This window comes from Micromonospora globosa (assembly GCF_000717585.1).
Taxonomy (GTDB): domain Bacteria; phylum Actinomycetota; class Actinomycetes; order Mycobacteriales; family Micromonosporaceae; genus Micromonospora; species Micromonospora aurantiaca.
This window is the reverse complement of record NZ_JNZR01000029.1, coordinates 56,996-113,589: the sequence shown is the minus strand read 5'-3', so window position 1 is coordinate 113,589 and position 56,594 is coordinate 56,996. Positions and strand designations below refer to the sequence as shown.

Annotated in this window: 50 protein-coding genes, 1 tRNA gene and 1 pseudogene (2 of these 52 running past the window's edge); 28 read left to right on the top strand and 24 right to left on the bottom strand. The window is 72.8% G+C overall.

The annotated features are described in order from the left end of the window. The 5 genes from IF06_RS0124535 to IF06_RS0124515 form a co-directional block, all read left to right on the top strand. Positions 1–392 carry the 3' portion of an ABC transporter substrate-binding protein gene (locus tag IF06_RS0124535; protein WP_013289049.1) on the top strand. Its footprint begins 1,270 nt before the window's first position, so the window shows 392 of its 1,662 coding nt (coding positions 1,271–1,662); the start codon falls outside the window, past its left edge; its stop codon occupies positions 390–392. Positions 393–470: 78 nt separating this feature from the next. Next, complete coding sequence (locus IF06_RS0124530; protein WP_013289048.1) at positions 471–1,475, top strand: ABC transporter permease; 1,005 nt, start codon at positions 471–473, stop codon at positions 1,473–1,475. Beyond that, a complete protein-coding gene (locus IF06_RS0124525) occupies positions 1,472–2,440 on the top strand; it encodes an ABC transporter permease (RefSeq protein WP_013289047.1) in 969 nt (322 codons plus the stop codon). Before IF06_RS0124530 ends, IF06_RS0124525 begins: the two co-directional genes overlap by 4 nt. Before the next feature lie 11 nt (positions 2,441–2,451). Next, on the top strand, positions 2,452–3,567 hold the full coding sequence (locus IF06_RS0124520) for an ABC transporter ATP-binding protein (RefSeq protein ID WP_030273817.1): 1,116 nt from the start codon (positions 2,452–2,454) through the stop codon (positions 3,565–3,567). Beyond that, positions 3,564–4,667: an ABC transporter ATP-binding protein gene (locus IF06_RS0124515; protein ID WP_030273815.1), complete on the top strand. Its 1,104-nt coding sequence runs from the start codon at positions 3,564–3,566 to the stop codon at positions 4,665–4,667. Before IF06_RS0124520 ends, IF06_RS0124515 begins: the two co-directional genes overlap by 4 nt. Before the next feature lie 53 nt (positions 4,668–4,720). On the opposite strand, the gene IF06_RS0124510 is transcribed toward IF06_RS0124515, so the two are convergent. Both IF06_RS0124510 and IF06_RS0124505 read right to left on the bottom strand, forming a co-directional pair. Beyond that, entirely contained in the window at positions 4,721–5,173 is a 453-nt protein-coding gene (locus tag IF06_RS0124510; protein ID WP_030273813.1) for a hypothetical protein, read from the bottom strand. Then, positions 5,155–5,814, bottom strand: a complete 660-nt coding sequence (locus IF06_RS0124505; protein ID WP_013289043.1) for an HNH endonuclease family protein — start codon at positions 5,812–5,814, stop codon at positions 5,155–5,157. Before IF06_RS0124505 ends, IF06_RS0124510 begins: the two co-directional genes overlap by 19 nt. A gap of 108 nt (positions 5,815–5,922) precedes the next feature. Here IF06_RS0124505 and IF06_RS0124500 point away from each other — a divergent pair, with 108 nt between their 5' ends. After that, a complete protein-coding gene (locus IF06_RS0124500; protein WP_030273809.1) occupies positions 5,923–7,368 on the top strand; it encodes an MFS transporter in 1,446 nt (481 codons plus the stop codon). A 121-nt stretch (positions 7,369–7,489) separates the two neighbouring features. Here IF06_RS0124500 and leuA read toward each other — a convergent pair whose 3' ends face one another. Together leuA and IF06_RS0124490 are read right to left on the bottom strand one after the other, a co-directional pair. Beyond that, a complete protein-coding gene (gene leuA / locus IF06_RS0124495; protein WP_013289041.1) occupies positions 7,490–9,235 on the bottom strand; it encodes a 2-isopropylmalate synthase in 1,746 nt (581 codons plus the stop codon). A 270-nt stretch (positions 9,236–9,505) separates the two neighbouring features. Next, positions 9,506–10,270, bottom strand: coding sequence for a hypothetical protein (locus tag IF06_RS0124490; protein ID WP_225319527.1), 765 nt, complete (start codon positions 10,268–10,270; stop codon positions 9,506–9,508). Positions 10,271–10,508: 238 nt separating this feature from the next. On the opposite strand from IF06_RS0124490, the gene IF06_RS0124485 reads away from it, so the two are divergent. Both IF06_RS0124485 and IF06_RS0124480 read left to right on the top strand, forming a co-directional pair. Continuing rightward, on the top strand, positions 10,509–11,774 hold the full coding sequence (locus IF06_RS0124485; RefSeq protein WP_013289039.1) for an aspartate kinase: 1,266 nt from the start codon (positions 10,509–10,511) through the stop codon (positions 11,772–11,774). 6 nt (positions 11,775–11,780) lie between these two features. Continuing rightward, on the top strand, positions 11,781–12,842 hold the full coding sequence (locus IF06_RS0124480; RefSeq protein ID WP_013289038.1) for an aspartate-semialdehyde dehydrogenase: 1,062 nt from the start codon (positions 11,781–11,783) through the stop codon (positions 12,840–12,842). A 168-nt stretch (positions 12,843–13,010) separates the two neighbouring features. Here IF06_RS0124480 and IF06_RS0124475 read toward each other — a convergent pair whose 3' ends face one another. Next, on the bottom strand, positions 13,011–14,468 hold the full coding sequence (locus IF06_RS0124475; RefSeq protein WP_013289037.1) for a diguanylate cyclase domain-containing protein: 1,458 nt from the start codon (positions 14,466–14,468) through the stop codon (positions 13,011–13,013). A 178-nt stretch (positions 14,469–14,646) separates the two neighbouring features. Between IF06_RS0124475 and IF06_RS0124470 the strand changes: the two genes are divergently transcribed. The 3 genes from IF06_RS0124470 to IF06_RS0124460 all read left to right on the top strand — a co-directional run bounded on the left by IF06_RS0124470 (position 14,647) and on the right by IF06_RS0124460 (position 18,275). Continuing rightward, entirely contained in the window at positions 14,647–15,426 is a 780-nt protein-coding gene (locus IF06_RS0124470; RefSeq protein WP_030273807.1) for a phosphodiesterase, read from the top strand. A 12-nt stretch (positions 15,427–15,438) separates the two neighbouring features. Continuing rightward, positions 15,439–16,131, top strand: coding sequence for a hypothetical protein (locus tag IF06_RS0124465; protein WP_030273805.1), 693 nt, complete (start codon positions 15,439–15,441; stop codon positions 16,129–16,131). A 401-nt stretch (positions 16,132–16,532) separates the two neighbouring features. Then, positions 16,533–18,275: a bifunctional metallophosphatase/5'-nucleotidase gene (locus IF06_RS0124460; RefSeq protein WP_013289034.1), complete on the top strand. Its 1,743-nt coding sequence runs from the start codon at positions 16,533–16,535 to the stop codon at positions 18,273–18,275. A 57-nt stretch (positions 18,276–18,332) separates the two neighbouring features. Here IF06_RS0124460 and IF06_RS0124455 read toward each other — a convergent pair whose 3' ends face one another. Beyond that, on the bottom strand, positions 18,333–19,616 hold the full coding sequence (locus IF06_RS0124455) for an MFS transporter (protein WP_013289033.1): 1,284 nt from the start codon (positions 19,614–19,616) through the stop codon (positions 18,333–18,335). Between the two features lie 110 nt (positions 19,617–19,726). On the opposite strand from IF06_RS0124455, the gene IF06_RS0124450 reads away from it, so the two are divergent. Beyond that, complete coding sequence (locus IF06_RS0124450; RefSeq protein ID WP_030273803.1) at positions 19,727–20,200, top strand: hypothetical protein; 474 nt, start codon at positions 19,727–19,729, stop codon at positions 20,198–20,200. 51 nt (positions 20,201–20,251) lie between these two features. On the opposite strand, the gene IF06_RS0124445 is transcribed toward IF06_RS0124450, so the two are convergent. The 4 genes from IF06_RS0124445 to IF06_RS0124430 form a co-directional block, all read right to left on the bottom strand. After that, the gene (locus tag IF06_RS0124445; RefSeq protein WP_013289031.1) at positions 20,252–21,355 is read right to left on the bottom strand and encodes a calcium:proton antiporter; all 1,104 of its coding nucleotides are present in this window, start codon (positions 21,353–21,355) and stop codon (positions 20,252–20,254) included. Between the two features lie 76 nt (positions 21,356–21,431). Next, positions 21,432–22,106, bottom strand: a complete 675-nt coding sequence (locus IF06_RS0124440; protein ID WP_030273799.1) for an HAD family hydrolase — start codon at positions 22,104–22,106, stop codon at positions 21,432–21,434. 82 nt (positions 22,107–22,188) lie between these two features. Further along, a tRNA-Pro gene (locus IF06_RS0124435) sits at positions 22,189–22,265 on the bottom strand. A 133-nt stretch (positions 22,266–22,398) separates the two neighbouring features. Further along, positions 22,399–23,292: a metallophosphoesterase gene (locus tag IF06_RS0124430; protein WP_013289029.1), complete on the bottom strand. Its 894-nt coding sequence runs from the start codon at positions 23,290–23,292 to the stop codon at positions 22,399–22,401. A 25-nt stretch (positions 23,293–23,317) separates the two neighbouring features. On the opposite strand from IF06_RS0124430, the gene IF06_RS0124425 reads away from it, so the two are divergent. Then, complete coding sequence (locus IF06_RS0124425) at positions 23,318–23,773, top strand: GatB/YqeY domain-containing protein (protein WP_030273797.1); 456 nt, start codon at positions 23,318–23,320, stop codon at positions 23,771–23,773. A gap of 73 nt (positions 23,774–23,846) precedes the next feature. Here IF06_RS0124425 and IF06_RS0124420 read toward each other — a convergent pair whose 3' ends face one another. Continuing rightward, positions 23,847–26,291 (bottom strand): transglycosylase domain-containing protein, encoded by a 2,445-nt coding sequence (locus IF06_RS0124420; protein ID WP_036311464.1) that lies wholly within the window; start codon positions 26,289–26,291, stop codon positions 23,847–23,849. A gap of 403 nt (positions 26,292–26,694) precedes the next feature. On the opposite strand from IF06_RS0124420, the gene IF06_RS0124415 reads away from it, so the two are divergent. Then, entirely contained in the window at positions 26,695–27,015 is a 321-nt protein-coding gene (locus IF06_RS0124415) for a WhiB family transcriptional regulator (RefSeq protein ID WP_030273793.1), read from the top strand. Positions 27,016–27,024: 9 nt separating this feature from the next. Here IF06_RS0124415 and IF06_RS0124410 read toward each other — a convergent pair whose 3' ends face one another. Genes IF06_RS0124410 through IF06_RS0124400 form a run of 3 tightly spaced genes read right to left on the bottom strand, consistent with a single transcriptional unit; the run spans position 27,025 to position 29,830 of the window. Further along, on the bottom strand, positions 27,025–28,173 hold the full coding sequence (locus IF06_RS0124410; RefSeq protein ID WP_030273791.1) for an ArsA family ATPase: 1,149 nt from the start codon (positions 28,171–28,173) through the stop codon (positions 27,025–27,027). Positions 28,174–28,227: 54 nt separating this feature from the next. Beyond that, positions 28,228–29,202 carry an ArsA-related P-loop ATPase gene (locus tag IF06_RS0124405; RefSeq protein ID WP_030273789.1) on the bottom strand — a complete coding sequence of 325 codons (975 nt, stop codon included), beginning with the start codon at positions 29,200–29,202 and terminating at the stop codon, positions 28,228–28,230. A 49-nt stretch (positions 29,203–29,251) separates the two neighbouring features. Next, the gene (locus IF06_RS0124400) at positions 29,252–29,830 is read right to left on the bottom strand and encodes a hypothetical protein (RefSeq protein WP_030273787.1); all 579 of its coding nucleotides are present in this window, start codon (positions 29,828–29,830) and stop codon (positions 29,252–29,254) included. A 335-nt stretch (positions 29,831–30,165) separates the two neighbouring features. Between IF06_RS0124400 and IF06_RS0124395 the strand changes: the two genes are divergently transcribed. From IF06_RS0124395 to IF06_RS0124365, 7 genes are all read left to right on the top strand, one after another. Beyond that, a complete protein-coding gene (locus IF06_RS0124395; RefSeq protein WP_030273785.1) occupies positions 30,166–30,606 on the top strand; it encodes a hypothetical protein in 441 nt (146 codons plus the stop codon). Between the two features lie 62 nt (positions 30,607–30,668). Beyond that, positions 30,669–30,824 (top strand): DUF4177 domain-containing protein, encoded by a 156-nt coding sequence (locus tag IF06_RS33680; protein WP_013289021.1) that lies wholly within the window; start codon positions 30,669–30,671, stop codon positions 30,822–30,824. 5 nt (positions 30,825–30,829) lie between these two features. After that, entirely contained in the window at positions 30,830–31,291 is a 462-nt protein-coding gene (locus tag IF06_RS0124385) for a RidA family protein (protein ID WP_013289020.1), read from the top strand. A 135-nt stretch (positions 31,292–31,426) separates the two neighbouring features. Then, entirely contained in the window at positions 31,427–32,221 is a 795-nt protein-coding gene (locus IF06_RS0124380) for an MBL fold metallo-hydrolase (RefSeq protein ID WP_030273782.1), read from the top strand. After that, positions 32,218–35,799: an adenylate/guanylate cyclase domain-containing protein gene (locus tag IF06_RS0124375; RefSeq protein WP_030273781.1), complete on the top strand. Its 3,582-nt coding sequence runs from the start codon at positions 32,218–32,220 to the stop codon at positions 35,797–35,799. Before IF06_RS0124380 ends, IF06_RS0124375 begins: the two co-directional genes overlap by 4 nt. A 135-nt stretch (positions 35,800–35,934) precedes the next feature. Then, a complete protein-coding gene (locus tag IF06_RS0124370) occupies positions 35,935–36,393 on the top strand; it encodes a hypothetical protein (protein WP_030273779.1) in 459 nt (152 codons plus the stop codon). A 30-nt stretch (positions 36,394–36,423) separates the two neighbouring features. After that, complete coding sequence (locus IF06_RS0124365; RefSeq protein WP_013289016.1) at positions 36,424–37,899, top strand: serine/threonine-protein kinase; 1,476 nt, start codon at positions 36,424–36,426, stop codon at positions 37,897–37,899. Here the strand turns inward: IF06_RS0124365 and IF06_RS0124360 are convergent. After that, entirely contained in the window at positions 37,886–38,350 is a 465-nt protein-coding gene (locus IF06_RS0124360; protein WP_013289015.1) for a hypothetical protein, read from the bottom strand. The genes IF06_RS0124365 and IF06_RS0124360 overlap by 14 nt on opposite strands. 235 nt (positions 38,351–38,585) lie before the next feature. Here IF06_RS0124360 and IF06_RS33210 point away from each other — a divergent pair. Next, positions 38,586–40,259 (top strand): annotated as a pseudogene (locus IF06_RS33210) (alpha/beta hydrolase); the annotation flags it as partial. Between the two features lie 18 nt (positions 40,260–40,277). Here the strand turns inward: IF06_RS33210 and IF06_RS0124335 are convergent. The 9 genes from IF06_RS0124335 to IF06_RS0124295 all read right to left on the bottom strand — a co-directional run bounded on the left by IF06_RS0124335 (position 40,278) and on the right by IF06_RS0124295 (position 51,130). Further along, on the bottom strand, positions 40,278–41,441 hold the full coding sequence (locus IF06_RS0124335) for an acyl-CoA dehydrogenase family protein (protein WP_013289013.1): 1,164 nt from the start codon (positions 41,439–41,441) through the stop codon (positions 40,278–40,280). After that, entirely contained in the window at positions 41,438–43,453 is a 2,016-nt protein-coding gene (locus tag IF06_RS0124330) for a biotin carboxylase N-terminal domain-containing protein (RefSeq protein ID WP_030273771.1), read from the bottom strand. The genes IF06_RS0124335 and IF06_RS0124330 overlap by 4 nt, the downstream gene beginning before the upstream one ends. A gap of 68 nt (positions 43,454–43,521) precedes the next feature. Next, positions 43,522–45,129: an acyl-CoA carboxylase subunit beta gene (locus tag IF06_RS0124325; RefSeq protein ID WP_013474977.1), complete on the bottom strand. Its 1,608-nt coding sequence runs from the start codon at positions 45,127–45,129 to the stop codon at positions 43,522–43,524. Beyond that, on the bottom strand, positions 45,126–46,265 hold the full coding sequence (locus tag IF06_RS0124320) for an acyl-CoA dehydrogenase family protein (RefSeq protein WP_013289010.1): 1,140 nt from the start codon (positions 46,263–46,265) through the stop codon (positions 45,126–45,128). The genes IF06_RS0124325 and IF06_RS0124320 overlap by 4 nt, the downstream gene beginning before the upstream one ends. Further along, positions 46,262–47,938: an acyclic terpene utilization AtuA family protein gene (locus tag IF06_RS0124315; RefSeq protein WP_030273769.1), complete on the bottom strand. Its 1,677-nt coding sequence runs from the start codon at positions 47,936–47,938 to the stop codon at positions 46,262–46,264. Before IF06_RS0124315 ends, IF06_RS0124320 begins: the two co-directional genes overlap by 4 nt. Beyond that, positions 47,935–48,729, bottom strand: coding sequence for a TIGR03084 family metal-binding protein (locus IF06_RS0124310; RefSeq protein WP_030273767.1), 795 nt, complete (start codon positions 48,727–48,729; stop codon positions 47,935–47,937). The genes IF06_RS0124315 and IF06_RS0124310 overlap by 4 nt, the downstream gene beginning before the upstream one ends. 33 nt (positions 48,730–48,762) lie before the next feature. Then, positions 48,763–49,374, bottom strand: a complete 612-nt coding sequence (locus IF06_RS0124305; RefSeq protein ID WP_013289007.1) for a TetR/AcrR family transcriptional regulator — start codon at positions 49,372–49,374, stop codon at positions 48,763–48,765. Positions 49,375–49,480: 106 nt separating this feature from the next. Beyond that, complete coding sequence (locus tag IF06_RS0124300; protein ID WP_030273766.1) at positions 49,481–50,224, bottom strand: metallophosphoesterase family protein; 744 nt, start codon at positions 50,222–50,224, stop codon at positions 49,481–49,483. A 228-nt stretch (positions 50,225–50,452) separates the two neighbouring features. Next, positions 50,453–51,130 carry a Crp/Fnr family transcriptional regulator gene (locus IF06_RS0124295; protein WP_007466162.1) on the bottom strand — a complete coding sequence of 226 codons (678 nt, stop codon included), beginning with the start codon at positions 51,128–51,130 and terminating at the stop codon, positions 50,453–50,455. A gap of 219 nt (positions 51,131–51,349) precedes the next feature. Between IF06_RS0124295 and IF06_RS0124290 the strand changes: the two genes are divergently transcribed. From IF06_RS0124290 to IF06_RS0124265, 6 genes are all read left to right on the top strand, one after another. Then, complete coding sequence (locus IF06_RS0124290; RefSeq protein ID WP_030273763.1) at positions 51,350–52,075, top strand: adenosylcobinamide amidohydrolase; 726 nt, start codon at positions 51,350–51,352, stop codon at positions 52,073–52,075. Positions 52,076–52,181: 106 nt separating this feature from the next. Next, positions 52,182–53,402, top strand: a complete 1,221-nt coding sequence (locus IF06_RS0124285) for a CapA family protein (RefSeq protein ID WP_256092900.1) — start codon at positions 52,182–52,184, stop codon at positions 53,400–53,402. Positions 53,403–53,461: 59 nt separating this feature from the next. Beyond that, complete coding sequence (nth, locus tag IF06_RS0124280) at positions 53,462–54,241, top strand: endonuclease III (protein ID WP_030273759.1); 780 nt, start codon at positions 53,462–53,464, stop codon at positions 54,239–54,241. After that, positions 54,241–54,870: a TlpA family protein disulfide reductase gene (locus IF06_RS0124275; protein ID WP_036311452.1), complete on the top strand. Its 630-nt coding sequence runs from the start codon at positions 54,241–54,243 to the stop codon at positions 54,868–54,870. The genes nth and IF06_RS0124275 overlap by 1 nt, the downstream gene beginning before the upstream one ends. Continuing rightward, the gene (locus tag IF06_RS0124270) at positions 54,867–55,559 is read left to right on the top strand and encodes an NUDIX hydrolase (RefSeq protein WP_013474985.1); all 693 of its coding nucleotides are present in this window, start codon (positions 54,867–54,869) and stop codon (positions 55,557–55,559) included. The genes IF06_RS0124275 and IF06_RS0124270 overlap by 4 nt, the downstream gene beginning before the upstream one ends. 76 nt (positions 55,560–55,635) lie before the next feature. Beyond that, positions 55,636–56,594: the 5' portion of a MarP family serine protease gene (locus tag IF06_RS0124265; RefSeq protein ID WP_013289000.1), read on the top strand. It continues 220 nt past the right edge of the window; only the first 959 of its 1,179 coding nucleotides appear in the window; the start codon lies at positions 55,636–55,638; the stop codon falls past the right edge of the window.

The following is a 56,594-nucleotide window of genomic DNA, read 5'->3' as shown; positions in this document are numbered from 1 at the left end:
TCGGCATCAACGTCCAGGCCATCCCGCTGAAGTGGAGCCCGGACTACCTCAACGCCACCACCTCCGGCAACAAGCACGACCTGCACTTCCTCGGCTGGACCGGTGACTACGGCGACGCGTACAACTTCATCGGCACCTTCTTCGACCGCCCGAAGGACGAGTGGGGCTTCAACAACCCCCAGCTCTTCGCGCAGTTCAAGGACGCCGACACCACCGCCGACGCGGCGGCCCGTACGGAGAAGTACAAGGCACTGAACAAGACGATCATGGACTTCCTGCCGGGCGTGCCGATCTCGCACTCCCCGCCGGCGATCGTGTTCGGCAAGGACGTGACCGGGATCAAGGCGAGCCCGCTCACCGACGAGCGGTACGCGACCGCAGAGTTCAAGTGATCTGAAGGCACCGTACGCGGGCGGGCGCTGTGACCACAGCGCCCGCCCGCACCCCTCCGCACACCCTCCGAGGCGCCCGTGTTCCGGTTCATCATCAGACGCCTGCTACAGCTGATACCCACGCTGTTCGGGCTCTCCGTCCTGCTGTTCATCTGGCTCCACCGACTTCCCGGCGGGCCCGAGACCGCGATCCTCGGAGAACGGGGCACGCCCGAGACGCGCGCCGCCATCCGGCGCAACCTCGGCCTCGACGAGCCGATCCTGGTCCAGTACGCCCGCTTCCTGCGGCGGATGATCCGGCTCGACCTGGGCACCTCGACCGGTACGAAGCGGGCCGTCACCACGGAGTTCGTGGAGCGGTTCCCCGGCACCGTCGAGCTGACCGTGATGGCCATGATCCTCGCGGTCGGCATCGGCATTCCGCTCGGCTACCTGGCCGCCCGCCGCCGGGGCCGGTTCCTCGACCACGCCTCGGTCGGCGGATCGCTCATCGGCATCTGCATCCCGGTCTTCTTCCTGGCGTACGTGCTCAAGGCGATCTTCGCGGAGAACCTGGGCTGGTTCCCCTCCAGCGGCCGGCAGGACCCGACCATCGGGGCGACCCGGGTCACCAACTTCTTCGTCCTCGACGGGCTCATGACCCGCGAGTGGGACGCCGCCGCCGACGCGCTCTGGCACCTCGTGCTGCCGGGCATCGCGCTCGCCAGCATCCCGCTCGCGATCATCGTCCGGATCACCCGGGCCAGCGTGCTGGAGGTGCTCAACGAGGACTTCGTCCGGACCGCCGAGGCCAAGGGCCTGACCGAGCGGACCGTACGCCGCCGGCACGTGCTGCGTAACGCCATGCTGCCGGTGGCCACCTCGATCGGCCTGCAGACCGGTCTCCTGCTCTCCGGCGCGGTGCTCACCGAGACCGTGTTCGCGTTCAGCGGCATCGGCGCGTTCGTCGCCGAGTCGATCAGCCAACGCGACTACCCGGTGCTGATGGGCTTCATCATGATCATTGCGGTGGTGTACGTGCTGGTGAATCTCCTGGTCGACCTCTCCTACAGCGTGATCGACCCGAGGGTGAGGGTGCGATGACCATCACCACTGGCAAGAAGCGCGAGAAGATCGACCGGCTCGCCGAGCTGGCCGCCCGCGACGACGAGCAGGGGGTGAGCCTCTGGAAGGAGGCGTTCCGCCGGCTGCGGCGCAACCCGGCGGCCGTCATCGGCGTCATCATCCTGGCGGTCTTCGTCCTGGTCGCCGTCATCGGGCCGTTCCTCGTCCCGTACAGCCCGACGGACTCCATCGGCATCCGCGAAGGACTGGTCAAGTCCGGCCAGGGCATCATCCCGGGCGTCTCCGCCGACCACTGGCTCGGCTTCGACCACCAGGGCCGGGACGAGTTCAGCCGACTCATCGTCGGCGCCCGGCAGACGCTGCTCGTCGGCGTGGTCTCCACCCTGATCGGCCTCGCGGTCGGCGCGCTGATCGGCGGCGTCGCCGGTGCCGCGGCCGGGCTCGGCGGGCGCTGGGGCCGCTGGATCGACACCACCCTGATGCGCTTCATCGACATGCTGCTGGCCATGCCGAGCCTGCTGCTCGCGGTGAGCATCGCGGCGCTGCTCGGCGCCAGCCTCACCACCGTGATGATCGCCGTCGGTGTGGTGTCCGTGCCGATCTTCGCCCGGCTGCTGCGCGGCTCGATGATCGCGCAGGCCAACAGCGACTACGTGCTGGCCGCGACGTCGCTCGGCGTGAAGCGCTCCAGGATCGCCCTCACCCACGTGGTGCCGAACTCGATCGCCCCGGTCATCGTGCAGGCCACGCTGACGCTGGCCACCGCGATCATCGAGGCGGCCGCGCTGTCCTTCCTCGGTCTCGGCAACCCCGACTCGGCCATCCCGGAGTGGGGCGTCATGCTCGCCGACGCGCAGCCGTACCTGGGCATCCGGCCCGGCCTGGCGATCTATCCGGCGCTCGGCATCATCATCACCGCGCTCGGGTTCACCCTGCTCGGTGAGGCGATGCGCGAGGCCCTCGATCCAAAGCTGCGGAAGTAGGTCAGTCAGTCATGGCACTGCTCGAAGTGGACGACCTCTCCGTCACGTTCGCCCGTCGTGGGCAGCGCACCGTGCACGCGGTGGACGGGGTGTCCTTCTCGGTCGACGCCGGCGAGGTGGTCGGCCTGGTCGGCGAGTCCGGCTGCGGCAAGAGCGTCACGTCGCTGGCCATCATGGGCCTGCTGCCCAAGCAGCCGGGCCTGCGCGTGGGCGGCAAGGCGGTCTTCGACGGCACCGACCTGCTCCAGCTCGACGACCGGTCCCGCCGCGACATCCGTGGCCGGGACGTGGCGATGATCTTCCAGGACCCGCTGTCCTCGCTGAACCCGGTCATCCCGATCGGGCTCCAGGTGACCGAGGTGCTGGCCCGGCACCGGGGCATGAAGGGCGAGGCGGCCACCAAGGAGGCGGCCGCCCTGCTCGACCGGGTGGGCATCCCGGACCCGCGGCGGCGGCTCAAGGAGTACCCGCACCAGCTCTCCGGCGGCATGCGGCAGCGGGCGCTGATCGCCATGGCTGTCGCCTGCCAGCCCCGGCTGCTGATCGCCGACGAGCCGACCACCGCGCTCGACGTCACCATCCAGGCGCAGATCCTGGAGCTGCTCAAGGACCTGGTCCGGGACTCCGGCACCGCACTGGTGATGATCACTCACGACCTCGGCGTGGTGGCCGGCATGTGCGACACCATCAACGTGCTCTACGCCGGCCGGGTGGTGGAGACGGCCACCCGTCGTCCGCTGTTCCGCCAGCCCCGGCACCCGTACACCGAGGGGTTGCTCGGTTCGGTGCCGCGCCTGGACGCCGGCCGCGGCGAACGGCTGAACCCCATCCCCGGCTCGGTGCGTGACGTGCTGCCCTGGCCGGACGGCTGCGCGTTCGCCCCGCGCTGCGCCCGCCGCGTCGACGCGTGTGTGGGCGAGCCGCCGGAGCTGGTGCTGACCCACGACGCGCGCAGCTACCGCTGCGTCAACCCAGTGCCGGTCCCCGGCCTGACCCCGGAGGCGGACGCCCGCGCGACCGCGCCGACGACCGCCGAACCGGGTGCGGTGCCGGCCCAGGCCGAGCCGGCCGACCCGCCCGCCGTGCCCGGCTTCGGACCGGCTCCGCGCGAGGAGGAGACCCCATGAGCGACAACGACATCCTCGTCGAGGTCCGCGATCTGAAGGTGCACTTCCCGATCCGCCGGGGCGTGATCTTCGACCGCACGGTCGGGCACGTCAAGGCGGTCGACGGGGTCGACCTGAGCATCCCGCGCGGCAAGACGTACGGGCTGGTGGGCGAGTCGGGCTGCGGCAAGTCCACGCTCGGCCGGGCGCTGCTCCAGCTCAACCCGCCGACCAGCGGCGAGGTGAAGTTCGACGGCGTCGAGCTGACCACGCTCCCCGCCGGCAAACTGCGCGCGATGCGCCGCCGGATGCAGATGATCTTCCAGGACCCGATGTCCAGCCTGGACCCCCGGCAGAACGTCGAGTCGATCCTGACCGAGGGCCTCCAGACCCACGGCATCGGCGCGAACCGGGACGACCGGCGGCGGATCATCGGCGAGACGCTCGACGCGGTCGGCCTGCCGAAGTGGGCGCTGTCCCGCTACCCGCACGAGTTCTCCGGCGGCCAGCGCCAGCGCATCGGCATCGCCCGCGCGCTGGTCCTCGGCCCGGAGCTGATCGTCGCCGACGAGCCGGTCTCCGCGCTGGACGTCTCGATCCAGGCGCAGGTGGTGAACCTGCTCGACGAACTCCAGGACAGCCTCGGCCTGACCTACCTGGTCATCGCGCACGACCTGGCCGTGGTGCGGCACATCTCCGACATCGTCGGCGTGATGTACCTGGGCGCGCTGGTGGAGGAGGCGCCGAGCGACCGGCTCTACACCGAGCCGCTGCACCCGTACACCCGGGCGCTGATGTCGGCGGTGCCGGTGCCGGACCCGGACGTGGAGGACCGGCGCGAGCGCATCCTCCTCGCCGGCGACCTGCCGTCGCCCGCGAACCCGCCGTCGGGCTGCCGGTTCCACACCCGCTGCCCGTGGGCGCAGCCGACCCGCTGCGCCGACGAGCGGCCGGAGCTGCGCCAGATCGGCGCCAGCCGGGTGGCCTGCCACTGGGCCGAGCAGATCGCCGCCGGTGAGCTGCGCCCGCACGAGGTGACCGCGAAGATCACCCGGCCGGAGGGGGAGGGCGAGGAGCCGGGCGTGGTCTCCGCGCCCAGCGAGCCCGGATCGTACGTCTGACACGACGAAGCGCGCCCCCACCCGGGCCGGGTGGGGGCGCGCCTTGTCGTCGGTCAGCCCTCGGGGCGGTTGAGCAGGCCCACCGCGATCGTGTGCACGGCGTCGAGCGCGGCCGGGTCGGCCAGCGGCGCGGAACCGCCGGTGACCGCGTACCACTCGTCGGCGTCCTTGTACTGCACCCGCAGCGTCACCCGGCCGTCGGCGTGCTCGGTGCGCAGCGTCAACTCGCCGGTCACCACGCCCACCTCGTCGGTCATGACCCCGCCCGGACCTGCGGTGATGTCCGAGGTGCGGTCCGCCGGTCCGCCCGGTGCGCCCCCGGCCGGTGCGCCCGGCACCGCGTCGGCGGTCATGCCCGCCCCGGCGACGTCCGCGGACGCCGGCTGCCGGCCATCCGCCGTCATCCCGGCCGAGGCCGGACCCGTCGGTGCGGACTCCGGGGCCGGTGCGGCGTCTGCCTCCGGCGCCGGTGTGGCGTCCGGCCCGGTCACGGTTTGCTCGCCCATGTGCAGCCCTCCAGCATGTCGGTGAGAGCGGCCTTCTCGGCACTTGTCACAGTCAGCCGCCAGTAGTGCTTGACCGTCACCCAGTCCGCCGCGTACTGACACCAGGACGACCGGTTCGGCGGCTTCCACTGGGACGGATCCTGGTCACCCTTTGCCCGGTTGGACCGCGCCGAAACCGCGATGAGCTGCGGCCGCGTCAGGTCGTTGGCGAAGTCGCCGCGCTTCGAGTCGTCCCACTCGTCCGCGCCCGAACGCCACGCGGCGGCCAGCGGCACGGTGTGGTCGATGTCCACGTCCGACGGATCGTTGAGCACCACCCCGTCGTAGACGCTCTCCCACCGCCCGCCCACCACGTTGCAGCCGGACAGCTTGATGCCCTCGCCGTCGCGTTGCAGCACGCTGTCGCGGACGTCGCAGTTCTTGCCGGTATCCCGCCAGTGCGGGAAGCGGGAGCGGCTGTAGCCCTTCATCGACCCGGCGGTGGCCACTGTCAGCTCACCGAGCTGCTTGTTGACGTTCCCGGTGGCACTGGGCGGCGCCTCCGGCTCGGTGACCGACACGTCGCAGCCGGCCACGCCGAGGGCGAGCACCGCGCTCAGCGCGGCCGCCAGCCCGGCTCGGGCTCCTGATCTCGTACGCACAGACGACACCTCTCCAGCTTGCGTGCTCCGGGCGAGTCCGCACAGTACCCGGCGGCGGTTTCCGCGATTCGTGGCGTCGACGGTGGGCGGCGGGCAGAGTGGTGAGACGTGACCGCACCCGCTCCCGCGCTGCGTACCGGCTCCGCCGCCGGACGCGGCACGCTGCTCGCCGCGATCCTCGCCTCCGGCATGGTGTTCCTGGACAGCACTGTCGTCAACGTCGCGCTGCCGCGGCTCGGCGCCGAACTGGACGCCACAGTCGCCGGTCTTCAGTGGACCGTGAACGGCTACCTGCTCATGCTCGCCGCGTTCGTGCTGCTCGGCGGCGCGCTCGGGGACCGGTTCGGCAGGCGGCGCGTCTTCCTGCTCGGCGTGGTCTGGTTCGCTGTGGCGTCGGTGCTCTGCGGGCTGGCCCAGGACACCGAATGGCTCGTCGCCGCCCGGTTCCTCCAGGGCGCGGGCGGGGCGCTGCTCACCCCCGGGTCGCTGTCCGTGCTCCAGGCCAGCTTCCACCCGGACGACCGGGGCCGGGCCATCGGCACCTGGTCCGGGCTGTCCGGTGTGTCCACCGCGCTCGGTCCGCTGCTCGGCGGCTGGCTGATCGACACGCTCTCCTGGCGGTGGATCTTCTTCGTCAACCTGCCGCTGGCCGTCGGCGTGGTGCTCGCCGCGCTGCGCTGGGTGCCGGAGAGTCGGGACGAGGAGGTCTCGCGTACCGGAGGCGGGCGGCGGCGGTTCGACGTGGCGGGCGCGCTGCTCGGCGCGCTCGCGCTCGGCGGTGTCACGTACGCGCTCATCGACGCCCCGGCGCGCGGCCTGGACTCCCCGGCGGTGCTGGTCGCGGCGGTGCTCGGGGTGGTCGCCGTGGTGGTCTTCGTGCTGGTCGAGCGGCGGCGCGGCGACACCGCGATGCTGCCCACCGGGCTGTTCTCCAGCCGGCTGTTCTCCGTGCTGAACGTCTTCACAGTCGTCGTGTACGCGGCGCTCGGCGGGTTCACCTTCTTCCTCGCCGTCTACCTGCAGAACGTGGTCGGCTGGTCGGCGCTGCTCACCGGCCTGGCCACAGTGCCGATGACTGTGCTGCTGCTGGTCGGCTCGCCGCGCGCGGGCGCGCTGTCGGCGCGCATCGGCCCCCGGCTGCCGCTCACCGTCGGGCCGGTGATCGCCGCCGTGGGTCTGCTGCTGTTGCGCCGGGTCGGGCCTGGTGCGTCGTACTGGGTGGACGTGCTGCCGGGCGTGGCGCTGTTCGGCGCCGGGCTCACTCTCGTGGTGGCGCCGCTGACCACGTCGGTGCTCGGTGCCGTCTCGGACCGGTTCGCCGGGGTGGCGAGCGGCTTCAACAACGCCGCGTCCCGGGCCGGTGGTCTGCTCGCGGTGGCCGCGTTGCCGCTGCTGGTGGGGCTGTCGGGCACCGGGTACGAGCAGAAGGGTGCGCTGGCCGACGCGTACCGGGGGGCGCTGGCGTGGTGCGCGGGGCTGCTGCTGGCCGGCGCGGTGCTCGCCGCCGTGCTGATCCACCGCCCCCGGCGGGGGGAAGGAAGGGCCCCTTCTTAACGCCTCCGGTAGAGGAAGGGCCCCTTGTTAACACTCGGGCCATTCGGGCGCGGGCGTTAAGAAGGGCCCCCTCCTATGCAGAATGCGTTAAGAAGGGGCCCTTCCTTACACCTCAAGCACCTCAGGCGCGGGTGCGGTTCACCGCGCTCGTGACCGCCTTGATCGAGGCGGTGACGATGTTCGCGTCCACCCCGACGCCCCAGACGGTGCGGCCGTCCACCTCGCACTCCACGTACGCGGCGGCCTGCGCGTCCCCACCGGAGGACAGCGCGTGCTCGTGGTAGTCGAGCACGCGTACCGCCACGCCCAGGGACTGCAACGCGTTGACGTACGCGTCGATCGGGCCGTTGCCGACAGCGGTGAGCTGGCGGGTCTCGCCGCCGAAGCCGACGCGGGCGTCGATCTCGACCTTGCCGTCGACGGTGCCGATCGTGTACTCGGCCAGCTTCACGGCCGGGTCGACCTGGTGGTCGACCAGGTAGTTGCGGGCGAAGATCTCCCACATCGCGCCCGGCTCGACCTCGCCGCCGTCGTGGTCGGTGACCTGCTGCACCACACCGGAGAACTCGATCTGGAGGCGGCGCGGCAGGTCGAGCTGGTGCTCGGTCTTCATGATGTACGCGACGCCGCCCTTGCCGGACTGCGAGTTGACCCGGATGACCGCCTCGTAGGTGCGGCCCAGGTCCTTCGGGTCGATCGGCAGGTAGGGCACCGCCCAGGTGAAGTCGTCCACGGGCACCCCGGCCGCCGCCGCGTCGGCGTTCAGCGCGGCGAAGCCCTTGTTGATCGCGTCCTGGTGCGAGCCGGAGAACGCGGTGTAGACCAGGTCGCCCGCGTACGGGTGGCGCTCGTGCACCGGCAGCTGGTTGCAGTACTCGACCGCGCGCTTGACCTCGTCGATGTTCGAGAAGTCGATCATCGGGTCGATGCCCTGGGAGAACATGTTCAGGCCCAGCGTCACCAGGTCGACGTTGCCGGTGCGCTCGCCGTTGCCGAACAGGCAGCCCTCGATCCGGTCGGCGCCGGCCAGCAGGCCCAGCTCGGCGGCGGCCACGCCGGTGCCCCGGTCGTTGTGCGGGTGCAGGCTCAGCACCAGGCTGTCCCGCCGGGGCAGGCGCCGGTGCATCCACTCGATCGAGTCGGCGTAGACGTTCGGCATCGCCATCTCGACGGTGGCCGGCAGGTTGATGATCAGCTTGCGGTCCGGCGTCGGGTCGATCACGTCGATCACCGCCGAGCAGACCTCCAGCGCGTACTCCAGCTCGGTGCCCGTGTACGACTCCGGCGAGTACTCGTAGTGGATCTCGGTGTCCGGGGTGTGGATCTCCGCGTACTTCTGGCACAGCCGCGCGCCCTGGGTGGCGATGTCGGTGATGCCGTCGCGGTCCAGGCCGAAGACCACCCGGCGCTGCAGCGTCGAGGTGGAGTTGTAGAAGTGCACGATGGCCCGGTGCGCGCCGCGCAGCGACTCGAAGGTCCGCTCGATCAGGTGCTCCCGGCACTGGGTCAGCACCTGGATGGTGACGTCCTCGGGGATCAGGTCCTGCTCGATCAGCTGCCGTACGAAGTCGTAGTCGGTCTGGCTCGCCGACGGGAAGCCGACCTCGATCTCCTTGTAGCCCATCTGCACCAGGAGCTGGAACATCCGCCGCTTGCGCTCGGGCGACATCGGGTCGATCAGGGCCTGGTTGCCGTCGCGGAGGTCGACTGCGCACCAGCGGGGCGCGGCCTCGACGCGGCGGGTGGGCCAGGCGCGGTCCGGCAGGTCGACGCCGAACTCGCTGTCGTACGGAACGTAGCGGTGGACCGGCATCCGGCTGGGGCGCTGGCGGGCGAACGGATCGGTCTCGGTGACAGGTTGAGCCATCTCGGAGTGCTCCCTGGAACATGTGGCGTCAGCAGATCGGAAAGGTGTCGGCGGGCTGCCGGGCGACGGTGCGCGGCGGTGCCGAGAAGAAGATCGGATGTGCTGGACGGCGCGTAGCGACTCCGCGACGAGGTGCCGGCCGGTCAGGCCTCGTCGCGGCAGCCAAGGAGAAGGTACGCGCGCCACATGACAAGGTCACCCTACGTGGTGGGACGTGCAGTGGGAAGGCTCGTCCGGACTATGGGATCAGAGTCACCGGATCGGGGCCGGCTACGGGGTCCCCGGACTCGGGGCGTCCCGTCCCACCGGCTCGCCGTCTGTCACCGCACCGGCCAGCTCGACGGTGCCCGGCGCGGCGCCGGGCTCGCCGGTCAGCGTCAGGGTGCCGAATCCGGCCCGTACCGCCGCGGGTGTGCCGTCCTCCCGGAAGCAGTAGATGCCCACGTCCAGCGGCGCGTTGAGCGATGCCGAGGTGCTGTCGACCGTGTAGCAGGGGCCGGTGGCGCCGGGCAGCGGCTCGGCGGGGGACACCGCGAGCGGCGCGCGCCGGTCGGTGAGCACCTCCAGCCAGTCGGTGAACGGGTGCTGCACGCGGGGGTCGAGCCGGCGCGGCACCGCGTCGTCGGCGTCGCCGAGGCGGACGCAGGTCGCCGCCTGCGCCCAGCCGGCCGAGGGCAGCGCGCACTGGAACAGCCCGTCGGACGTGCCGGCGAGCGAGACGTCCACCGTGCCGGCGTGCCCCCAGCCGGGCACGTCGACCCGCCAGCTGCCGTCGTTGGCGCTGGTCACCGACACCGTGCGGGGCGTGCCCTCGGCGGGCGCGAACGCGTACGTGGCGGTGAGGTGCCGGTCCTGCGCCGCGGCGGCCAGTCCGGCCAGTTCCTCGCGGGCGGCGTCGACCTGCACCGGGACCGGGTCGGCGGTGCCGGTGGGCGCCGCCTCGGGGTGGCCGCCGTCGCAGGCGGCCAGCAGTACCGGCAGGGTGAGCGCGAGCACGCCGGTCAGCCGGCGGGCCGCACGTCGATGAGCGTGCACCGGCTCATTCTGCGTCGTGGGGAGGGTCCAGGTCAGCCCACCGTACGGCTGTACCGCTTGGCGTGTCGCGTACTCCCAGGCTGGTGAGCCGCCCCACGGCGGGGCCGGATGGTGGGATCACCCGACCCGGCCTCGCGGGCCGCCCGATAGGCTGAGGCGGTCTGACACGCGCCGCCGGACCGAGAGAACCGGCGGCGTCGGCACGCTCAGGGTCGTCGCTGGGAGGGAGTGCACCGTCGTGGCACTCGTGGTGCAGAAGTACGGCGGGTCCTCCGTCGCCAACGCCGAGCGGATCAAGCGGGTGGCCGAGCGCATCGTGGCCGCGCGCAAGGCCGGCGACGACGTGGTGGTGGTGGTGTCCGCCATGGGCGACACCACCGACGAGCTGCTCGACCTGGCCAACCAGGTCAGCCCGCTGCCGCCGGGCCGTGAGCTGGACATGCTGCTCACCGCCGGGGAGCGGATCTCCATGGCGCTGCTGGCCATGGCCATCCACAACCTGGGGTACGAGGCACGCTCGTTCACCGGTTCGCAGGCCGGCGTGATCACCACCTCGGTGCACGGCCGGGCCCGGATCATCGACGTGACCCCGGGGCGGCTCAAGGGCGCGCTGGACGAGGGCGCGGTGGTCATCGTCGCCGGTTTCCAGGGCGTCTCGCAGGACACCAAGGACGTCACCACGCTCGGGCGGGGCGGTTCGGACACCACTGCCGTGGCGCTCGCCGCCGCGCTGGAGGCGGACGTCTGCGAGATCTACACCGACGTGGACGGCATCTTCACCGCCGACCCGCGCATCGTGCCGAACGCCCGGCACATCAAGCAGATCACGTACGAGGAGATGCTGGAACTGGCCGCCTGCGGCGCGAAGGTGCTGCACCTGCGCAGCGTCGAGTACGCGCGGCGCGCGGGCTTGCCGATCCACGTCCGTTCGTCATACTCGACCAACACCGGCACGATGGTCACCGGATCGATGGAGGACCTTCCTGTGGAACAGGCACTGATCACCGGGGTCGCCCACGACCGCAGCGAAGCGAAGATCACGATCGTCGGCGTGCCCGACGAGCCGGGCGCCGCCGCGTCGATCTTCGACACCGTGGCCGGCGCGGAGATCAACATCGACATGATCGTGCAGAACGTGTCCACCGAGGGCACCGGCCGCACGGACATCTCGTTCACGCTGCCCAAGGCCGACGGCCCGACCGCGATGACCGCGCTCAGCAAGATCCAGGAGTCGGTCAAGTTCAAGGGCCTGCTGTACGACGACCACGTCGGCAAGGTCTCCCTCATCGGCGCGGGCATGCGCTCGCACCCGGGCGTGGCCGCCGGCTTCTTCGCCGCACTCGGCGCGGCCGGCGTGAACATCGAGATGATCTCCACGTCGGAGATCCGGGTCTCCGTGGTCTGCCGCGACACCGACCTCGACAAGGCGGTCCGCGCCATCCACGACGCCTTCGAGCTGGGTGGTGACACCGAAGCCGTCGTCTACGCCGGCACCGGGCGGTAACGCGCCATGGCGTCGCTGCCCACCCTCGCCGTGGTCGGGGCGACAGGTGCCGTCGGTACGGTGATGTGCCAGATCCTCTCCTCCCGGCGCAACGTGTGGGGCGAGATCCGGCTGCTCGCCTCCGAGCGGTCGGCCGGCCGGCGCGTGCAGTGCCGGGGCGAGGAGCTGACCGTCCAGGCGCTCACCGCCGACGCGCTCGACGGCGTCGACGTGGCGATGTTCGACGTGCCGGACGACGTCTCCGCGGAGTGGGCCCCGGTCGCCGCCGCGCGCGGCGCGGTGGTGGTGGACAACTCCGGCGCGTTCCGGATGGACCGCGACGTCCCGCTGGTGGTCCCCGAGATTAACCCCGAGCAGGTACGCAACCGGCCCAAGGGCATCATCGCCAACGCCAACTGCACCACGCTGGCGATGATCGTGGCGGTCGCGCCGCTGCACCGCGAGTACGGGCTGCGCGAGCTGGTGCTCGCGTCGTACCAGGCGGTCTCCGGGGCGGGCCAGGCCGGCGTGGACGCGCTGCACCTCCAGCTCGGCAAGATCGCCGGCGACCGGGTGCTCGGTTCCCGCGCCGGTGACGTGCGACAGGCAGTCGGCGACGAGCTGGGTCCGTTCCCGGCCCCGCTGGCGCTGAACGTCGTACCGTGGGCGGGCTCGCTCGCCGACGGCGGCTGGTCCTCCGAGGAGATGAAGCTGCGCAACGAGTCGCGCAAGATCCTCGGGCTGCCCGACCTCAAGGTGTCCGCCACCTGCGTACGGGTGCCGGTGGTGACCGGCCACTCGGTCGCCGTGCACGCGGTCTTCGCCACCGAGGTGGACGCCGAGGGCGCCCGTGAGGTGCTGCGCAACGCGCCGGGCGTGATCCTGGTCGACGACCCGGCCGCAGGGGAGTTCCCGATGCCGATCGACGCCGTCGGCACCGACCCCTCGTGGGTGGGCCGGATCCGCCGCGCGGTGGACGACCCCCGCGCTCTGGACCTCTTCGTGACGGGCGACAACCTCCGCAAGGGCGCCGCCCTCAACACGGCCCAGATAGCCGAACTCCTGGCCAAGGACCTGACCCGCCCATAACGCCGCCCTCCTCCCGCCGCCCTCCCGCCGCCGCCCCGTCCGGCGTTGATCTTGCACTTTCGGCCCTGCTTGTGGGGCATATGCGGCATTTGCCGGGGCCTAAAGTGCAAGATCGCGAGGGAGAGGGGTGACGGGGGCGGGGGCGGGGGCGGGGGCGGACGGAGTGGGTCAGGCGGCGGAGAGGTGGACGCCGTCTCGGCCGTGGCGTTTCACCGCGTACAGGGCCTGGTCGGCTCGGTGCAGGGTGCGTTCGGGAGACTCGCCGGGTCTCGGCAGGGCGATGCCGACGCTGATCGTCCGGCCGGTACGGCGGGCCGCCTCGGTGAGCCGTTCGGCGATCCGTACCGCCTCCTCCGGGCGGCTCACCTCGATCACCGCCACGAACTCGTCGCCGCCGGTCCGGTACAGCTCGTCGCCCTGACGTAGCGCGCCTTCGAGCGCCCGGGCCAGCCCCACCAGGAGCCGGTCACCGGCCTGGTGGCCGTACGTGTCGTTGACGTCCTTGAACCCGTCCACGTCGATCGCCAGCAGCGCGGTACGCCCCGGCGTGGCGGTGGCGATCCGCTGCCCGAACGGGCCGGTGTGCCGCAGCCCGGTGAGCGGGTCCGAGCTGGCCTGCTCGCGGAGCCGGGCGAGCGTACGCAGCCGGTCCAGGCAGGTCCACGCCTGCCCGGCGAGCAGCTCGATCAGGTTGACTGTGGTCGGGTCGGGGCGCAGGCGCTGCTCGTCGGCGACGAGCAGCACGCCACCGGAGGCCGGTGTGCCGACCGGCACCGCCACAAGCGTGCGCGCGCCGGCCCGGGTCAGCGGCAGGTACTCCTCGGTGGGCGGGTGGCCCGCCTCGCCCAGCGTGTACGCCGAGCCGTACCGGTGGGCCCGGTCGATCATGCGGTCGAGCGCGGCCGGTCCGGCCTCGTCCAGCTCGGCCCGGATCCGTGCCTCCAGCTCGCCCGGTGTGGCCGTGGGCGCGCCGAGGCGTGGGCCGCGCCGGCCGGTGAGCACCAGTACGGCGGCGGAGAGCGCTGAGACGTCCCGGGCCGCGGCGAGCGCGGCGGTCATCAGGTCCCAGTCGGTCGGGGCGGCGGTGAACGCGGCGGCGTGCCGGAGCAGCTTCTCGCTGCGGCTCTCGGCCGGCGGCCCGCCGAGCGCGGCGATCCGCCCGCCGAGTCGGTCGGCCACCAGCTCGGCTGTCTCCCGCCAGGCCGCGAGCACGACCGGCTCGCTCCACTGCAGGTCGAGCACCCCGATCGGACGGCCGTCCGGGTCGCGTACCGGCACGCAGAGTTCGGCTGTGACGTCCGGGCGGACCTCGAGGTAGTCGGGGTCGGCGCCGACGTCGGGCACGGCGGCGGTGGTCCCGGAGGCGTAGACCCGCCGCACCACCGAGGGTTCGGGCCGGTGGCGGCCCGGTGGGGTGCCGTCGGCGGTCGCCGGCACGTGCGAGAAGACCTGCCAGGCGCCGGTGGCGGCGACGCAGCGCAGACGGTCGTGGACGCGGAGCAGGACGGTGGCGGTCGCCGGGGTGTGCCGGGCGAGCGCGGCGACGGTCCACTGGCACGCCTCCGGGACGGTCGACGCCGTGGGGAGGCGCACCGTGACGTCGCGGAGGACTCGCTCGTGATCCACGTCGTTCCTGCTCGGAGGGGGTCGGGTCGCGATCAAGGGTACTCAGCGCAACCGCCGCCGACCTTCGTACACATGTGCTATCCACAGGCTGTGGACACAGCCTGTGGGCAGAAGCGGGCCTGCGCGGGGAGGGTGCGCGGCGATAGCGTGAGGGCCCGGGCACCCGAGGAGGCGGCCGATGCTCATCGCCCAGCTCAGCGACCCGCACGTGACCACCGGCCCGCTCGCGGCCGACCCGGCGTCCGGGTTGCACCGGGCGCTCGGCACGGTGCTCGCCCTGCGCCCCCGGCCCGACTGCGTGGTGATCACCGGCGACCTCACCGCGAACGGCCGCCCGGACGAATACCTCGCCCTGCGCGAGATCGTCGGCGCGTTTCCGCTGCCTGTGCACCTGGTGACCGGCAACCACGACGACCGCGAGTCGCTGCTCGACACGTTCGGCGGCACCCCGTACCTGGCCGGTGGCTTCTCGGCGCACTACCACGTCGACCTGCCGGACGCGACGCTCGTGGTGCTCGACTCGCTCACCCCGGGGAGCCCCGGCGGACGGCTCGGCGACGAGCAGCTCGCCTGGCTGGACGGGGTGCTCGCCGGGCGTACCGACGCGCCCGCCGTCGTGTGCCTGCACCATCCGCCGGTCACCGTGGGCGTGCCGGGCATGGACGCGATGGGCCTCGCCGACGCCGACGCGCTCGCCGCCGTGGTCGGCCGTCACCCCCATGTCGTACGCGTCGCCGCGGGGCACCTGCACCGCCAGGTGACGAGCGCGTTCGCCGGTACGGTGCTGACGACCGCGCCGAGCACCTGGATCCAGGTGAGCCTGACCATGACCGACGAGGAGGAGCCGGGTTTCGTCGCCGAGCCGACCGCCTTCCTGCTGCACCGCATCGCCGACGGCGGCTGCGTGACGCACACCGTCCAGGTCAGCCACGCCGCCGGGCGCACCTGCTGGTTCTGAACCGCGCCGCCGATGCTCTGGTACGTCGCGTACGGCTCGAACCTGCACGCCGCCCGGCTCGGCTGGTACCTGCGTGGCGGGTGTCCACCGGGCGGGCTGCGCACGTACCCCGGCTGCCGGGACCGCCGGCCACCGCGCCGGACGGTGCCGGTGCTGATCCCCGGCGGCGTCTACTTCGCCGGTGAGTCGCGGGCCTGGACCGGCGGCATGGCGTTCTACGACCCGCTGCTGCCCGGCCGGGCAGCAGCGCGCGGCTATCTGGTGACCGTCGAGCAGTTCGCTGACATCGCCGCGCAGGAGATGTACCGGCCGCCCGGTGCCGACCTGGCCGGGATCCTTGCGGCGGTCGAGACCGGGCGGGCGACGCTCGGGCCGGGCCGCTACGAGACGCTGCTGCGCGTCGGCGTCCACGAGGATCTGCCGATGCTCACGTTCACCGCGCCGCATCGGGCGGTGGAGGTGCAGTGGACCCGGCCCGCCCCGGTCTATCTCGGGATGCTGGCGCGCGGGCTGCGCGAGGCGCACGGCTGGGACGCCGCGCGGACGGTCGGCTATCTGGCGGGCCGGCCGGGGGTCGCCGGGCGGTGGACGCGTCCGGCGTTGCGCAGGCTCGTCGTCACCGCCCACAGCGGACCTCGGACCGGCACGCCCGGCAGTGAGTCGAGTTCGGACAGTTCGTTCGATATGCCGGGCCGTCGGACATGAACGACCGTTCGGTCCGCGATGGGTGTCCGGCAGGAGGTGATTCCGGCAAGGACGGTTGCCAGCGCAAGGATTTCCGCGTGACATGAGCGTCGGCGTCGGCTCCCTGTCCCTGGGAGCCGGCGCCTTCGACAGCGGCAGGCATCGACAGCGTGCGCCGCGCGGAATTTCACCTGACCGTCATGTCCGACTCGTCCGGCAGACCGGTACGGGCCGCTCAGGACAACGACGATTCCTGATGCCGCCCCGTTCGACCTGGCGGCCGGTGGATGAGAAGCTACCCCGGCGGGGCGGCGTTCCCCCGAGTACCGCCCTCCGCGATCGACACCTGTCACGGCACGGATCAGGGTCGCCGGGCGAACCATCGCCCGGACGCCACATACCGGCATCTCACGAGGAGTTCCATGTCCGTCACCGGGATGCGACGCCGGGCCGCCGTCGGCCTGGCCGCACTCGCCGCGACCGCGTTCACAGCGGTCGCCGTCACCCCCGACCAGGCCGAGGCCCGCCCGAAGCCGGTCGACGTCCAGTTGCTCGCGATCAACGACTTCCACGGAAACCTGGAGCCGCCGACCGGCTCCAGCGGCACCATCGAGGGCCAGCCGGCCGGTGGCGCGGAATACCTGGCCAGCCACCTGAAGTCGATGCGCGCCGCCGCCAAGCAGCAGGGCAAGGGCACTGTCACGGTCGCCGCGGGTGACCTGATCGGCGCCTCGCCGCTGCTCTCCGCCGCGTTCCACGACGAGCCCACCATCGAGGAGATGAACCTCGCCGGGCTGGAGTTCGCAAGCGTCGGCAACCACGAGTTCGACGAGGGCGCGGCCGAGCTGCTGCGCATGCAGCGCGGCGGCTGCCACCCGGTGGACGGCTGCGCCGACGGCACCCCGTTCGGTGGCGCCAAGTTCAAGTACCTCTCGGCGAACGCCTTCAAGACCTCCACCGGCCTGCCGCTGATGCAGCCGTTCGGCATCAAGATCGTCAAGGGTGTCCCGATCGGCTTCATCGGGATGACCCTGGAGGGCACCCCGAACATCGTCAGCCAGCAGGGCGTCGCCGGCCTGCGGTTCACCGACGAGGCCGACACCGCCAACAAGTACGCCAAGATCCTGCGCCTGCTCGGGGTCAAGAGCATCGTCGTGCTGCTGCACGAGGGCGGCGTGCAGAACGGCGGCGGCATCAACGACTGCACCGGGTTCAGCGGCCCGATCGTCGACATCGCCAACCGGATGGACCCGTCCATCGACGTGATCGTCAGCGGGCACACCCACGCCGCGTACAACTGCAACATCAACGGCAAGCTGGTCACCAGCGCCAGCTCGTTCGGCCGCCTGGTCACCCAGATCGACCTGAAGATCGACCCGCGTACCCGCGACGTGGTCACCGCGTCCGCGAACAACGTGGTGGTCACGCGGGACGTCGAGAAGGACCCGGCCTCGACGGAGCTGATCAACCGGTACAAGACCGCGCTCGGCCCGGTGGCCGACCGGGTGGTGGGCGAGACCACCGCCGCGATCACCAAGACCCAGGAGAACCTGTACCAGACCGGGGTCGACGTCAACGGCAAGCCGACGTACCAGACCGGTGAGTCGCCGCTCGGCAACCTGATCGCCGACGCGCAGCTCGCCGCCACCGACACCGAGCAGAACGCGGTCGCCGCGTTCATGAACCCCGGTGGCGTCCGCGCCGACCTCGACGCCGGCCCGGTCACCTACGCCGAGGCGTTCACCGTGCAGCCGTTCGCCAACAACCTGGTGACGCTGGACCTGACCGGCGCGCAGCTCTACTGCATGCTGGAGCAGCAGTTCACCGTCGCGCGCGTGCTCTACGCGTCCTCGACCGTCAACTACGTCGTGGACGTCAACGGCACCACCGCGCCGGCCGGCACGCCGTGCGCCGGCACCCGGGTGGTCCGGGGCAGCCTCACCATCAACGGCACCCCGGTGACGGACACCGCCACCTACCGGGTCACCGTGAACAACTTCCTCGCCGGTGGCGGCGACGGCTTCAGCGTCCTGACCGGTGGCACCAACGCGGTGACCGGCCAGATCGACCTGGACGCCTTCACCGCGTACCTGACCGAGAAGTCGCCGGTCTCCCCGCCGGCGCTGGACCGGATCCGCACGACCACCGAGGTCGCCGCCGGCTGACGGCCGACCGCACCGCGGACGGGCCCCGGAGCGCTCAGCTCCGGGGCCCGTTCTGTGTCAGGCCACGCCGGCCGGCTGCTTGGCCGGGGCGGGGGCCAGGCGGCCGTCCTGCGCGGCGGTGAGCAGCGGACGCAGCGACAGCGCGAGCACCGAGGCGGCCAGGCAGCCGCCCACCACGACCGCCACCCACACCCGGCCGTGCGCCGCGCCGATCAGCGGCCCGGCGGTGACCGGACCGACCACGCCGCTGATCCCGAAGATCATCGAGCTCATCGCGTTGTACCGGCCGCGCAGCTCGTCGGTGGCCAGCGCGTTTGTGAGCGCGGGCATGACCGGCGACAGCATCGTCTCGCCGAACCCGAAGATCGCCGAACAGGCCACCACGCCGAGCGCCGCGAGCACCGCGTTGCCGCTGCCCACCACACCCGCGGCGCCGAGCACCAGCCACGCGCCGGCGAAGACCGCGCCGACGGTGGCGAGTGCCCGGGTACGGCTGCGCCCCTCCAACCGCCGGATCACCAGCAGCTGCGAGAGCACGATCATCACGGTGTTCGCGGCGAGCGCCCACGCCACCACCCGGGGCGTCACCTCGACCACCCGGACCGAGTACGCCGCGAAGCCCACCTCGATCTGCGCGTACCCGCAGGTGGTGAGCACCAGGCCGAAGACGACCAGGCGGCGGAACGGCCGGTCCCGCAGCACCGTGAGGTAGCCGCCGCTCCTCCGGTCGTCGGCCTTCGCGCCCGTGGCCAGGATCGGCCGGTGCCCCACGTTCGGCAGCGTGAGCAGGATCAGTGCCGGCGTCAGGTAGCTCACCGCGTCCAGCAGGTAGATCACCTCGAAGGTGATCGGACGGGCCACGTCGACCACCGCGCCGGAGATCAGACCGCCGGTGCCGATGCCCAGGTTGAGCAGCGCGAAGTTGAGCCCGAAGACGCGCTGCCGCTCGCCGTCACCGGTCAGCGAGGCGAGGATCGTGTTCTGCCCGGCCCAGATCGCCGAACTGCCCACCGCGACGACCGTCATCACGCCGAACGCCGAGGCGGTCGAGTCGACCAGCGCCAGCGAGCCGGTCCCGACCGCCTCGATCACCAGGCAGGGCAACACCACCCGGCGCGCGCCGAACCGGTCGATGAACGTGCCGGCCAGCGGCGACAGAGCGAGCGTGACAGCGCCGAACCAGCCGATCACCAGCCCGGCCCGGGTGTCGGTCAGGCCGCGTACGTCGGTGAGGTAGATGAACAGGAACGGCAGGGTGAGGCCGCGCCCGACAGCGGAGAACAAGGTGCCGAGCAGGATCCGGCGGGCTTCGGGACGGGCGGGCAGGGCGCGGCGCAGCATGGCAGGGATTCTGTTCGGCGGGTACGACTACCGCGACCCGTTTACCCCTTACACACGTGGTCGCCGGGCCGGAAGGTGAGCGATCACACGTGCTCTGCCATGCTGACCCGGTGACCACGACCTGGCGGCACCTGCCCGCACCGGCCCGCGAGATCGCCGAGACGGCCACCGACGCGGTGAGCGCCGCGCAGGCCCGCGACGCCGAGGCGTACGCCCCGGCCGTCGAGCGGCTGGCCGCCGCCGACCGGGCCGGGCTGGTGCTCGGCGGCGTGGTCCGGCTGCTGCTGGAGGAGGGCCACCCGGACGGGCTGGACGGCGACGACGTACGCCAGGTGCTCGAACAGTGCGTCCGTTCGGCGGCGTCCTGGTGGCCCGACGTCGACCCGCACGTGCTGCTGGTGCTGCTGGCCGGCGCGCTCGGCGTCTACGACCCGGGCGACGACGAGAACCCGCCCGCCCCGGCGGCGATCGCCCGGCACGCGCCGCTGCTGGTGGCCGACCTGCTGGCGGTCACCGGGCGCCCGTTCGCCGAGTACCTGACCGCCGCGTTCGCCGAGGTGGCACGCACGGAGATGAACGACTGACGGTTCTTGCCGGCGCGCGCTTGCCGGTGCGCGGCCCGGCAGTGGGCCTGCTTACGGGCTGGCGGCCAGGAAGACGAACGCGGCGAGCAGCACCAGGTGCACCCCGCCCTGGAGCACAGTCGCCCGCCCCGGCACGACGGTGAGCACCGCTGCCACAGCGGTCAGCGCCAGCAGCGTCATCTGGGTGCCGCCCAGGCCCAGCACCAGCGGCCCGTCCAGCCAAATCGAGGCGATCGCGATGGCCGGGATGGTCAGGCCGATGCTGGCCATGGCCGAGCCGAGCGCGAGATTGAGGCTGATCTGCACCCGGTCCCGCCGGGCCGCCCGGGCGGCGGCGAGCGTCTCCGGCAGCAGCACCAGCAGCGCGATGACCACGCCGACGAACGCCTGCGGCAGGTTGGCCGCGCCGACCGCCGTCTCGATCGCCGGGGAGATCGTCTTCGCGTCGCCCACCACCGCGACGAGCGCCACCACCAGCAGGGCCAGGCTGGCCAGCGCGGTACGCGTGGACGGCGGCTCGGCGTGCCCGTCACCGTTCTTGTCCTCGGCGAGGATGCTGCCCTCCTGCGTGACCGGGAGGAAGTAGTCGCGGTGCCGGCCGGTCTGCACCATGACGAACAGCAGGTAGAGCGCCAGCGAGGCGACCGCCGCGAAGGCGAGCTGTGCCGGGGAGAACTCCGGTCCCGGCCGGCTCGTGGTGAACGTCGGCACCACAAGGCTGAGCGTGGCGAGCGTGGCCACAGTGGCGAGCGCCCCGCCGGTGCCCTCCGGATTGAACACCGCGACCTGCCGCCGCAGCGCGCCGAGCAGCAGCGAAAGGCCGAGGATGCCGTTGCAGGTGATCATGATGGCGGCGAAGACGGTGTCCCGCGCCAGCGCCTGCGTCTTGTCCCCGCCGCTGATCATCAGCGTGACGATCAGACCGACTTCGATCACGGTGACCGCCACCGCGAGCACGAGCGATCCGAACGGTTCACCGACCTTGTGCGCGACCACCTCGGCGTGGTGCACCGCCGCCAGTACGGCCGCGGCGAGCAGGGCCGCCACCACGAAGATGAGCGGGCCGGGCAGCTCCCGTCCCCAGGTCATCACGAGCACGAGCACGGCGACCAGGGGCGCGACGGTGGTCCAATCGGTCAGGCGGGATCGGATCATCGGCGACATGCGCACACTTTGCCAGGAGGCAGGGGCAACCGCGCGTGGCGGGGTGGCTTCGGGCAGTTCCGTCGATCTAATCGGCCGAGGCCGGTTGCTCCACGTGGGCGGGCAGGTCACCGAGGTTCGCGATCACCGGTCCGATCCAGCCCGGGTCGGTGTCCTGGTGTTCCGTGGTCCGGAGCACCGTCATGCCGGCCGCCGCCGCGCCGGCCAGCTCGCCGTCCGCGCCGTCGCCCACGTACACGCAGTCGGCCGGCGCGACGCCCAGCCGCTGCGCGGCGGTGCGGTAGATAGCCGGGTCCGGCTTGGCCAGCCCGACCTCGCAGGAGAAGACCGCGACGTCGAAGCGCCGGGCGAGCGGGCCGCCCGGCCACGCCTCGGCCGTCTCGGAGGTGGCGTTGCTGATCAGGGCCAGCCGGTGCCCGCGCTCGCGCAGCGCGTCGAGCACGTCCAGCGTGACGGGCGAGACGCGGCCCAGCACCCGGTGGGCGAGAGTCAGCCGATGCGTGGCGGCCCGGGTCACCTGCTCATCGGTCGGCGCGCCGCCGAGACGCGCGGCGAGGATGCGTACCGTCTCGGCCGCGTTCCACCGGACCAGGCGGTCCCGCCAAGTGGCGTGGTACGCGGAGACGAGCGCCGCCGGATCCACTCCGACGATGAGCGCCATCTCGCCGACCACCCGGTCCCGCTCGTCGTCGGCGCCGTGGACCAGGGTGTGGAAGAGGTCGAAGACCACCGGCCGTGGCATGGCGGGATCCTACTGCGACGGTGATCGGTGCCGGGAAAACGCAGAGGGCACATCCGATCGATCGGATGTGCCCTCTTACCTCTGGTCGGGGTGGCCGGATTCGAACCGACGACCTCTTCGTCCCGAACGAAGCGCGCTACCAAGCTGCGCCACACCCCGAGGCGTGCCGACAAATAGTAGCCCACCCGCCCGCACGGTCAAACTCGGTACCCCCCGCCCCGCGTACCCGGCAGATCTTGGTACGGATGAGCCCTCCGAGGGGCGGCCGCGTACCAAGATCTGCCGGGGGGGGTCAGCGGGGGATCAAGGTGAGGATGCTGGCCTCTGGGGGGCAGGCGAAGCGGATCGGGGCGGTGGGGTGGGTGCCGAGGCCGGCGGAGACGTGCAGCCAGGAGTCCGAGCCGGGCCAGCGGTGCAGCCCTCGCGCCATCGAGCGGGGCAGCCCGCAGTTGGTCACCAGGGCGCCGTACCCGGGCACGCAGACCTGGCCGCCGTGGGTGTGCCCGGCGAGCAGCAGACCGAAGCCGTCGGCGGCCATCCGGTCCAGCACCACGGGCTCGGGGGAGTGGGACAACGCGATCGAAAGCGCCGCGTCGCCACTGACCGGGCCGGCCACGGCGTCGTAGTCGTCCCGTTCGATGTGGGGGTCGTCCACGCCTGCCAGCTCGATCTCCCGCCCGCCGGCCTTGAGCGTGGTGCGGGCGTTGTTCAGGTCCGCCCAGCCGGCGCCGGTGAGGATGTCGCGCAGTTCCTCGTACGGCAGCGGCACGCCCTCGGTGTACTCCCGGTCGGGCAGGAAGTAGGTGAAGGGGTTCTTGAAGACCGGGCCGGTGTAGTCGTTGGAGCCGAAGACGAACGCGCCGGGCAGGTCGAGCAGCGGCTGCAGGGCGCGCAGCACGCCCGGCACCGACGCCGGGTGCGCCATGTTGTCGCCGGTGACCACGACCAGGTCGGGGTCGAGTGCGGCTAGCGAGGCCACCCAGTCCTGCTTGCGTCGCTGGTCGGGCATCATGTGCAGGTCGGAGAGGTGCAGCACCCGCAGCGGTTCGGCGTCGGTCGGGAGCACCGGCACGTCGTACCGGCGGAGGGTGAACATGTTGCGCTCGATGAGCGACGCGTACGCCAGGGTGGCCGCACCGGCGGCGACGGTTCCGGCCGCGAGCCGGAATAGTGTGCGCTTTCGCATGGCGTTCAGGGTAGTTTCACCGTCCATGAGCACGCTGAAGGACCGTCTCACCGCCGACATGCGCGCCGCTCTCAAGGCGCGCGACGAGCTGACCACCTCCACGCTGCGGATGGCCCTGGCCGCCGTGGGCAACGCCGAGGTCGCCGGCCGGGAAAAGCGCGAGCTCAGCGACGACGAGGTGCTCGCCGTGCTGACCAAGGAGGCCAAGAAGCGCCGCGAGGCGGCGGTGGCGTTCGCCGACGCGGGGCGCGCCGAGCAGGCCGGCAAGGAGACCGCCGAGGGTGAGGTGCTGGAGCGCTACCTGCCCAAGCAGCTCTCCGACGACGAGCTGGCCGAGCTGGTCTCGGGGGCGCTCGCCGCGGGCGGCTTCACCGGCAAGGCGCAGATGGGCCCGGCCATGAAGGCGGCCCAGGGCGCGGTGGCCGGCCGGGCCGAGGGTGGTCGGGTCGCCGCCGAGGTACGCCGCCAGCTCGGTCTCTGACCCCGGCGCTCCGGTAGCGCGGAAACGACGACGGCCACCTCCCGAGGGAGGTGGCCGTCGCTGTTGTCGGCTGTCAGTTCGGCGGTCGTCCCGGCCGGCCGCCGTTACCCGGTCCGCCCGGGCCACCCGGCCGGCCCGGCGTGGCGGTGCCGCCCTGCTCCGGGGTGCCCTGGCCGGAGCTGACCTCGATCATCACCACGCCACCCTTGATGGTGCGGCCGTCGGGGCTGGTGCCGGCGGCGGTGCCGGCCGGGCACTCCGACGGCACCTTGTTGCTGGAGACCACCGGCTCGAAGCCGGCACCCTTCAGCCGGGACTTCGCGGTCTCGATGGACTCGCACTTCACGCCCGGGATGGAGCGCTGGTCACCCAGGACGATCTTGCCGCTGGGCGGCGTGAAGTTCTTCCGCTCCTTGCCCTTCATGGCGTCGCGCAGCGTCTGGTAGACAGCCGGGTTGATGCCCTGGGGCGTCTCGTCGTGGCCCATCTTCTGGTTGGTCTGCGGCCAGTCCGGGTCGGCCATGATGCCGGCCACCGCGTACTGCTTGGTCATCGCGACCAGCGCCGAGGTGCGGTCGGAGTCGGTGGTGCCGGACTTGCCGGCCACCGGCGCGTTGACGATGTTGCGGACGTTGCCGGCGGTGGCGGGGCCGCACTTCGTGGTGGAGGAGCGGTCACCGACCGGGCAGCGCGCGGCATCCACGGCGGCGCGGGCCACCTCGGTGCTGACCCGCTGCTCGCAGCGGGGGTTGGCGACGTCCAGCTTCTCGCCGTCCGGGCCACGGATCTCCTGCACCGGGATCGGCTCGCAGTACTTGCCGTCGGCGGCGAGCGTCGCGTACGCGTTCGCCAGCTCCAGCGGAGTGGTCTGGGAGACGCCGAGGCTGAACGCGCCCCACTGGTGCGGGTTGGCGGCGAGCTGCGCGTCGCTCGACGAGCGGAACGTGATGCCGAGCTTCTGCGCGGCCTTCACCACGTTCTCCGCGCCGACCCGCTGCTGGAGGTCGATGAAGAACGTGTTGACCGAGAAGCCGAAGCCGCTCCACATGTTGTGCATGCCGGCCATCGCGGGGTTGGCGTTCTTCGGGCAGTACTTGCTGGTGCCCGGGCAGGCGGCGGGCGAGTTGAACTCGACCGGGTAGTCGGACTTGAACACCGGCTGCGCGTTGATGGGGTAGCTGAGCGGGTAGCCCTTCTCCAGCGCGGCCACCAGCGTGAAGATCTTGAAGGTCGAGCCGGCCTGGTAGCCGGCGATGCCGGGACCGCCGGTGACCAGCGGGTTCACCGTGTTGGGGTAGTTGCCCCGGATCTTCTTCTTGGCCTTCTTCGGGTCACTGGAGATCTTGTTCTGCGGGTCGGCCGGGTCGTCGAGCTTGAAGTTCCGGTTCACCGCCACGGCGCGCACCCGGCCGGTGCCGGGTTCGACGGCGGCCACCATGCGGGCCGCCTTGCTGCTCTCGCCGAGCTTGTTGCGGACGGCCTTGTCGGCGCCCTTCTGGGCCTGGACGTCCAGGGTGGAGACGATGGTGTAGCCGCCGCTCTTGAGCCGCCGCTCACGGTCGTACGAGGTGGCGCCGAACGTCTCCTGCTGGAGCCACCAGCGGTAGAGGTAGTCGCAGAAGAAGCCCCACGAGCGGGTGGTGGTCTGGGTGCAGCCGTTCGGGGTGCGCTTGCCCTTGACCTGGAGCTTGATCTTCTTGGCGGCGTCCGCCTCCTGCTGGGTGACCGCGCCGATCTGCACCATGTTGTCGATGACGTAGTCGCGCCGGCCGACCGCCTCCGGGTAGCCCGCCTTGGTGGTCGGGTCGAACGCGGTGGGTGCCTTCACCATGCCGGCGAGCATCGCCGACTCCTGGATGTCGAGCTTGCTCGGCGGCTTGTTGAAGTAGACCTGGCTGGCCGCCCAGATGCCGTACGCGCCGTTGCCGAACGCGGCGATGTTCAGGTAGCGCTCCAGGATCTCGTCCTTGGAGAGCTCCTTGTCGACCTGGAGCGCCAGGCTCATCTCGCGCAGCTTGCGGCCGCTGGTGTCCTCGGTCGCGGCGACCACGTCGGCCGGGTGGGTGGCCGAGTAGGAGATGGCCAGCCGGACGTACTGCATGGTGAGCGTCGAGGCGCCCTGCCGGGAGGAGCCGGAGGCCTGGTTGTTGACGAAGGCCCGCGCCACACCGTTGATGTCCACGCCGTTGTGCTTGTAGAAGTCGTGGTCCTCGGCCGCGATGATGGCCTTCTGCATGTACGGCGAGATGTCCTTGAGCTTGACGTCCTTGCGGTTCTCGTCGTACATCGTGGCCAGCACGGTCTTGCCGTCGGACGCGAGCAGCCGGGTGATCTGGGGCGCCCGGGCGACTGTCAGCTCCTTGGGCAACGCATCGAACGTCTCCGCCCCCGCCTTGGCGGCCAGTCCGGACATCGCCGCCACGGGGAAGGCCGCCGCGGCGACCACCACTCCGGCCAAGAGGCCGCAGATCAGCAGCGATGCGGCGTTGGTCAGCACGTTGTGGTCACGTTTCCGCATCCAGGTCACCTCGACAGGGTACGCGAGTAGGGAACGGCGGGCGCGCGGGGAACTTTCCCCATTTCCTGCACGCGCCGGCCTCGTTGTGCTAAACGCACGAGCCCTGGTCCGGGGTTGCGTGAGATCCGGCGGAAGTCTCTCCGAAGTCCGGGAGTGGCGCAGCGTTTTCACGTACTCGGGCGGGGTAGTCGCGGGGCGAAAGCCCGGGAAGCCGGGAGTGTCCGGAATGATGGATTTCGCCGACAACGTTGCGTAATCGGGCGACTACACAGCATGATGGTGGCGGCGACCGCAGCCATGAGTCGTTCGTGCCGCCCTGGGGAGGCCGGCGCGAACGACCGGGGGGATGTACGAGGGCTGCTCGCGCGAAGTCGGTAGGTACTGCAAGGGGGGACGTGTACAGATGGGCATGATCACTGACTGGCCGTCACTGGCGGCATGTCAGAACGGAGACCCGGACGCGTTGTTCGTACAGGGCGCCGAACAGAACGTGGCGAAGAGGATCTGCCGGAGCTGCCCAGTTCGGTACGAGTGCCTGGCCGACGCGCTCGACAACCGGATCGAGTTCGGCGTGTGGGGTGGCATGACCGAGCGCGAGCGCCGGGCGTTGCTGCGCCGTCACCCGCACGTCACCAGCTGGCGCAAGATGTTCGAGGCGGCCATGAAGAAGAACGCCAAGGAGAAGGCCGGCAAGGACAAGATCCTGGTCACCACGGCCAACTGACCGGACCGGTCAGCTCCGGCTGATCGCCTCGCCGATCGTCCGCAGCCCGTCGACGTCGTGCACGTCGGCGGGCTGCGCCGTCACCGACACCGCCGGCACCGCCGGGAACGCCTCGGTGAACCGGGCCGCCACCTGCTCCTCGCGTACCGCCTGCTGGGCCAGCGCGGCGTGCGCGCGCAACACCTCGACGGTGCCCTCGTGCCCACCCACGCCGGCCAGCCGCTCCGCGGCGGCCAGGCTCTCCGCGGCGGACAGGTCCGACGCCGGCCGGTGCACCCGGTTGAGCACCAGCCCGGCCAGCGGCATCCGCTCGGAGCGCAGGCGGCCGGCGAAGTAGGCGGCCTCCCGGACCGCGTCCGGCTCCGGCGCCGCGACCAGCAGGAACGCCGTCTCCCGGGCCTGGAGGATCCGGTACGTCTGCTCGGCGCGCTGCCGGAACCCGCCGAACATCGAGTCGAGGGCGGCCACGAAGCCGGACAGGTCGGTGAGCAGCTGGGCGCCGATCACCTTCTGCACCACCTTGGAGAACATCCCGAAGCTCGCCGTGACCAGGCTGAACATGCTCCGCCCGCCGCTGCGCGCGGGGGCCAGCAGCAGGCGCAGCATCCGGCCGTCGAGGAACCGGGACAGCCGGGCCGGCGCGTCCAGGAAGTCGAGCGCGGAGCGCGACGGCGGCGTGTCCACCACGATCAGGTCCCACTCGCCCCGGGCGTGCAACTGGCCCAGCTTCTCCATCGCCATGTATTCCTGCGTGCCGGCGAAGGTGGAACTCATGGCCTGGTAGAAGGGGTTGGCGAAGATCTCCGCGGCCTTCGCCGGGTCGGTGTGCTGAAGCACCACGTCGTCGAACGTGCGCTTCATGTCGAGCATCATGGCGTGCAGTTCGCCGCCGCTGGCCTCGACGTCGATGCCCTTGACCTGCCGGGGTGTGTTGTCCAGCTCGGTCAGGCCGAGCGACTGGGCCAGCCGGCGGGCCGGGTCGATGGTGAGCACCACCGTCCGCCGGCCGTGCCGCTCGGCCGCCCGCAACGCCAGCGCCGCCGCCGTGGTCGTCTTGCCCACGCCGCCCGCGCCGCAGCAGACCACGATCCGTACGCCGTCGTCGGCGAGGATCTGGTCGACGTCAAGCGGAGGCGCCGCGTCTTCGGAAGGCACCAATCGAGCGTATCGGTCCCGAGGGGCACTCTGCTCCGTGCCGGCCGCAGGTGTGAGTCAATCCGCCCGGACGAGGGCCTCGGCGAGCGTCTCCAGCCCGGCCCGGTCGACCCCCTCGGGCAGCAGCGGCAACTCGACCAGGGGCAGGCCGAGGTCCACCAGGTCACCCCGGAGGGAGTCCTCCAGCTCACGGCGTACCTGCTGGTCACGAGCCTCTTCGACGAGCCCGGCCACGGTCGGGCCGTCGGTCGGCAGGCCGGCGGCGGCCAGCCCGCGCTTCAGCTCGGCCGCTGTCACCGCCCGCCCGGCCGGCACCGGCGGGCGGACGCCGTTGACGATCACGCGGCCGACCGGGAAACCGAGCTGGGTCAGCTCCGCCACCGCGTCGAGCGTCTCCTGGACCGGCATCTCCTCCAGCAGCGTGACCACGTGCACAGCGGTCATCGGTGACCGGAGCAGCGCGGAGACGCCCTCGCTCTGGGTCTTGATCGGGCCGACCTTCGCGAGCCGGGCGGTCTCCGCCGTCACGTTCAGGAAGCGGCCGATCCGCCCGGTCGGGGGCGCGTCCAGCACCACCGCGTCGTACGTCCGGCGCGACCCGCTGGTCCGGGTGGTCGCCTCCTTGACCTTGCCGGTGAGCAGCACGTCGCGCAGGCCCGGCGCGATCGTGGTGGCGAAGTCGATCGCGCCGAGCTTGCGCAGCGCCCGACCGGCGGCACCGAGCTTGTAGAACATGTCCAGGTATTCGAGGAGCGCCTCCTCGGCGTCCACCGCCAGCGCCCGCACCTCACCGCCGCCGGGCGCGTCGGCGAGGTGCCGTTCCTCGTACGGCAGCGGGTCGGTGCCGAAGAGCTGGGCGATGCCCTGCCGGCCCTCCACCTCGACCAGCAGGGTGCGCCGGCCCCCGGCGGCCAGGCCGAGGGCCAGCGCGGCGGCCACGCTCGTCTTTCCTGTGCCGCCCTTGCCGGTCACCACGTGCAGGCGGGCCGGCCATCTGCCGGCGGACTCGGCCGGCTGCTCACTCGCTGCCACCCGTCGAGCCTAACCAGCCGTTGGGACCAGCTCTGTCCGGCCGGTGGGATCAGCCGACCTCGCAGACCCACCAACCCGTCTTCCGCACCACTGTGAAACGCAGCGCCTGCTCGGCGACCTTCTCGTCGGCGGTGGTCATGGTCACCCGGGCGGAGACGGTGGCCCGGTCCCCGGTCTGGTTGTCGACGGTCGGGGTGGGCCAGCGGAACCGGGGGTTCTGGTACTGCGCGACGTACTTCTGGACCTCGGCGACCTTGGTGGTGATCTTCTCGTCGTCGCGGGCCGCGGAGCAGACGAACGCCGCAGCCTTCTCGGCGTCGCGCTCCTGGTAGACGGCCTTGAGGAAGCCGTCCACCGCGACCTGCGGCTCCTTCGCGCCCTGGCCGTCCTCGCTGTTGCGCAGCGCGAGGAACGCGGCAGTGCCCCCACCGCCGCAGAGCAGGACCGCGGCGGCCAGCACCAGCGAGACGATCAGCACCGCCGGTCGCTTGCGCGGCTGGGGTTCGGACGGGTACGCCGGCGGGCCGGCCGGGAGTGCGGATCCCGGCGGCGCGCCGCCGGTGGGCGGCGGTTGCGGATTTGGGTCGCCGGGCGTGCCGGTGTCGCCACCGACGGGCGGTTGGGTCATCTGTCTCCCCCGGGTTGCGGCTCCCGTCGCCGCCCCAGGCGACGGGCACGGGTCGAGGTGTGCGGGCGCGCGTCGGCGCGCGTCCAGTCCGGAAGGGTATCGGTCGGCGGGGCGCTTGCCAGCCCCGCGTACGCGCCCCGCCGGACGGAGACGGCTACCGCGATCCCGACCAGCCTTGTGTCGCAAATGTGACTGGACGTGACGAGGCGTGCGCGTCCCGTTGCCGGGACTTGTCGCAGGATCTACGTTCGTCCCCGACGCGGAGAGCCGGGCCGGGGACGGCTCCGAGCCGGATTGCGGTGTTGGTGAACAGGTACGACGCCCGGAGGCGAAGGATGCGCGACGCGGAGAACAGTCCTCGGGGCCAGTTCCCCGGTGACCGGGCCGGACGGCCGGGTGAGGCCGAGGGACCGGGCGCGCCGTTCAACGAGCGCTCCTACGGCCCTCCGGCCGACGTGGTCCGGACGCTTCCCCGTTCCGGCGGGAGGGGGCGGGACGAGGACGAGCCCGGCTACGTCATCCACCTCCAGGTCCGGGTGCCCGACCTGGCGGCGGCCACCGCGCTCGCCGGCACCGTGGCCACCTCGCTGGGCTTCCTGATGGAGCTGGACGCGGGCGAGACCACCGTCTCCACCGCCGACGACCAGAACAACAGGCACCGGGTCTTCTGCGACCTGCTGCTGCCCGACCGCAGCCGGTGCCCGCAGCGCTTCGAACACGAGGGCCCGTGCGGCGAGCCGCCGCCGGCGCCGGAGCCGCGTCCCGCGTCCTGGTGACCGCGGCGGACCGTAGGCTGTGCCTGACCGAAGTCCAAGTCAGGCAAGGGAGCCCTCCTCCGATGCAGAAGTGGGAATACGCCACGGTGCCGCTGCTGGTCCACGCGACCAAGCAGATCCTCGACAACTGGGGCGAGGACGGCTGGGAACTGGTCTCCGTGGTCCCCGGCCCGAACCCGGAGCAGCTCGTCGCGTACCTGAAGCGTCCGAAGGGCTGACCTCGATGAGCAACGGACCCCAGGCGAAGCTCGCCGAGCTCGGCCTCGAACTGCCCGAGGTGGTGCCGCCGGTGGCCAGCTACGTACCGGCCGTCCAGTCCGGGCAGCACGTCTACGTGTCCGGCCAGCTGCCGATGGCCGAGGGCAAGCTGCTCGCCACCGGGAAGGTCGGCAACGGCGTCTCGGCCGAGCAGGCGAAGGACCTGGCGCAGCGGTGCGCACTCAACGCGCTCGCCGCGATCGACGCGCTGGTCGGGCTGGAGAACGTGGTCAAGGTGGTGAAGCTGACCGGCTTCGTGGCCAGCGCACCCGGCTTCACCGGCCAGCCCGGCGTGATCAACGGCGCCTCCGACCTGTTCGGCGCCGTGTTCGGCGAGGCCGGCCGCCACGCCCGCAGCGCGGTAGGCGTGGCCGAACTCCCCCTCGACGCCCCGGTAGAGGTAGAGGTCATCGTCGAGGTCGCGTGACCGTGCCCTCTCGCCCGCCGCGAGAGCCCGCGATCTTGCGGTTGCGGCCCCGGCAGAAGCCCCACACGGGGACAAAGCTCGGGCCGGAACTGCAAGATCGCGGGGAGCGGCGGGCGGAGTCGTACGATCGCAGCCATGGGTGGGCGTATGGCCGGGGCCGCGGGGGCGCTTGCGGAGGAGCTACCGGCGTGGGTGACGTTGCTGCGTGCGCCGAACCCGGGGCCGATGACGCTCGACGGGACCAACACCTGGGTGCTGCGGGCCGGGCCGGACGCGCCCGCCGTCGTGGTCGACCCGGGGCCCGCCGACGAGGGGCACCTGGCCGCGATCGCGGCGCAGGGGCGCATCGGGTGCGTGCTGATCACGCACGGGCACGCCGACCACACCGAGGGCGCACCCCGGTTGCGTGAGCTGCTCGACGGCGTACCGGTGCTCGCCGCCGACCCGGCGCACACCGCCGGAGGTGAGCCGCTCAGCGCCGACACCGCGCTCGACGTGGGGCTGGACCTGCGACTGCTGCCCACCCCCGGGCACACCGCCGACTCGGTCTGCCTCGTCGCCGCGCACGGCGGCGAGCGCGTCGTGCTGACCGGTGACACCATCCTCGGCCGGGGCACCACAGTGGTCGCCCACCCGGACGGGCACCTCGGCGACTACCTGTCGAGCCTGGAGCTGCTCTCCACGTACCGGGAGATCCCGGCGTTGCCGGGCCACGGCCCGGCGCTGGCCGACTGCGGTGTGGCGGCCGACTTCTACCTGGCCCACCGGCGGGCCCGGCTGGACCAGGTGCGCGCCGCCGTCGCCGCGGGCGCCACCACCGCGGCCGAGGTGGTCGCAGTGGTCTACGCCGACGTCGACAGGTCGCTGTGGTGGGCCGCCGAGTGGTCGGTCCGGGCCCAGCTCGAACACCTCGGAGTGGAGCAGCCGTGACCTGCCCGGTGTGCGGAACCGTAGCCGTGCCCGGGGCGCGGTTCTGCCACAACTGCGGGGCGGCGCTGCCGGCTGCCGCCACGCTGCCCGCGGCCGAGCGCCGCGTGGTGACTGTGCTCTTCGGTGACCTCTCCGACTTCACCTCCTGGTCGGAGGACCTGGACCCGGAACGGGTCGGTGCGGTCACCGACCGGGTGCTGGCGGCCCTCGCGGGCGCGGTCAAGACCTTCGGCGGGCACGTCGACAAGCTCACCGGCGACGGGATCATGGCGGTCTTCGGCGCCCCGGTCGCGCACGAGGACGACGCCGAGCGGGCGGTCCGCGCGGCGCTGTCCATGCAGCGTGCGGTGCGGCGGGTGCTCGACGACGAGCGCGGCGGCGGCGCGCCGCTGGGCCTGCGCGTCGGCCTCAACACCGGAGACGTCATCGCCGGCATCCAGGCGGCGATCGAGTACACGGTCATCGGCGACACGGTGAACACCGCCGCCCGGCTGGCCGACGCCGCCGCGGTCGGCGCGGTCTACGCCGGTGCGCGCACCTCCGCGGCCACCCGGCACGTCGCCTCCTGGCGGGCGCTGCGCCCGCTGCGGCTCAAGGGCAAGCGGGAACCGGTCGAGGCGTACGAGCTGCTGGGCCTGCTCGACGCGCCCGGCACCCGGTCCGGCCTCGGTGACGAGGCGCCGTTCGTGGGCCGGGAGACCGAGATCGGCCGAATCGCCGGCCGGCTCGCCGAGGTGATCGACAGGGGCGAGCCCCGGGTGCTGCTGATGACCGCCGAGGCGGGGATCGGCAAGTCCCGGTTCGCGGCCGAGGTGGAACGCCTCGCTGCCGGCTACGACGTCGGCGCCGGGCGGTACGCGGCGCACACCGGCGCCCGCGTGCTCTCGGTACGCTGCGCGGCGTTCGGCGAGCGCCGCCGGCTGGCGCCGCTGGCCGACCTGGTCCGGGCCGCCGTCGGCCTGCCGGGCGACGCGGCCACCGCCGTCACCCGGCCGGCCGTCGAGGAGCGGCTGCGCCGCCTCGGCCAGCGCCTGTCCCGGCTCCCCGGCGACCCGCCGCCGATCGCCGTGGACCAGCTCCTGGCCCTGCTCGGGTACGCCGAACTCCCGCCCGCCACGGAGAACGGCGAGTGGAACGCGGCCGGGCCGCCGCCGGACGACGAGGCGGTGCCGACCGCTGTGGCGGACCTGCTCAGCGCGCTCGCCGGTGAGGCGCCGCTGGTGATCGTGGTGGACGACCTGCACGACGCCACCGCCGAGACGCTCAAGGCGCTGGCGCTGACCCTCAACCGGCTCAGCGGGCCGGTGCTGGTGCTGCTGCTCGGCCGCCCCGAGCTGGTACGCACCGCCGGCGCGCTGACCCGCGTGGCGGACGCCGAGGTGCACGCGCTGCCGCCGCTGCGCGGCGCGGACGCCTCCCGGTTGCTCACCAGCTACCTGTCCGGTGGCCGCATGCCCCAGACCGACGCGGACCGGCTGCTCGCCACCGCGCAGGGCAACCCGTTCTACCTGGCCGAGCTGGTCACGCTGCTGATGGAGCGCGGTGCGCTCACCGCCGGCCCGGGGCGGGGCGCCGACGTCGGCTGGCGACTCGCCCCCGGCTCGCTCGGCAGCCGCCTGCTCTCCCGGGACCTGGCCGCGGTGCTCGCCGCGCGTATCGACGCGCTGCCGCCCAACGCCCGCTCGGCGCTGCGCGACGCCGCAGTGGTGGGCGACACCGTGCCGGCGGGAGCGCTGGAGGCGTTGCGGGAGCAGCGGGTCGGACGGGACGGGCGGCCCGCCGCGGTGGCCGCCGTCGAGCTGGACCGGGCCGTGGAGGAGCTGCTGCAACGGCGCATGCTGCACCGCACCCGCAGCGGGTTCGCCTTCGCCACCCCGCTGATGCGGGAGGCCGCGTACGCCGGGGTGAGCAAGGCCGAGCTGGCCGAGCGGCACGCGGCGCTGGCCCGCTGGGCCGCGCCGGAGAGCGTCGACGAGACCGGCGGCGCCCCGGGGGGCGCGTTCACCGAGGCCGCCCGGGACGACTTCGTCGCCGAGCACGTGGAGCGGGCCACAGCGCTCGCCGACGCGGTCAAGCTGCGCCCGGACGCGCCGGCCCGGGCGGTCACCCCGCTGGGCGTGGCCGCGCTGGGCCGGGCCGCCCGCCGGTCGCTGCGGTCGGGGGAGCCGGCGCTCGCCGTCGAGTACGCCGAGCGCGCGGCCGAGCTGGCCCGCGACGGGGTGCCACCGGCGGACCGGGTGGTGCACGCCCGGGCGCTGCTCCAGATCGGCCGCCCGGCCGACGCGCTCGCGTTCGCCGAGAAGATCGCCGCGAACGCCGGCGACCCGGCCACCCGGACCGCCGCGCTGCTGCTCGCCGGGCAGGCCCAGCAGACACTCGGTGACGCCGAGCGGGCCGAGTGCAACTGGCAGGAGGCGTTGCAGGTGGCCACCGACGCCGGTCTGCCAACGCTCCGGGCGTCGGCGATGCGGCGGCTCGGCATGGCCGACTTCATCGCCGGCCGGCTCGGGCAGGCGAGCAGCCGGCTGGCCGCGTCCTACCAGGTCAGTCTCGCCGCGCGGGATCCCCGCGGGCAGGCCTGGTCGTTGCAGAACCTGGCCTGGGTGACCACCACCCGGGGCGACTTCGCCGGCACCGACGCGGTGCTCGGCCGGGCCGCCCGGCTCTTCGCCGAGCTGAAGGACCCGTACGGGCGGGCCTGGCTGCGCGGCACCACCGCGTTCGCCCGGCTGCTCGCCGGCCGGCTGCGGGAGGCGTGCCGGATGGCGCGGGTGTTCCTGCCGTTCGGGGAGCGGGTCGGCGAGGCGTGGGCGGTGGGGACGCTGCGCGCGGTCGAGGCGTACGCCACCGCCGAGCTGGGCGACCTGGCCGAGGCGGACCGGGCGGCGCGGCGCGCGTACCGGGACTTCGCCGAGGTGGGCGACGACTGGGGGCAGGGCTTCGCGCTGGTGGTGCGCGGGGTGGTGGCGCGCGGGCTGGGCGAGCCGGAACACGCGGCCGACCTGTTCACCGAGGCGCTCGAGTACGCCGACCGGACCACCCACCCGTTGCTCACCGGGATGGCCGGCACGCTGCGCGGCTTCGTGGCGCTGGACATGGGCGACCACGAGACAGCCGAGCGGGAGGCGCGGTCGGTGCTGACCCGGGTGGAGCCGCACAACCCGCAGGCGCCGGCCCAGGTCGCGCCGCGGGTGCTGCTCGCCATGGCCCGGCTCGCGGCGGGCGATCCGGGCACCGCTGTGGGGCTGCTCGCCCCGGTCGCGACCGGCGCGGCGAACGCGCCCTCGCTGCTGTTCTCACGGCGGCAGACGATGGCCCGGTACGCCGCCGCGCTGCTCGCCCACGGCCAGCGCGAGCAGGCGCTGGACTGGGCGCAGCGGTCGATCACCGCCCCGGCCGAGGACGTGCGCAGCCAGGTGGTGGCGCTGCTGGTGCTGGCCGAGGCGCTCGACGCCTGTGGTCGCCGGGCCGAGGCGCTGACGAACGCGGAGGAGGCGGTACGCCTCGCGTACGCCACCGAGCAGCGCAGTGAGCGGATCGTCGCGGACGCGTTGCGGGTCCGCCTCTCCGGCGGCTGACCGCCCGTTGTTCTGACGGTTCCGGGGATGTGTTCGTCGGTGGAGCCGGTTAGCGTGGGGCCGCGACAGTGGTGGATCGACTGCCGCCTTCCGGTGCGCGCCTGCGTCACCGGCGGACCACGCTGGGGAGGAACGATGAGGCTGCCGCGCTCGGGCGCCGGCTGGACGATCGCGGTCTTCGGGCTCCTCGCGCTGCTGCTCGGCGCGCTCGGTCTGATCTGGCCGGAGACGCAGCTGCGCCTGCTCGGCTTCGAGGTGCCGGCCGAGCGCGCTCCGGGCGACTACACCGGCACGTTCCTCACCGCGTCCTCGATGGCCTCGTTCAACATGGGGGTCTACTACCTGCTCGCCGTCGCCACCGAGTGGCGGCCGTTCTACCGGTTCACCGTGTGGTTCCGCCTGGTCACCTTCACCGTGTTCACCATCGCGGTGCTCTCCGACGTCGCGCCGGACCGCTTCTTCGCGGTCGCCGCGTGGGAGGGCCTGGGCGCGGTCGCGACGGCGGTCGGCCTGTGGTGGGACGCCCGCCGGGCGACCGCCGCCACTGACGACTCCGTCCCGGGTCCGGTGCCGGCCACCGACACGGCGCGCTGACGGGTCCGGATCGTTGGGTATTTTCGAGTCGTGACCGAGACCCCGCCCGGCGCCCTGCGGCTGCCCATCGTGCCCGGTCTGACCGATCTGCAGGTGTTCGCCCGGGGCGGGTACGCCACCATCTACCGGGCCACCCAGATCTCGGTGGGGCGCGAGGTCGCGGTCAAGATCGAGAACCGCACGCTGGACAGCGAACGCGACCAGGCCCGTTTCCTGCGCGAGGCCCGTGCCGCCGGGCGGATGTCGTCGCACCCCCACGTGGTGGACCTGTTCGACGTCGGCGTCACCGTCGACCAGCACCCCTACCTCATCATGGAGCTGTGCGACGGCTCGTACGCCGAGCGGATGCGCACCTCGCCGCTGGGCCCGGCGGAGACCCGCGACCTCGGCGTGAAGATCGCCGACGCGCTGGCCCACTCGCACGCGGCGGGCGTCCTGCACCGCGACGTCAAGCCGGCGAACATCCTGCACTCCGAGTTCAACTCGGCCGTCCTGGCCGACTTCGGCCTGGCGGTGCTCGCCGAGTTCCGCGACTCCTCGGTGATGCTGGAGGCGCTCACCCCGGCGTACGCGCCACCGGAGACGTTCAACCACAGTCCGCCCACGCCCGCAGTCGACGTCTACTCGCTGTGCGCCACGCTCTACGCGGTGATGTACGGCCGTCCGCCGCGCTGGCACTCCGAACGCAACCCGAGCCTGGTCACCGTGCTGGAGATGTTCCAGCAGCCGATCCCGGGCCTGCCCGGCGTGCCCGGTGAACTGATCGACGTACTCCGGTTGGGCATGTCGAACGACCCGGGCGCGCGGCCCTCCGCGGTCGAACTGCGCGGCCTGCTCGCCTCGCTGCCGCTGGACGGCGCCCCGGCGACCGGCGGCCTGTACGACGGCGCCACCGGCGACCGGTTCCACCGCACCGGTGGGCCGAACCCGCGACCGCCCGCGGACGACGACCACCCGACGGTGGCCTCGCGTGGCCGGCGCTGGCCCAAGCGCTGGTTCCTCGGCGGCGCCGGTGTGCTGGCGCTCGCCGCCTCGGCCGGTGGCGGCTGGGTGGCAGGCGGGCACACGCCGGCCGTCACGCCCACACCGGCGACCAGCGGCGTGGCCGGGGTGGCGCCGGTGCCCGGCTGCGCGTCCGCCGACGTGCGGCTGCCCGCCGGGGCGCGCTGCGCGACGGAACTGGAGTGCTTCGGTCCGGTACGGCTGCGTCGCGACCGGGCCGAGGCGAGCCGGGTGCCGTGCGACGGCCAGCACACCTGGGAGACCTACGCCGCCGGTGACCTGCCGGCCGGGCTCGCCGGGGCCCGCCACGAGACGGTGGCGGCCGACCCGGCCGTCGGGCGGGTGTGCAACGCCGACACGTTCCGGCTGGTCAGCGGCGGCAAGTCGGCGAGCGGGTGGAACCTGGAGGTGCTGCCGCCGGAGGCCGAGGCGGACCGCACCTACCGCTGTCTGGCCGGCCGGGGCGTCAACGCGCTCGCCGGCCCCACGCTCACCGGTCGCTGAGCCCGTTCACGGTCCGGCCCTGCCGGACCGACCGCGGGTCGAGTGTCTCCAGCGTGTCGGCGTCCACCGCCGTCGTCGCCCGCATGCCGCGTACCACCCGCGGGTCGAGCGTCTCCAGCGTGTCCGCGTCGATCGGCTGGCCCGCCGGCGTGCGCAGGTTCCGTACCGCGCGCGGGTCGATCGCCTCCAGCGTGTCGGCGTCCACTCCGTACCCCTGGTGGGGGACCGGCCAGGTCTCGGCCTGCGGGGCGGGCCCGCCGGTGCCGCCGGGCTGACGCGCGGCGGTGATCGTCACTCCCGTGATCATGGCGAGCAGGACGCAGACCAGGGCCAGCACGACCGACAGGATGCCGGGCGGACGCCACACGGCGAGGGTCACCACCGCCGCCACCGTCGCCAGGGACGCGACGACGGCCTTCGCCCGCGCATCGGGCTTCGGGAACGATCTCACCCGACAAGCATGGCCCAGCGCGTCCACCTGTCAACCGGCGGGATGAGACGGCTTCCCGTCACCGACGCTCCACTTCGGAGTCGCAGGTAGCGACGATCGAGAAAAAATCGTTACATCATCTGGTTGTTTGCCGTATCGATCCCCGTTTGGGGGCCACTAACGTGGGCGTCGATCCCTACAGTGACGAGGGTCGAGGTCTCCTCGACGGAACTGTTCCCCGACGGAAGGCAGCCTCATGCCCCGTGCAATCCGATCCCTGGCCGCAACCGGGATCGCCGGCGTCCTCCTCGCCGGACCGGCCGTCGCGCCCGCCGCGGCGGCGACTCCGCAACCACCCGCGCACGACAGGACCACCGCCGCCGAGGCGCGCCGGGTGGACCGCGTGCCGACGCCGAAGCTCGACTGGTACGCCTGCTACGACTACGCCGAGTGCGCCACGGTCCGGCTGCCGCTGGACTACGACAACCCGAAGGGCGCCACCACCGAGGTCGCCCTGCTGCGGGTCAAGGCCCGCGACCAGCAGCGCAAGGTCGGCAGCCTCTTCCTCAACCCGGGTGGCCCGGGTGGCTCCGGCACGAGCATCGCGCTCGCCGCGCCCTACTTCCTCGGCGACGACCTGCTCGACCGCTTCGACATCGTCGGCGTCGACCCGCGCGGCGTCGAGGCCAGTGACAACATCAAGTGTTTCCGCTCGGTGAAGGACCAGACCCGCGCGTACGCCGGGCTGAACGTCGCGTTCCCGTGGACCAAGGCGGAGGAGAAGGCGTACGTCGCGGCGTCCAAGGCGGTCGGCAAGGCGTGCTCCACCACCGGTAAGCCGCTCACCGGCGCGGCGTCCACCGCCGAGGTGGCCCGCGACATGGACGTGCTGCGCCGCGCCGTCGGCGACAAGTTGCTCAGCTACCTCGGCTTCAGCTACGGCACCGCGCTGGGCCAGTACTACGCCAACATGTTCCCGGACCGCTTCCGCGCGCTGGTCGTCGACGGCGTGCTCGACCCGAACGCCTGGATCGGCCAGGGCAGTGCCCGCAACCAGCTCCAGGAGACGCGGCTGCGCAGCGCCGACGGCGCGTACCGGGCGCTGCGCGAGATCCTGGCCCGGTGCGGCGAGGCCGGCGCCGAGCAGTGTGCGCTGGCTTCCACCGGCAACCCGCTGGCCGCGTACGACACGGTGGCGAAGCGGCTGCGCAAGAAGCCGGTGGTGATCGAGGACCCGGACTTCGGCTCGTTCACCGTCAGCTACGCCGACTTCGTCGGTGCCACGCTCGGTGCGCTCTACGACCCGTACGGCTGGCAGTCGGTGGTGGACCTGACCGTCCAGCTCCTGGCCCTGACCGACCCGGCCGCCGGCAAGGCCGCCACCGCCACGGTCCGCAAGGCACTCGCCGCCCGCGCCGCGCAGGCACGGCAACAGCGGGGGTACGACTTCCCGTACGACAACGGGCTGGAGACGTTCCTGACCGTCGACTGCACCGACGCGTACCACCCGAAGAGCGCCGACGCCTGGCCGGCGCTGTCGGCGAAGGAGGACAAGCGGGCGCCCTACTTCGGGCGGGCGTGGGCCTGGGGCACCTCGCCCTGTGCCCGCAACACCTGGACGGTGCGGGACGAGGACGCCTGGACCGGGCCGTTCAACCGGGTCACCGCCGCCCCGGTGCTGGTGGTCGGCAACTACTGGGATCCGGCGACCAACTACCAGGGGGCGGTCAGCTCGGCGAAGCTGCTGCCGAACAGCCGCCTGCTGAGCAGCGACAGCTGGGGCCACACCGCGTACGGCACCTCGGCGTGCGTGACCGGCCGGATCGACGCGTACCTGCTCACCGGCAAGCTGCCGGCCAAGGGCACGCTCTGCGTCGGTGACGCGCAGCCGTTCCAGGAGGACGCGGCGGCCGGCCGGGCGGACGCGTCGACCCCGGGCCCACCTCGGTCAGTAGGACTTGTCCTGGCCGAGGACGTGCTGGGCGACGAAGTTGAGGATCATCTCCCGGCTGACCGGGGCGATCCGGCCCGCCCGTACCGCGCCGAGCAGCGTCGCCACGCCGTACTCGGTGGTCATGCCGGCCCCGCCGAGCGCCTGGACGGCGGTGTCGACGGCGAGCGCTGCGGCCTCGCCTGCCGCGTACTTGGCCATGTTGCCGGAGATGCCGGCCTCCAGGTCGCGGCCCGCGTCGTAGAGCGTGGCCGCCTTGTGGATCATCAGCCGGGCCAGCTCGACCTGCACTGCGGCGTGCGCCAGCGGGTGCGAGACGCCCTGGTGGGAGCCGATCGAGCGTCCGCCCCACACCTTGCGGGTAGCGGTGTAGTCGCTTGCCCTCTCGATCGCGTACCGGCCGGTGCCGGCGCCCATCGCGGCAACAGTGATGCGCTCCGGGTTGAGCCCGGCGAACAGGGCGGGCAGCCCGGCGTCGAGCGACTCGCCGACGAGCGCGTCGGCGGGGAGCCGGACGTCGTCGAGGAAGAGCAGGAACTGGTTCTCCGGCGACAGGATCTCCATGTCCAGCTTGGACTTCTCCAGGCCGGGCGCGTCGGTCGGCACGATGAACAGCGCCGGCTTCAACTTCCCGGTGGACGCGTCCTCGGTACGAGCGACCACGAGGACGTGCCCGGCCTCGTCCACCCCGGAGATGTAGATCTTCCGGCCGCTGAGCAGCCAGTCGTCGCCGTCGCGGCGGGCCACTGTGGCGAGGCGGTGGAAGTTCGATCCGGCGTCCGGCTCGGTGATCGCGAAGACGATCTTCTGGGAGCCGTCGGCGAGGCCGGGGAGGTGCTTCTTGCGCTGCTCCTCCGTACCGTGCTTGTTGATGATCGTGGCGGCGATGGCGGGGGAGACCACCAGGAGCAGCAGCGGGCAGCCGGTCGCGGCCAGCTCCTCGCACACCAGCGCCAGCTCGGTGATGCCGCCGCCCCCGCCGCCGTACTCGGTGGGGATGTTCACGCCCAGGTAGCCCAGCCGCCCGGCCTCGTGCCACAGCTCGGTGGTGTGCTCGCCGGACCTGGCCTTCTCGACGAAGTAGGAGTGGCCGTACTTGCGGCCCAACGCCCGTACGGCGTCGCGGAGCTGGTCCTGCTCGGGGGTCAGGTCGAAGTTCACTGCGGGTCCTCCTCGGGGTCCACCACGGCAAGTACGGCACCCGTCTCGACCTGGCCGCCGGCCGGCACCGGCAGCTCCGTCACCACGCCGTCGGCGGGGGCGAGCACGGGATGTTCGAGCTTCATCGCTTCCAGCGTCAGCAGCAGGTCACCGGCAGCGACCCGCTGACCGACCTCGACGTGTACCCGGGTCACCGCGCCGGGCAGCGGCGCGAGCAGCGACCCGGCCGCCAGCTCCGCGGTGGGCAGGGGCAGGCGGGGCAGTTCGGTGAGGCTCGCCGCCCCGTCCGGGCCGTCCACGAAGACCGACGACCCCACCCGGTGTACGCGGAAGGCCCGCCGCACCCCGTCCACGTCGAGCACCACCCGGCCCGGGGTGGCAGTCACCAGCTCGACCACCGGCAGCTCGGTGTTAACAGAGGACCCTTCCTCTACCGGATCCGTTAGGAGGGGGCCCTTCCTTCCCCACTCGGCGAGGGCGCCGGTGCGGTCGAGCCGGTAGTGCACCTCGATCTCCTCGCCGTCGCCGACGGTGAACCGGGTGACCTGCGGGAAGGACGGCACGTTGCGCCAGCCCGACGGCAACCCGGCCAGCACCGGTGCGGCGGCCCGGCGCTCGGCGGCCCCGGACAGCGCCGCCGCCAGTGCCGCCACCGGAAGCTGCTCCGCCGGCAGCAGTGGCGCGAACACCTCCGGGTGCCGGTCCAGGAAGCCGGTGTCGAGGTCCACGGCGGTGAACTCCGCGCTGCGCAGTACACGGACCAGCAGGTCCCGGTTGGTGGCCACGCCGTGCAGTTCGGCGCGGGCCAGCGCGCCTGCGAGCGCGCGGGCCGCCTCGGTGCGGGTGGGCGCCCAGGCGACGAGCTTCGCCAGCATCGAGTCGTAGTGCACGCTCACCGTCGAGCCGTCCACGACGCCGGAGTCCAGGCGCAGTCCCCGGGCCGGGCCGAACTCGGCTGTCACCCCGGGGATCGCGAACCGGTGCAGCGTGCCGGTGGCCGGGCGGAAGCCCTGAGCCGGGTCCTCGGCGCACAGCCGTACCTCGATGGCGTGGCCGTCGGCCGGTGGCGTGGTGGTGACCGGCAGCGGCTCGCCCTCGGCGACGAGCAGTTGCAGCCGGACCAGGTCCAGCCCGGTGGTCAGCTCGGTGACCGGATGTTCCACCTGGAGGCGGGTGTTCATCTCCAGGAAGTGCACCTGCCCGTCCGGCGCCAGCAGGAACTCCACGGTTCCCGCGCCGACGTAGTCGACAGCCCGCCCGGCCGCCACCGCCGCCTCGTGCAGCTCCGCGCGCACGTCGTCGGGCAGCACACCCGGTGCCTCCTCGACGATCTTCTGGTGGCGGCGCTGGATCGAGCAGTCGCGTACCCCGAGGGCCACGACGGTGCCGTGGGTGTCGCCGAAGATCTGCACCTCGACGTGGCGTCCGCGTTCCACGTACCGCTCGATGAAGACGGTGCCGTCGCCGAACGCCGCCGCCGCCTCGCGGCGAGCGCCCGCGACGGCCTCGGCCAGCCCGGCCGCGTCGCGGACGATCCGCATGCCCCGGCCGCCGCCACCGGCGGCGGCCTTGACAAGCACCGGGAAGGCGGTGACCTCGGCCGGGTCGGTCCAGGTGGGCAGCATCGGCACGCCCGCGTCGGCGAGCAGCGCCTTGGCGGCCATCTTGTCGCCCATCGCGGCGATCGCCTTGGCCGACGGCCCGACCCAGGTCAGGCCCGCGTCGGTCACCGCCGCGGCGAACTCGGCGTTCTCGGCCAGGAAGCCGTAGCCGGGGTGGACGGCGTCCGCGCCGGAGCGCCGGGCCGCGTCCAGGATGGCGTCGATGCGCAGGTACGTCTCGGCCGGCGTGTTGCCCGGCAGCCGGACGGCCTGGTCGGCGTCGGCCACGAACGGCGCGTCGGCATCCGCGTCGGAGTGCACGGCGACGGTGGCCACGCCGAGGGCGCGGCAGGTGGCGAAGACCCGGCGGGCGATCTCGCCCCGGTTCGCAACCAGAAGTTTGTTGATCATCCGCGCTGAGCCTGCCTTTCGTTCGCGACTGCGGGACTCCGCTTCGCTGCGTTCCTCGCGCTCACAGGTCACATCCGGAAGACGCCGAAACCGTCGGCGCCCTTCACCGGTCCGTTGTGGATCGCCGACAGGCACAGCCCGAGGACGGTACGGGTGTCCCGGGGGTCGATCACCCCGTCGTCGTAGAGCCGCCCGGACAGGAACAGCGCCCCGGACTGCGACTCGATCTGCTGCTCGACCATCATCCGCATGGCGGCGTCGGTGTCCTCGTCGTACTCGCGTCCCCGGGCGGCGGCCGCCTGCCGGGCCACGATGGACAGCACACCGGCGAGCTGCGCCGGGCCCATCACCGCCGACTTCGCGTTCGGCCAGGTGAACAGGAACCGGGGCTCGTACGCCCGGCCGCACATGCCGTAGTTGCCGGCGCCGTAGGAGGCGCCCAGATTGACCGTCAGGTGCGGCACTTTCGAGTTCGACACCGCGTTGATCATCAGGGCGCCGTGCTTGATGATGCCGCGCTGCTCGTACTCGGTGCCGACCATGTAGCCGGTGGTGTTCTGGAGGAAGACCAGCGGTGTGTCAGCCGCGTTGGCGAGCTGGATGAACTGGGCCGCCTTCTGCGCCTCCTGGCTGAACAGCACGCCCCGGGCGTTCGCGAGTACGCCGACCGGGTAGCCGTGCAGCTCGCCCCAGCCGGTCACGAGCGCGGTGCCGTAGCCGGGCTTGAACTCGTCGAACGCGCTGTCGTCGAGCACCCGGGCCAGCACCTCGCGCGGGTCGAACGGCACCTTCAGGTCGGCGCTGGCGATGCCGAGCAACTCCTCCGGGTCGTACCGGGGTGGCAGCGGGTGGGGGTTGCGCGGCGGAGGGCCGTGCTTGCGCCAGTTGAGCCGGCGGACGCACTGCCGGGCCAGCCGGATGCCGTCGCGCTCGTCCTCGGCGAGGAAGTCGGCCAGGCCGGACGTGGTGGCGTGCATCGCCGCGCCGCCGAGCGACTCGTCGTCGGTGACCTCGCCGGTGGCCATCTTCACCAGCGGCGGTCCGGCCAGGTAGACCTGCGAACGGTCGCGGATCATGACGGTGTAGTCCGACATGCCCGGCACGTACGCGCCACCTGCTGTGGCGTTGCCGAAGACCACGCTCACGGTCGGGATCCGCTGCGCGGACAGCCGGGTCAGGTCGCGGAACACCCGGCCGCCGGGAATGAAGATCTCCGCCTGGGTGGGCAGGTCCGCGCCGGCCGACTCGACCAGGTTCACCATCGGCAGCCGGTTGGCCGCAGCGATCTCACCCGCCCGCCGGGTCTTCGCCAGCGACCACGGGTTGATCGCGCCGCCGCGTACCGTCGGGTCGTTCGCCACGATCAGGCACTCGACGCCCTCGACCACGCCGATGCCCGTCACGGTGCTGGCGCCGACCGGGAAGTCGGTGCCGTACGCGGCCACCGACGACAGCTCAAGGAACGGGCTGTCCGGGTCGAGCAGCAGCTCGATCCGCTCCCGGGGGAGAAGCTTGCCGCGACCGTGGTGCCGGGTCACGTACTTCTCGCCGCCACCGCCCCGGGCCTGGTCGAGCGCCTCCTCCAGCTCCGCCAGGCGTTCCAGCAGCGCCTCCCGGTTGGCGGTGAAGGCGGGCGCGGACGGGTCGATGGTGCTCTGCAGGACAGTCGTGCTCATAGGCCCATGCCCTTCGCAATGATCTCGTTCATGATCTCGGTGGTACCGCCGCCGATGCCGAGCAGACGGGCGTCCCGGTAGTGCCGCTCCACCTCGGCGTCGCGCATGTAGCCGAAGCCGCCGTGCAGTTGCAGCGCCGCGTCGACCACCCAGTCGCAGGTGGCCACCGCCACGTTCTTCGCCATCGCCACCTCGGTCACCACCGGCTGCCCGGCGGCCACCCGCTCGGCGACGTCATGCACGTACGCCCGCGCCGCGTCGGTGCGGCTGTGCATCTCGGCCAGCTTGTGCCGGACGACCTGGCGCCCGACGAGCGGCCGGCCGAACGTCTGGCGGTCCCGGCACCACTGCACGGCCAGGTCCACGCAGCGCTGCGCGGTCGCGTACGCCTGGGTGGCGAGCGACAGCCGCTCGTTGGCGAACTGCTGCATGATGGCGAGGAAGCCGGTGTCCTCCGGGCCGACCCGGTTCGTCACCGGCACCCGCACGTCGACGAAGGACAGCTCGGCGGTGTCCGAGCAGTGCCAGCCCAGCTTCTCCAGCCGCCGCCCCACCGTGAACCCGGGCGTGCCCTTGTCGATGACCAGCAGGCTGACCGAGCCCGAACCGGGGAACTCGGTGCAGACAGCAGTGGTGACGAAGTCGGCGCGGACCCCGCTGGTGATGTACGTCTTGGACCCGTTGACGACGTAGTGGTCACCGTCGCGGACCGCGCAGGTGCGGATGCCCGCCACGTCCGAGCCGCCGTCCGGTTCGGTGATCGCCAGCGCGCCGATCATCGTCCCGGCGAGCGCGGGCCGGACGTACTTGTCGATCAGCCCTTCGTCCTGGGTCTCGACCATGTGCGGCAGCGCGATCCCGTGCGTGAACAACGCGGCGACCAGCCCGGACGACCCACCCGAGCGGATGATCTCCTCGGTGACCACCATCGAGTCGAGCAGGTCGCCGCCGCTGCCGCCGACCGACTCCGGGAAACCGATGCCGAGCAGGCCGATCTTGGCTGCGGTCTCGTGCAGCGACCGGGGCACCTCGCCCGCCCGCTCCCAGTCGGACAGGTGCGGCAGCACCTCCCGGGTCACGAACGAACGGGTCAGCTCGCGCAGTTGCCGGCGTTCCGGCGTGTCCACGATGGTCATGCGCGTGCCTCCGTCGGAAGATCGACCACTCGCGAGCGCAGCAGCTCGCCGAGTGCCTTGGCCTGGGGGTCGAACCGGGTGGACGCGGCCACGCCCTGCCCGAGCAGTCCCCGGATCACGAAGTTGACAGCGCGCAGGTTCGGCAGCTCGTACCGCTCGACGGCCAGCGCCGCCGTCTCCGGCAGCAGCTCGGCCAACCGCTCCACCGTCAGCCAGTCGCGCAGCCACGGCCAGGTCGCGTCGGTGCGGGCCCAGACGCCCAGGTTGGCGTCGCCACCCTTGTCGCCGGACCGCGCGCCGACCAGCTCACCGATCGGCCCTCGCCGGGTGGCGGGCAAGGAAGGGCCCCTTGTTAACGCCTCGTGTTGTACAGGGGCCCCCTGCAAACCGCCCGTCACCGTCGGCGGCGCGATCGCCACCCGCTCCCCGGAGGGCAGCACCGCGACGTGCTCGACAGCGTCCTGCGCGATCGTGTCGGCGGTGAACACCCCGTACGGCGTCGCGTCGCCGGGCAGCGTGGTCAGCGTGCAGCCCGGGTAGGAGGCCAGCGCCAGCTCCACCGCCGCCGCCGAGAACGCCCGCCCGGCCCGCGACTTGTCGCCGTCGCGCAGGTGTACGTGCAGCAGCGCGCTCGCCGCCTCGGTGTCGCCGGTGTCCGGGTGGTCGGTACGGGCCAGCGTGAACTCCAGCCCCTCCGTGCCGACCGACTCCTCGATCTGGCCCCGGACCAGCGCCGCCTTGGCCGGGATGTCCAGCCCGCACAGCACGAACGTCATCGAGTTGCGGAAGCCGCCCAGGTTGTTGACGCCCACCTTGAGCGTGTCCGGCGGCGGCGTGCCGCGCACCCCGGAGACGCGTACCCGGTCCGGACCCTCCTGCGCCAGCCGCACCGTGTCCAGCCGGGTCACCACGTCCGGCCCGAGGTAGTCCGGTCCGCCCACCTCGTACAGCAGCTGGGCGGTGACCGTCTCGACCGTGACCGCGCCGCCGGTGCCGGCGTGCTTGGTGAGCACCGACGAGCCGTCCGCGTGCAGTTCGGCGATCGGGAAGCCGGGCCGGTGCCCGCCGTCCGGCAACTCGGTGAAGAAGCTGAAGTTGCCGCCGGTGACCTGCGCGCCGCACTCGATCAGGTGTCCTGCGACGGTCGCGCCGGCCAGCGCGTCGAGGTCGTCGCGGGTCCACCCGAAGCGGGCGATCGCCGGGCCGACGGCCAGCGAGGCGTCGGTGACCCGCCCGGTGACCACCACGTCCGCGCCCGCGTCGAGGCAGGCCGCGATCCCGAACGCGCCCAGGTATGCGTTCGCGGTCAGCGCGTCCGGCCGCTGGATCGCGTCGCCCTCGACGTACCCGACCCGGACCTGGAGGCCGAGCCGGTCGCCGAGTGACCGGATCGCGTCGGCCAGCCCCGCCGGGTTGAGGCCGCCCGCGTTGGTGACCAGCGTGACGCCGCGCTCCAGCGCGGTGCCGAGCACGCCCTCCGCCTGGCGCAGGAACGTCCTGGCGTAGCCGAGCGACGGGTCGCGCATCCGGTCCCGGCCGAGGATGAGCATGGTCAGCTCGGCCAGGTAGTCACCGGTCAGCACGTCCAGTTCGCCGCCGTCGAGCATCTCCCGCCAGGCGGCGAAGCGGTCGCCGTAGAAGCCCGACGCGTTCCCGATCCGCAGCACGCTCATGAGGAGGTTCCGTTCGCCGGCTCGCGCTTGTCGCCGGGCGGCCCGGCGAACGCCTGGGCCACGTCCAGCCACTCGTCGGCCACCGGCCCGGTGGCGGTCAGGGCCAGGTCCGCGCGGTGCCGGCGCTGCGTGACGAGCAGGCAGAAGTCGAGCGCCGGGCCGGTCACCCGGTCGGCCGCGTCGGCCGGCCCGAACTCCCACACCTCGCCGTCCGCGGGCGCGGTCAGCTCGACCCGCACCGGCGCCGTGGGCACGTCGCGGCCGTGGGCGGAGAAGCCGTGCCCGAGGGTACGGAAGCCGAGGTGCGCGATGTGCCGCAGGCGCGCGGTCGGGGTACGGCTGACGCCCAGCGCGTCTGCTACGTCCTCGCCGTGCGCCCACGTCTCCATCAGCCGTGCCGTGACCATCGACGTGGGCGACATGCTGGTGCCGTACCAGGGGACCTTCTGCCCGGCCGGTACGGCGGCGAGCGCCCCGGCGAGCGCCGACCGGCCGGCACGCCACCGGGCCAGCAGCGCGGGCGGTGGCGCCAGGAAGGACTCGGCACCGTCCTCGACCAGGCGCGACGGGTCCGGTGCGGCCATCACCGAGGCGAAGAACGCGGACTCGTCGGTGGCCGCCAGGTAGGCGACGTGGTCGGTCCATGCCAGGTGCGCGACCTGGTGCGCGACGGTCCAGCCCGGGGCCGGTGTCGGCCGCTCCCATCCTTCCGGCGGCAGGTCCGCGACGAGCGCGTCGAGCTGTTCGGACTCGGCGGCCAGATCCGCGAGCAGGGCTGTCAGGTCGACCATTGTGCCTCCGGGCGGGGGTGGGGCGTCAGGGGATCAGTGCCGCTCGCTCTCGGGGGTGAGCAGCGCGGCGAGCTGGCGTTTCCAGGTGTGCAGCAGGGCGGCGCGGCGGGGCGAGTCGTCGCTGAGCAGGTTGGCCACGCCGAGGCCGCGGAGCAGGTCGAGGGTGGCCTGCACCGACTCGCGTACGCCCGGCTTGCGCTCGTCCACACCGAGCAGCTCGACGGTGAGCCGGTGCATCTCGCGGCCGATCCGCGCCTCCAGCGGCACCAGCGCGGCGCGCAGCTCGGCGTCGGTACGCGCGGCCACCCACAGTTCCAGCGCGGCCACGAACAGCGGGCCGGTGAACGAGGCGGCGAGCAGGTCGACCACGCCGTCGAGCCGCTTCGGGCCGACCGGCAGGTGCGCCGCCTCGGCGCGCAGCTCGGCCGCCCGGCGCTCGGTCAGGTGCGTGACGGCGGCGGTCACCAGGGCGGCCTTGGTGGGGTAGTGGTGCAGCTGGGCGCCCCGGGAGACGCCGGCGTGGGCTGCCACCACTGTCGTCGTGGTGCCGGACCAGCCGTGCTCCACCAGGCACTCGACAGTCGCCTCCAGCAGCCGGGCCTGGGTGGCACGGCTGCGCTCCTGCTGCGGAACTCGGCTCGACACGCAGACAGCGTGCCCCGCCCAAAACAAACAGTCAAGCCTGACTTTTTCTGAAAGGAGGGGGCCCTTGTTAACGCCTGCGGTAGAGGAAGGGCCCCTTGTTAACGCCTCAGCGGCCGTCGCGCGGAGCGAAGACCGTGAGGGCGTCGGCGTCGGAGTGGCGGGAGCGGACGTACTCGTCGGCCCAGGCCGCCGCATCAGGGAACGTGGACTCGGCGGCGACCCGGGCGCAGGCGGCGTCCACGTCGAAGCGGGTCCGGCGCAACTGCACGCCCGGGCCGAGCAGCGCCCACCAGGCACCGGCGCCCCCGTACGGCATGCCGACGCTGCCCGGGTTCACCACCAGGCGGCGATCGGCCAGCCGGGTGAACGGCATGTGCGTGTGCCCGCAGACCACCGTGCCGACCTCGGCCGGCAGGCCGGCGAAGACCTCGGCCCAGCGGTCGAGCCGCGAGTCCACGAGCACGACCTCCTCGTCGTCGCGCGGGGTGGCGTGGCAGAACAGCACGTCGCCCAGACCGGTGACCGGCAGCGTGACGTACGGCGGCAGCGCCGCCAGCCGGGCCACCTGGTCGTCGCGGAGCTGCCCGGCGGCCCAGTTCGAGACGGCGATCGGGGAGGACCTGCCGGCCCGCGCCTGCACCAGCTCCCGGTCGGCGTTCCCGCCGACCCAGCAGGCCCGGTCACCGAGCGCGGCCAGCCGGTCCAGCACCTCGACCGGCTGCGGACCGGCCGCCAGGTCACCGGTGAGGACGATCAGGTCGGCGGCTGCCACGTCCGGCTCGGCCAGCACTGCTTCCAGCGCGGGCAGCACACCGTGGATGTCGGAGAGGACGGCGACGCGATCAGGCATCTTCCCAGCCTGGCGACATCGTTGCGGGAGCACCAAGCGATTCTGCGGCGGGCAGAGACGGCGCCGGCCACCCCGCGCCCTGACGGCACCGGCCCACTCAGAGGCGGCAACGGCCCCGGCTTGGGCAGAGACGGCATCGGCCCGGCCTGCGCAGAAGACGGCAGCAGAGGACGGCATCGGCCCGGCTCCGCGCGGTGGCGGGCCGGGCCGGGAAGCCGGTACGGAGGGTCAGACCCGCGCGCGGCGAGCCAGGCGCTCCGGGTCGAGGATGATGATGCTCTTGCCGTCCAGCCGCAGCCAGCCGCGCGAGGCGAAGTCGGCCAGCGCCTTGTTGACGGTCTCCCGGGAGGCGCCGACGAGCTGGGCGATCTCCTCCTGGGTGAGGTCGTGCGTCACGCGCAGCACGCCGCCGTCGCGGGTGCCGAACCGGCCGGCCATCTGGAGCAGGTTCTTGGCGACCCGGCCCGGTACGTCGGTGAAGATCAGGTCGGCGAGCGAGTCGTTGGTCCGGCGCAGCCGGCGGGCCAGCACCCGCAGCAGCTGCTCGGCGATCTCGGGCCGGTTGTTCAGCCACGGCCGCAGCGCCTGCTTGCGCAGCCGGACCAGGCGGGTGTCGGTGACCGCCGTGGCGGTCGCCGTACGCGGACCGGGGTCGAAGAGCGACAGCTCACCGACCATGTCCGACGGGCCCATCACGGCGATCAGGTTCTGCCGGCCGTCCGCCGCGCGGCGACCCACCTTGATCTTGCCGGACAGGAGGATGTAGAGACTGTCGCCGGGCTCGCCCTCGTTGAACACGATCTCGCCCTTGCGGACCTCGATCGTCTCCATCTCCTTGGCGAGCGCCTCGGCAGCCTCCGGGTCGACACCCTGGAAGATCCCGCTGCGGGCCAGTACCTCGTCCATCGCGCACCTCCGCCTGCGCGTGCCGTCCGTCGGCCGGGTCTGCCGTCCGCTGATCCCTCGCGCGCCGCCAGTCTAGGCGCACATGAGCAGGAATCAGAGGTGCACCCCTGGAATCTTGATCGTTGGGCGTAACCCACCCGACCTGGGGAGCGGCTAAGATCCCGCCCCCGGCACGGGCCGGCGCCACCCGTTCCCACCTGTGATCGTAGGGTGACCGGCGTGCTGTGTGAGCCGTTCCTGACCAGCCGGTCCGAATCCGGGTGGGACATCCCGATGCTGGCCTGGCGGGCCGAGGCCCCGCTGCTGGCGGTCGGCTCCGCGCCGCTGGGCGGGGGGATCGGCGTCCGCCGGTGGGTGCTGAACGCGACGGTGCCCATGTCGTACGACCGGGACGACCCCGCCGCGCACCTGGCCGAGCTGGCGCACGGCCTCGACCTGGACGGCCCCGGGGTCGGGCTGCTGACCGGCGTGGACGTGAGCGAGGTGGTCCGCCGCACGGACGGCGGCGTCCGCGTCTGGGCGACTGTCGGCCTGGGCACGCCGGTCTGGGCCGCCGCCCCCGAGCCGGCCACCGTCGCACCCGAGCCGTCCGCCGTGCCCGAGCCGGCGCCGTCGGCCGCGAGCGAGCCGGCCCGGCCCGCGCAGCACGTCGGCACCGTCAACATCGTCGTGTACGTCCCGGTGCGGCTCGGCGACGCCGCACTGGTCAACGCCGTGGCCACCGCCACCGAGGCGAAGGCCCAGGCGATCTGGGAACTCGGACTGCCCGCGACGGGCACCCCCACCGACGCGGTGACGGTGCTCTGCCCGGCCGACGGCGATCCGGCCCCGTACGGCGGTCCCCGGTCGTCCTGGGGCGCACCGCTGGCCCGGGCCGTGCACGCCGCCGTCCGCTCCGGCGGTGCCGGGACCGTGGTGCCCTGGTCCGACCGGCGGGCGGGCTGACGTGGGCCCGGCACACGCGACACGCCGGGTTTTCCGACCGATCGGCCCTCGTCGCGGCGTTCCGGGGACGGTAGCGTCGCCGACGATGTACGCTTCCGCCCGCTCTGTGCCCCGTACCCTCCGCGCCGCCGTCGCCGGACCGCCAGCCGCCGTGCCCGGCCCGCGTCGTGCGGTGCTCGGCCGACGCCTGGCCGCGTTCGCCGCGCTCGTCGCCGTCCTGTTCGTCGCCGGCTGCGGCGGCGACGCTGGCGGGTCCGGCGGCGACCCCCGGTGGCAGACGGGACAGGGCGGCGGATCGACCGGCTCGGCCGGGCCGGCTACCGGTGACCAGCCGGCCGCGCCTGATGCGTCGAAGGAGCCGTCGATCTCGCTCACCGCGACCGGTGACGTGATCATGGGCAACGCGCCGGACCGGCTGCCCCCCAACGGCGGCAAGGGCTTCTTCGACGACGTGAAGTCGGCGCTCAAGGGCGACCTGGTGATGGGCAACCTGGAGGAGCCGCTCACCGACGACACCGGCGCCGGCAAATGCGGCCCGGAGCCGAAGAACTGCTACCAGTTCCGCGCGCCGCCCGGCTACGCCGCGCACCTGCGCTCGGCCGGGTTCCAGTTGCTCAACCAGGCCAACAACCACGGCTACGACTACGGCCGCCAGGGCTACGAGAACACCCAGTCGGCGCTGGAGGCGCACGGGCTCAAGCACACTGGCGCGCCGGGTGAGATCACCGTGGTGGACGTCAAGGGCATCAAGGTCGCCGTGGTGGGCTTCTCGTCGTACCCCTGGTCCAACAGCCTGGTCGACCTGAACGCCGCCAAGCAGGTGGTCGAGATGGCCAAGGAGCAGGCCCAGATCGTGGTGGTGCAGGTGCACATGGGCGCCGAGGGGGCGGACAAGACCCGGGTGAAGCCGGGCACCGAGATGTTCTTCGGCGAGAACCGCGGCGACCCGATCCGCTTCTCCCGGACCGTCATCGACGCCGGCGCCGACCTGGTCATCGGGCACGGCCCGCACGTGCTGCGCGGGATGGAGTTCTACAAGGGGCGGCTGATCGCGTACAGCCTCGGCAACTTCGCCGGTGGCGGGAAGTCGCTGAACAGCTCCGGCCGGCTCGGCTGGGGCGGCGTGCTCAAGGTGTCGCTCACCGCCGACGGGAAGTTCGCCGGTGGCACGTTCACCTCCACCGTGATGAACGGTGTGGGCCGTCCCTCGGTGGACCGGCAGAACCGCGGCCTCGGACTGGTCCGTGACCTGAACCGGTCCGACTTCCCGGACACCGGCGCGAAGCTCGACGGGACCGGCAAGATCACCGCACCGGCGGGTGGCTGAGCGCACGCCCGCCGCGCCGAGCCGCCGGAGCGTCGGCCCCGCGACGTAGGCTGGCCGACGTGACCACGCGCTCCCCCGAGACCGACCTCGGCCGTACGCGCCGCGCCCGGCGCATCGGCCGCGTGCTGACCGAGACGCACCCCGACGCGCACTGTGAACTCGACCACGCCAACGCGCTGGAGCTCGCAGTGGCGACGATCCTGTCCGCCCAGTGCACCGACAAGAAGGTCAACGAGGTCACGCCGAAGCTGTTCGCCCGCTACCGCACCGCCGCCGACTACGCCGCGGCGGACCGCGCCGAGCTGGAGGAGCTGATCCGGCCCACCGGGTTCTACCGCAACAAGACCAGCTCCCTGATCAACCTCGGGCGGGCGCTCTGCGAGCGGTACGACGGCGAGGTGCCCGGGCGGCTCGACGACCTGGTGACCCTGCCGGGGATCGGCCGCAAGACCGCCAACGTCATCCTCGGCAACGCCTTCGGCGTCCCCGGCATCACCGTCGACACCCACTTCCAGCGGCTGGTGCACCGGTGGCAGCTCACCACCGAGACCGATCCGGTGAAGATCGAGCACGCGATCGGCGCGCTCTACCCCAAGCGCGACTGGACGATGCTGTCGCACCGGGTCATCTTCCACGGCCGCCGGGTCTGCCACGCCCGCAAGCCTGCCTGCGGCGCGTGCACGCTGGCGAAGCTGTGTCCCGCGTACGGCACCGGGCCGACCGAGCCGGCCGCCGCGGCCAGGCTGCTCAAGGGCCCCCGCGCCCGTGACCTGGCGGTGGCCGTCGGCCTCGATCCCGACCTGGTGCCGCAGCAGGCGGCAGCGGCGGACGTGCCGTGATGCGCCGGCTCGCGTACCTTCTCGTCCCGCTGCTGCTGGCGACGGCGGGCTGCACCGCCACGACCGAGGAGCCGGAACGTCCGGCGCCGGCGACCCGGGCCGAGCGCCCCTCGCCGTTCGCCGACTGCGCCCCGCTGACCGTCGCGCCCGCCGCCGCGTCCCCGACGTCCGCCGGGAAGGCCGCGTCCCCGACGCTTGCAGGGAAGGCCGGTGACCAGCTCCCCGACCTGACGCTCAACTGCTTCACCGGCGGCGCGCCGGTGAACCTGCGCGACGTCAAGGGCCCGGCGGTGATCAACGTGTGGGCGTCCTGGTGTCCGCCGTGCCGCAAGGAACTGCCCGCGTTCCAGCGGCTCAGCGAGCGGGCCGACGGCCGGTTCCAGGTGATCGGCGTGAACAGCCGGGACAGCCGCGGCGGCGCGCAGTCCATCGGCGAGGACTACGGCGTCGACTTCCCGATGCTGCTCGACCAGGGCGACGCGTTCCAGCGCGCGCTGGAACGCAACGCGTTCCCGCTCACAGTGCTCGTCGACGCCGACGGGCGGATCCGGCACACCGACGCGACCGGCGCGCTCGACGACGCCCGCCTCGCCGCGCTGCTCGAACGTCACCTCGGGGTGCGGGTATGACCCGACGGCCGCCGCTGTGGTTCGACCCGCTGCTGGGCCGGCTCGGCACCGCGCGGGCGGAGGACTTCACCCGCATCGTCACGCCGTCCAGCGGCGGCCGGGAGAGCGCCGTACTGGTGCTGCTCGGCGAGGAGCCCGGCGCCGGGCCGGACGTGCTCGTCCTCCAGCGCGCCGCGACGCTGCGCAACCACGCCGGGCAGCCGGCCTTCCCGGGCGGGGCGGCCGACCCGGAGGACGCCGACGCCCGCGCCACCGCGCTGCGCGAGGCGAACGAGGAGGTCGGCCTCGACCCCGGCAGCGTCACAGTGCTCGCCGAGCTGCCCCGGCTCTGGATCCCGGTCAGCGACTTCGTGGTCACCCCGGTGCTCGCCTGGTGGCACGACCCGCACCCGGTGCACCCGCGCGAGCCGGCCGAGGTCGCGCACGTGGCCCGGCTGCCGGTCACCGAGCTGGTCGACCCGGACAACCGCATGCGGGTACGCCACCCGAGCGGCTGGATCGGTCCCGCCTTCTCCGCACGCGGCATGCTCGTCTGGGGCTTCACCGCAGGCGTGATCGACCGGCTGCTGGAGATGGGCGGCTGGTCCCGGCCCTGGCCGCACTCGCGTGTGGTGGACCTGCCGCCCGTGGACGCCACGCCCGCTCCGTCGGCGGGCACCGAGGCGGCCGACGAGAGCCCGGTGCGGTGATCACCCGTACGCATCCCCGGGTCACGTTCCGCGAGCGCTGAGCCGAGCACGGGCCCCGTGCCCGTACCCTTGGGGCGTGTCCGCCGTGGATCTCGTCCTTCTTCTGCTCATGCTCGTGTTCGCGATCAGCGGATACCGTCAGGGTTTCGTCATCGGGGCCCTGTCGTTCTCCGGCTTCTTCCTCGGAGCGCTGCTCGGCCTCCAGGTCGGGCCGCTGATCGCGCAGCAGTTCGCGGCGAGCGGCACACGTGTGCTGATCTCCCTGGTGGCGATCTTCGGGCTCGCGGTGCTGGGGCAGGCGCTGGCGGGCTGGCTCGGCTCGAACCTGCGGGCCGCCATCACCGGCCCGGCCGGCCGGAAGATCGACGACGTCGGCGGCGCGTTCATCTCGGTCATCGCGGTCATGCTCGTGGCGTGGCTGGTCGCCGTGCCGCTCGGCTCCTCCTCGGTGCCGTGGCTGGCCTCCTCGGTCCGCAACAGCGCGCTGCTCACCGTCGTCGACCAGGTGCTGCCGGACAAGGCGCAGGACCTGTCCACAGCGCTACGCGACACGGTCGACACCAACGGCTTCCCGGACGTGTTCGGCGACCTCGCGCCGACCCGGGCCCGGCAGGTGGCACCGCCCGACCCGGCGCTCGCCAACTCCCAGGTGGTGCAGAACAGCAGGCGGTCGGTGGTGAAGGTGCTCGGCTCCGCGCCGAGCTGCTCGCGCCGCATCGAGGGCTCCGGTTTCGTGTACGCCGACGACCGGGTGATGACCAACGCGCACGTGGTGGCCGGCACCCGCTCGGTGGCTGTGGAACTGCGCGGCGAGCGGTACGACGGCGAGGTCGTCGTCTACGACCCGGACCGGGACCTGGCGGTGCTCTACGTACCCGGGCTGCCCGGCCCGTCGCTGCGCTTCGCCGCCGGCCCGGCCGCCACCGGCGCTGACGCGATCGTGCTCGGCTTCCCGCTCGACGGCCCGTACGACGCCCGCCCGGCCCGGATCCGGGACGTCGACCGGATCACCGGCCCGGACATCTACTCGGCCGG

What these genes read in the sequence shown, in the direction of transcription:
- IF06_RS0124275 (WP_036311452.1), top strand. Translation starts at nt 54,241, where the DNA reads ATGCGCCGGCTCGCGTACCTTCTCGTCCCGCTGCTGCTGGCGACGGCG.
- IF06_RS0124325 (WP_013474977.1), bottom strand. Translation starts at nt 45,129, where the DNA reads ATGAGCACGACTGTCCTGCAGAGCACCATCGACCCGTCCGCGCCCGCC.
- IF06_RS0124330 (WP_030273771.1), bottom strand. Translation starts at nt 43,453, where the DNA reads ATGATCAACAAACTTCTGGTTGCGAACCGGGGCGAGATCGCCCGCCGG.
- leuA (WP_013289041.1), bottom strand. Translation starts at nt 9,235, where the DNA reads ATGGCTCAACCTGTCACCGAGACCGATCCGTTCGCCCGCCAGCGCCCC.
- IF06_RS0124380 (WP_030273782.1), top strand. Translation starts at nt 31,427, where the DNA reads ATGGGTGGGCGTATGGCCGGGGCCGCGGGGGCGCTTGCGGAGGAGCTA.
- IF06_RS0124430 (WP_013289029.1), bottom strand. Translation starts at nt 23,292, where the DNA reads ATGCGAAAGCGCACACTATTCCGGCTCGCGGCCGGAACCGTCGCCGCC.
- IF06_RS0124425 (WP_030273797.1), top strand. Translation starts at nt 23,318, where the DNA reads ATGAGCACGCTGAAGGACCGTCTCACCGCCGACATGCGCGCCGCTCTC.
- IF06_RS0124320 (WP_013289010.1), bottom strand. Translation starts at nt 46,265, where the DNA reads ATGACCATCGTGGACACGCCGGAACGCCGGCAACTGCGCGAGCTGACC.
- IF06_RS0124470 (WP_030273807.1), top strand. Translation starts at nt 14,647, where the DNA reads ATGCTCATCGCCCAGCTCAGCGACCCGCACGTGACCACCGGCCCGCTC.
- IF06_RS0124525 (WP_013289047.1), top strand. Translation starts at nt 1,472, where the DNA reads ATGACCATCACCACTGGCAAGAAGCGCGAGAAGATCGACCGGCTCGCC.
- IF06_RS0124385 (WP_013289020.1), top strand. Translation starts at nt 30,830, where the DNA reads ATGAGCAACGGACCCCAGGCGAAGCTCGCCGAGCTCGGCCTCGAACTG.
- IF06_RS0124515 (WP_030273815.1), top strand. Translation starts at nt 3,564, where the DNA reads ATGAGCGACAACGACATCCTCGTCGAGGTCCGCGATCTGAAGGTGCAC.
- IF06_RS33680 (WP_013289021.1), top strand. Translation starts at nt 30,669, where the DNA reads ATGCAGAAGTGGGAATACGCCACGGTGCCGCTGCTGGTCCACGCGACC.
- IF06_RS0124520 (WP_030273817.1), top strand. Translation starts at nt 2,452, where the DNA reads ATGGCACTGCTCGAAGTGGACGACCTCTCCGTCACGTTCGCCCGTCGT.
- IF06_RS0124445 (WP_013289031.1), bottom strand. Translation starts at nt 21,355, where the DNA reads ATGATCCGATCCCGCCTGACCGATTGGACCACCGTCGCGCCCCTGGTC.
- IF06_RS0124300 (WP_030273766.1), bottom strand. Translation starts at nt 50,224, where the DNA reads ATGCCTGATCGCGTCGCCGTCCTCTCCGACATCCACGGTGTGCTGCCC.
- IF06_RS0124315 (WP_030273769.1), bottom strand. Translation starts at nt 47,938, where the DNA reads ATGAGCGTGCTGCGGATCGGGAACGCGTCGGGCTTCTACGGCGACCGC.
- IF06_RS0124400 (WP_030273787.1), bottom strand. Translation starts at nt 29,830, where the DNA reads ATGACCCAACCGCCCGTCGGTGGCGACACCGGCACGCCCGGCGACCCA.
- IF06_RS0124480 (WP_013289038.1), top strand. Translation starts at nt 11,781, where the DNA reads ATGGCGTCGCTGCCCACCCTCGCCGTGGTCGGGGCGACAGGTGCCGTC.
- IF06_RS0124440 (WP_030273799.1), bottom strand. Translation starts at nt 22,106, where the DNA reads ATGCCACGGCCGGTGGTCTTCGACCTCTTCCACACCCTGGTCCACGGC.
- IF06_RS0124395 (WP_030273785.1), top strand. Translation starts at nt 30,166, where the DNA reads ATGCGCGACGCGGAGAACAGTCCTCGGGGCCAGTTCCCCGGTGACCGG.
- IF06_RS0124420 (WP_036311464.1), bottom strand. Translation starts at nt 26,291, where the DNA reads ATGCGGAAACGTGACCACAACGTGCTGACCAACGCCGCATCGCTGCTG.
- IF06_RS0124310 (WP_030273767.1), bottom strand. Translation starts at nt 48,729, where the DNA reads ATGGTCGACCTGACAGCCCTGCTCGCGGATCTGGCCGCCGAGTCCGAA.
- IF06_RS0124455 (WP_013289033.1), bottom strand. Translation starts at nt 19,616, where the DNA reads ATGCTGCGCCGCGCCCTGCCCGCCCGTCCCGAAGCCCGCCGGATCCTG.
- IF06_RS0124415 (WP_030273793.1), top strand. Translation starts at nt 26,695, where the DNA reads ATGGGCATGATCACTGACTGGCCGTCACTGGCGGCATGTCAGAACGGA.
- IF06_RS0124510 (WP_030273813.1), bottom strand. Translation starts at nt 5,173, where the DNA reads ATGGGCGAGCAAACCGTGACCGGGCCGGACGCCACACCGGCGCCGGAG.
- IF06_RS0124270 (WP_013474985.1), top strand. Translation starts at nt 54,867, where the DNA reads ATGACCCGACGGCCGCCGCTGTGGTTCGACCCGCTGCTGGGCCGGCTC.
- IF06_RS0124370 (WP_030273779.1), top strand. Translation starts at nt 35,935, where the DNA reads ATGAGGCTGCCGCGCTCGGGCGCCGGCTGGACGATCGCGGTCTTCGGG.
- IF06_RS0124295 (WP_007466162.1), bottom strand. Translation starts at nt 51,130, where the DNA reads ATGGACGAGGTACTGGCCCGCAGCGGGATCTTCCAGGGTGTCGACCCG.
- IF06_RS0124465 (WP_030273805.1), top strand. Translation starts at nt 15,439, where the DNA reads ATGCTCTGGTACGTCGCGTACGGCTCGAACCTGCACGCCGCCCGGCTC.
- IF06_RS0124460 (WP_013289034.1), top strand. Translation starts at nt 16,533, where the DNA reads ATGTCCGTCACCGGGATGCGACGCCGGGCCGCCGTCGGCCTGGCCGCA.